49 protein-coding genes and 3 pseudogenes are annotated in these 57671 nt (G+C 52.0%); 18 read left to right on the top strand and 34 right to left on the bottom strand.

Annotated features, from left to right (window positions below; genetic code table 11):
- Positions 1–76: 76 nt before the first annotated feature.
- The 7 genes from DBY73_RS13420 to hemA all read right to left on the bottom strand — a co-directional run bounded on the left by DBY73_RS13420 (position 77) and on the right by hemA (position 6957).
- The gene (locus tag DBY73_RS13420; protein WP_220092927.1) at positions 77–997 is read right to left on the bottom strand and encodes a GDSL-type esterase/lipase family protein; all 921 of its coding nucleotides are present in this window, start codon (positions 995–997) and stop codon (positions 77–79) included.
- 656 nt (positions 998–1653) lie between these two features.
- Positions 1654–2508 carry a 3-deoxy-8-phosphooctulonate synthase gene (gene kdsA / locus DBY73_RS13415; RefSeq protein WP_112011612.1) on the bottom strand — a complete coding sequence of 285 codons (855 nt, stop codon included), beginning with the start codon at positions 2506–2508 and terminating at the stop codon, positions 1654–1656.
- Positions 2509–2544: 36 nt separating this feature from the next.
- The gene (gene sirB1, locus DBY73_RS13410; RefSeq protein ID WP_112011611.1) at positions 2545–3354 is read right to left on the bottom strand and encodes an invasion regulator SirB1; all 810 of its coding nucleotides are present in this window, start codon (positions 3352–3354) and stop codon (positions 2545–2547) included.
- Between the two features lie 3 nt (positions 3355–3357).
- The gene (gene sirB2 / locus DBY73_RS13405) at positions 3358–3750 is read right to left on the bottom strand and encodes an invasion regulator SirB2 (protein WP_112011723.1); all 393 of its coding nucleotides are present in this window, start codon (positions 3748–3750) and stop codon (positions 3358–3360) included.
- Positions 3747–4577 carry a peptide chain release factor N(5)-glutamine methyltransferase gene (prmC, locus tag DBY73_RS13400; protein ID WP_112011610.1) on the bottom strand — a complete coding sequence of 277 codons (831 nt, stop codon included), beginning with the start codon at positions 4575–4577 and terminating at the stop codon, positions 3747–3749. The genes sirB2 and prmC overlap by 4 nt, the downstream gene beginning before the upstream one ends.
- Positions 4577–5659, bottom strand: coding sequence for a peptide chain release factor 1 (gene prfA / locus DBY73_RS13395; protein ID WP_112011609.1), 1083 nt, complete (start codon positions 5657–5659; stop codon positions 4577–4579). Before prfA ends, prmC begins: the two co-directional genes overlap by 1 nt.
- A 41-nt stretch (positions 5660–5700) precedes the next feature.
- Positions 5701–6957, bottom strand: coding sequence for a glutamyl-tRNA reductase (gene hemA / locus DBY73_RS13390; protein ID WP_112011608.1), 1257 nt, complete (start codon positions 6955–6957; stop codon positions 5701–5703).
- Positions 6958–7189: 232 nt separating this feature from the next.
- On the opposite strand from hemA, the gene lolB reads away from it, so the two are divergent.
- The 4 genes from lolB to dauA all read left to right on the top strand — a co-directional run bounded on the left by lolB (position 7190) and on the right by dauA (position 11545).
- The gene (gene lolB / locus DBY73_RS13385) at positions 7190–7801 is read left to right on the top strand and encodes a lipoprotein insertase outer membrane protein LolB (protein WP_112011607.1); all 612 of its coding nucleotides are present in this window, start codon (positions 7190–7192) and stop codon (positions 7799–7801) included.
- Positions 7798–8667, top strand: a complete 870-nt coding sequence (gene ispE / locus DBY73_RS13380) for a 4-(cytidine 5'-diphospho)-2-C-methyl-D-erythritol kinase (protein ID WP_112011606.1) — start codon at positions 7798–7800, stop codon at positions 8665–8667. Before lolB ends, ispE begins: the two co-directional genes overlap by 4 nt.
- A gap of 126 nt (positions 8668–8793) precedes the next feature.
- Entirely contained in the window at positions 8794–9741 is a 948-nt protein-coding gene (gene prs, locus DBY73_RS13370; RefSeq protein ID WP_003856663.1) for a ribose-phosphate diphosphokinase, read from the top strand.
- A gap of 124 nt (positions 9742–9865) precedes the next feature.
- Positions 9866–11545, top strand: coding sequence for a C4-dicarboxylic acid transporter DauA (gene dauA, locus DBY73_RS13365; protein ID WP_112011605.1), 1680 nt, complete (start codon positions 9866–9868; stop codon positions 11543–11545).
- A 55-nt stretch (positions 11546–11600) separates the two neighbouring features.
- On the opposite strand, the gene ychH is transcribed toward dauA, so the two are convergent.
- Positions 11601–11876 carry a stress-induced protein YchH gene (gene ychH, locus DBY73_RS13360; protein WP_112011604.1) on the bottom strand — a complete coding sequence of 92 codons (276 nt, stop codon included), beginning with the start codon at positions 11874–11876 and terminating at the stop codon, positions 11601–11603.
- Between the two features lie 275 nt (positions 11877–12151).
- Between ychH and pth the strand changes: the two genes are divergently transcribed.
- The 4 genes and pseudogenes from pth to DBY73_RS13340 all read left to right on the top strand — a co-directional run bounded on the left by pth (position 12152) and on the right by DBY73_RS13340 (position 16612).
- Positions 12152–12736, top strand: a complete 585-nt coding sequence (gene pth, locus DBY73_RS13355; protein ID WP_112011603.1) for an aminoacyl-tRNA hydrolase — start codon at positions 12152–12154, stop codon at positions 12734–12736.
- Between the two features lie 126 nt (positions 12737–12862).
- Positions 12863–13957: a redox-regulated ATPase YchF gene (gene ychF, locus DBY73_RS13350; RefSeq protein ID WP_112011602.1), complete on the top strand. Its 1095-nt coding sequence runs from the start codon at positions 12863–12865 to the stop codon at positions 13955–13957.
- Positions 13958–14171: 214 nt separating this feature from the next.
- Positions 14172–15347 (top strand): annotated as a pseudogene (locus DBY73_RS13345) (integrase arm-type DNA-binding domain-containing protein).
- Positions 15348–15553: 206 nt separating this feature from the next.
- Complete coding sequence (locus DBY73_RS13340; protein ID WP_112011601.1) at positions 15554–16612, top strand: hypothetical protein; 1059 nt, start codon at positions 15554–15556, stop codon at positions 16610–16612.
- Between the two features lie 558 nt (positions 16613–17170).
- Here the strand turns inward: DBY73_RS13340 and DBY73_RS13335 are convergent.
- The 3 genes and pseudogenes from DBY73_RS13335 to DBY73_RS22330 all read right to left on the bottom strand — a co-directional run.
- A complete protein-coding gene (locus tag DBY73_RS13335) occupies positions 17171–21448 on the bottom strand; it encodes a hypothetical protein (RefSeq protein ID WP_146745770.1) in 4278 nt (1425 codons plus the stop codon).
- Between the two features lie 244 nt (positions 21449–21692).
- Positions 21693–22805: pseudogene (locus DBY73_RS13330) on the bottom strand (IS3 family transposase).
- A gap of 231 nt (positions 22806–23036) precedes the next feature.
- Positions 23037–23150: pseudogene (locus tag DBY73_RS22330) on the bottom strand (HNH endonuclease); the annotation flags it as partial.
- A 698-nt stretch (positions 23151–23848) separates the two neighbouring features.
- Here DBY73_RS22330 and DBY73_RS13315 point away from each other — a divergent pair.
- Both DBY73_RS13315 and DBY73_RS13310 read left to right on the top strand, forming a co-directional pair.
- Entirely contained in the window at positions 23849–26590 is a 2742-nt protein-coding gene (locus DBY73_RS13315; protein WP_112011598.1) for an archaeal ATPase, read from the top strand.
- A gap of 18 nt (positions 26591–26608) precedes the next feature.
- The gene (locus DBY73_RS13310; RefSeq protein WP_112011597.1) at positions 26609–29008 is read left to right on the top strand and encodes an adenosine deaminase; all 2400 of its coding nucleotides are present in this window, start codon (positions 26609–26611) and stop codon (positions 29006–29008) included.
- Between the two features lie 229 nt (positions 29009–29237).
- Here the strand turns inward: DBY73_RS13310 and DBY73_RS13305 are convergent, their stop codons facing one another.
- From DBY73_RS13305 to DBY73_RS13200, 22 genes are all read right to left on the bottom strand, one after another.
- Complete coding sequence (locus DBY73_RS13305; RefSeq protein ID WP_112011596.1) at positions 29238–29786, bottom strand: response regulator transcription factor; 549 nt, start codon at positions 29784–29786, stop codon at positions 29238–29240.
- A 72-nt stretch (positions 29787–29858) separates the two neighbouring features.
- Complete coding sequence (locus DBY73_RS13300; protein WP_112011595.1) at positions 29859–30662, bottom strand: hypothetical protein; 804 nt, start codon at positions 30660–30662, stop codon at positions 29859–29861.
- A 64-nt stretch (positions 30663–30726) separates the two neighbouring features.
- Positions 30727–30975 (bottom strand): acyl carrier protein, encoded by a 249-nt coding sequence (locus DBY73_RS13295; RefSeq protein WP_112011594.1) that lies wholly within the window; start codon positions 30973–30975, stop codon positions 30727–30729.
- Positions 30968–32899, bottom strand: coding sequence for a hypothetical protein (locus tag DBY73_RS13290; protein WP_112011593.1), 1932 nt, complete (start codon positions 32897–32899; stop codon positions 30968–30970). The genes DBY73_RS13295 and DBY73_RS13290 overlap by 8 nt, the downstream gene beginning before the upstream one ends.
- A gap of 86 nt (positions 32900–32985) precedes the next feature.
- A complete protein-coding gene (locus tag DBY73_RS13285) occupies positions 32986–33426 on the bottom strand; it encodes a hypothetical protein (protein ID WP_146745769.1) in 441 nt (146 codons plus the stop codon).
- 18 nt (positions 33427–33444) lie between these two features.
- On the bottom strand, positions 33445–34581 hold the full coding sequence (locus tag DBY73_RS13280; RefSeq protein ID WP_112011591.1) for an IpaD/SipD/SspD family type III secretion system needle tip protein: 1137 nt from the start codon (positions 34579–34581) through the stop codon (positions 33445–33447).
- Positions 34582–34640: 59 nt separating this feature from the next.
- The gene (locus DBY73_RS13275) at positions 34641–35873 is read right to left on the bottom strand and encodes a type III secretion system protein (RefSeq protein WP_112011590.1); all 1233 of its coding nucleotides are present in this window, start codon (positions 35871–35873) and stop codon (positions 34641–34643) included.
- Between the two features lie 48 nt (positions 35874–35921).
- Positions 35922–37940, bottom strand: a complete 2019-nt coding sequence (sctE, locus tag DBY73_RS13270) for a type III secretion system translocon subunit SctE (RefSeq protein WP_112011589.1) — start codon at positions 37938–37940, stop codon at positions 35922–35924.
- Positions 37940–38494: a type III secretion system translocator chaperone SicA gene (gene sicA / locus DBY73_RS13265; protein ID WP_112011588.1), complete on the bottom strand. Its 555-nt coding sequence runs from the start codon at positions 38492–38494 to the stop codon at positions 37940–37942. The genes sctE and sicA overlap by 1 nt, the downstream gene beginning before the upstream one ends.
- A 138-nt stretch (positions 38495–38632) precedes the next feature.
- Positions 38633–39730, bottom strand: coding sequence for an EscU/YscU/HrcU family type III secretion system export apparatus switch protein (locus DBY73_RS13260; protein WP_112011587.1), 1098 nt, complete (start codon positions 39728–39730; stop codon positions 38633–38635).
- Between the two features lie 9 nt (positions 39731–39739).
- Positions 39740–40504: a type III secretion system export apparatus subunit SctT gene (gene sctT / locus DBY73_RS13255; RefSeq protein ID WP_112011586.1), complete on the bottom strand. Its 765-nt coding sequence runs from the start codon at positions 40502–40504 to the stop codon at positions 39740–39742.
- Between the two features lie 12 nt (positions 40505–40516).
- Positions 40517–40771, bottom strand: a complete 255-nt coding sequence (gene sctS, locus DBY73_RS13250; protein WP_044243276.1) for a type III secretion system export apparatus subunit SctS — start codon at positions 40769–40771, stop codon at positions 40517–40519.
- The gene (locus tag DBY73_RS13245) at positions 40768–41439 is read right to left on the bottom strand and encodes an EscR/YscR/HrcR family type III secretion system export apparatus protein (protein WP_112011585.1); all 672 of its coding nucleotides are present in this window, start codon (positions 41437–41439) and stop codon (positions 40768–40770) included. Before DBY73_RS13245 ends, sctS begins: the two co-directional genes overlap by 4 nt.
- Entirely contained in the window at positions 41429–42355 is a 927-nt protein-coding gene (locus DBY73_RS13240) for a FliM/FliN family flagellar motor switch protein (protein WP_112011584.1), read from the bottom strand. The genes DBY73_RS13245 and DBY73_RS13240 overlap by 11 nt, the downstream gene beginning before the upstream one ends.
- On the bottom strand, positions 42352–43341 hold the full coding sequence (locus DBY73_RS13235; protein WP_112011583.1) for a hypothetical protein: 990 nt from the start codon (positions 43339–43341) through the stop codon (positions 42352–42354). Before DBY73_RS13235 ends, DBY73_RS13240 begins: the two co-directional genes overlap by 4 nt.
- Positions 43322–43747 (bottom strand): type III secretion system protein, encoded by a 426-nt coding sequence (locus DBY73_RS13230; protein ID WP_258458737.1) that lies wholly within the window; start codon positions 43745–43747, stop codon positions 43322–43324. The genes DBY73_RS13235 and DBY73_RS13230 overlap by 20 nt, the downstream gene beginning before the upstream one ends.
- 19 nt (positions 43748–43766) lie before the next feature.
- Entirely contained in the window at positions 43767–45062 is a 1296-nt protein-coding gene (gene sctN / locus DBY73_RS13225; RefSeq protein WP_112011581.1) for a type III secretion system ATPase SctN, read from the bottom strand.
- A 17-nt stretch (positions 45063–45079) separates the two neighbouring features.
- Positions 45080–45487: a hypothetical protein gene (locus DBY73_RS13220; protein WP_112011580.1), complete on the bottom strand. Its 408-nt coding sequence runs from the start codon at positions 45485–45487 to the stop codon at positions 45080–45082.
- Positions 45488–45498: 11 nt separating this feature from the next.
- Positions 45499–47550: an EscV/YscV/HrcV family type III secretion system export apparatus protein gene (locus DBY73_RS13215; protein ID WP_112011579.1), complete on the bottom strand. Its 2052-nt coding sequence runs from the start codon at positions 47548–47550 to the stop codon at positions 45499–45501.
- A 44-nt stretch (positions 47551–47594) separates the two neighbouring features.
- Positions 47595–48713, bottom strand: a complete 1119-nt coding sequence (sctW, locus tag DBY73_RS13210) for a type III secretion system gatekeeper subunit SctW (RefSeq protein ID WP_112011578.1) — start codon at positions 48711–48713, stop codon at positions 47595–47597.
- Between the two features lie 11 nt (positions 48714–48724).
- The gene (gene sctC, locus DBY73_RS13205; RefSeq protein WP_112011577.1) at positions 48725–50488 is read right to left on the bottom strand and encodes a type III secretion system outer membrane ring subunit SctC; all 1764 of its coding nucleotides are present in this window, start codon (positions 50486–50488) and stop codon (positions 48725–48727) included.
- Positions 50485–51342, bottom strand: coding sequence for a helix-turn-helix domain-containing protein (locus DBY73_RS13200; RefSeq protein ID WP_112011576.1), 858 nt, complete (start codon positions 51340–51342; stop codon positions 50485–50487). Before DBY73_RS13200 ends, sctC begins: the two co-directional genes overlap by 4 nt.
- Positions 51343–51788: 446 nt before the next feature.
- On the opposite strand from DBY73_RS13200, the gene DBY73_RS13195 reads away from it, so the two are divergent.
- From DBY73_RS13195 to DBY73_RS13160, 8 genes are read left to right on the top strand one after another with little or no spacing between them, the layout of a single operon-like run.
- Positions 51789–53054, top strand: a complete 1266-nt coding sequence (locus DBY73_RS13195; protein ID WP_112011722.1) for a PrgH/EprH family type III secretion apparatus protein — start codon at positions 51789–51791, stop codon at positions 53052–53054.
- Complete coding sequence (locus tag DBY73_RS13190) at positions 53047–53316, top strand: type III secretion system needle complex protein (protein ID WP_112011575.1); 270 nt, start codon at positions 53047–53049, stop codon at positions 53314–53316. Before DBY73_RS13195 ends, DBY73_RS13190 begins: the two co-directional genes overlap by 8 nt.
- Before the next feature lie 49 nt (positions 53317–53365).
- On the top strand, positions 53366–53689 hold the full coding sequence (gene sctI / locus DBY73_RS13185) for a type III secretion system inner rod subunit SctI (protein WP_112011574.1): 324 nt from the start codon (positions 53366–53368) through the stop codon (positions 53687–53689).
- Entirely contained in the window at positions 53689–54456 is a 768-nt protein-coding gene (gene sctJ, locus DBY73_RS13180; protein WP_112011573.1) for a type III secretion inner membrane ring lipoprotein SctJ, read from the top strand. The genes sctI and sctJ overlap by 1 nt, the downstream gene beginning before the upstream one ends.
- The gene (locus DBY73_RS13175) at positions 54453–55010 is read left to right on the top strand and encodes a type III secretion protein (protein WP_258458736.1); all 558 of its coding nucleotides are present in this window, start codon (positions 54453–54455) and stop codon (positions 55008–55010) included. Before sctJ ends, DBY73_RS13175 begins: the two co-directional genes overlap by 4 nt.
- Complete coding sequence (locus tag DBY73_RS13170; RefSeq protein WP_258458735.1) at positions 54991–55683, top strand: type III secretion protein; 693 nt, start codon at positions 54991–54993, stop codon at positions 55681–55683. The genes DBY73_RS13175 and DBY73_RS13170 overlap by 20 nt, the downstream gene beginning before the upstream one ends.
- On the top strand, positions 55670–56044 hold the full coding sequence (locus tag DBY73_RS13165; protein ID WP_112011571.1) for a type III secretion system protein: 375 nt from the start codon (positions 55670–55672) through the stop codon (positions 56042–56044). The genes DBY73_RS13170 and DBY73_RS13165 overlap by 14 nt, the downstream gene beginning before the upstream one ends.
- 42 nt (positions 56045–56086) lie before the next feature.
- On the top strand, positions 56087–56584 hold the full coding sequence (locus DBY73_RS13160) for a lytic transglycosylase domain-containing protein (RefSeq protein ID WP_112011570.1): 498 nt from the start codon (positions 56087–56089) through the stop codon (positions 56582–56584).
- A gap of 132 nt (positions 56585–56716) precedes the next feature.
- On the opposite strand, the gene DBY73_RS13155 is transcribed toward DBY73_RS13160, so the two are convergent.
- A complete protein-coding gene (locus tag DBY73_RS13155) occupies positions 56717–57502 on the bottom strand; it encodes a winged helix-turn-helix domain-containing protein (RefSeq protein WP_112011569.1) in 786 nt (261 codons plus the stop codon).
- Between the last annotated feature and the right edge of the window lie 169 nt (positions 57503–57671).

The raw sequence follows: 57671 nt of genomic DNA, 5'->3' as shown, positions 1-57671 counted from the left end.
ATAGATGGATCGTCTTTTTTCTTTTTATTTTTCTTTCGGCGCTGGAACAACGATTTGATTGCGCGGATAAGTTTCTTCATGGTTCCCCCTCTCTTTTTGCAAGTTGTTCAAGCAGTATGCGGGCAACGAAATCATGCCCCTCATCGGTAAAATGAATACGATCGACAAACAGCCAAAAATCATCGGTAATGACGGACTGAATAGCGGGCGTCAGGTCAATAAAAGTAATACCCAGTTCATGACACGCCGCAGCGAGCCTGTCGCGATACGTTTTGTAGGCTGCCTGCGTCAGAATATCGCCATACTGTTGGGCAAAGCCGCCCTGCTTTTCACGCTCCTCGAAGAGCAATTGTTCTTCTTTAGAGCCGCGGCTGCGCACCCAATTAGCCAGAGGCTGGAGTACAAACGTTAAGGGAGCCTTCATATCCGCACACAGCGCCGCCCAGTTTGCTAAATTCCTTCGGGTCAGGCTGACGGCGTACGCTATTTGCGCCTCGAGCGTGGGCACATCATCCTGCGCTTTTTCGTCCTTACGGCTAAGCCAGCGGGAAAAGCGAGACGCGCCTGCGCTCTCCATGGCGTTCTGGTAGATGTTTCCCATGAAAAACGCGCCATGATCTTGCCTCAGCCGCGCGGGCAAGCGCGCCAGGCCCAGATCGTTAAAGCCGGACATCAGTACGACTTCGTCAACCTCTGGCAGCAGGTGGCGGTTAAGCGAAAACAGGATCATCTCCTGAGTGGAGTTAAAGCTTCGCCCGCCGAAATTCATCCACGGCGCGCCGGAAGCCTCATTTTCAGTCAGCCGCGATGCCAGCGTATTGCTATCGGCACTGGCGCCAATGCCAAATACCGTTGAGCTTCCCGCGATAACCCGACAGCGGCTAAGCTGGCTGCAATCCCCGACGGAATAACGTTCTCCGCGGGCGTAACTGTACCTGAACCCCCGGCTATCCGTATTAATGACGGGCGACCGATAATTATACGGATGAAAGTACATGATATATGGAAGCCAATTAATCTTGCCATCATCAGCAAATTCTTCTGAATATGCCCGCATGTATGGCGTTAATTGTTCCACCGAAGTCATCATTTCTCCCAGTTCATATCAGATGTCTGATTATCACAGACGCTAAAGTGAAATTACGTTTAACCGCAGTTATGTAACGTTAGACGTGACCAAAAATATTACTTTCTTAATTTTTATGCCCACCCATAAGGCTTTCTAAGAATATATTCTGTATCCTCTTAAAAATAACACGCCTTAATTAGGACGTTTTGAATGTATATCTATCGTCAAAAACAAGTCAATCACAAAAATTTAACATGCCGATTGAGCCATTTTCATGCAAATGATGATTCACCTCTTATGGCAGAATATTCACCTGTTATATTTGTCATGCCAGATACTATTCGCTTAACTTTGGTAAATTACCGCGCGCCTGAATGAGTTGAAAATTTTTCATCTTGTCTAATCGTGATAATTGACGGTGGATTATTAGCGATACTAATACGGTTTTTCGGCGCGATATTTGCCTGACAGGATTAAACCCTTATTGTCACGGTAAGTAACAATATTGAAACTGAACAATTATTTCGGATATAAAAAAACCCGCCGAGGCGGGTTTCGCTAAATGCGCTGATAGCGAGCGCGGATCAGTTGCTGGTATCCAGCTCTTCGAAGCTTTTCACCAGGTCGTCAATGGCTTTGATCTGCTTCAGGAACGGCTCCAGCTTGGCCAGCGGCAGCGCGGACGGGCCGTCGCACTTCGCGTTGTCCGGGTCCGGGTGAGCCTCAATGAACAGCCCCGCCAGGCCAGTTGCCATACCGGCGCGCGCCAGCTCGGTTACCTGCGCACGACGACCGCCGGACGCGGCGCCAAACGGGTCGCGGCACTGCAGGGCGTGGGTGACGTCGAAAATGACCGGAGACTGGTTAGAAACGTTTTTCATCACGCTGAAGCCCAGCATGTCGACAACCAGGTTGTCGTAACCGAAGTTTGCACCGCGATCGCACAGGATCACCTGGTCGTTACCGCCTTCAATGAACTTATCGACGATGTTACCCATCTGCCCTGGGCTTACAAACTGTGGTTTTTTCACGTTGATCACGGCGCCGGTTTTCGCCATCGCGGCAACGAGGTCGGTCTGGCGCGCCAGGAACGCGGGCAGCTGGATCACGTCAACCACGTCGGCGACGGGCTGCGCCTGGGACGCTTCGTGCACGTCGGTGATCACTTTCACGCCAAACGTCTGCTTCAGTTCCTGGAAAATTTTCATCCCCTCTTCGAGGCCCGGGCCGCGGTAGGAGTTGATGGAGGAACGGTTGGCTTTGTCAAAAGAGGCTTTAAACACGTACGGAATGCCCAGCTTCTGGGTCACGGTCACGTAGTGCTCGCAGATACGCATGGCGAGATCGCGGGACTCCAGCACGTTCATACCGCCAAACAGCACGAACGGCAGGTCGTTTGCTACCTTGATGTCACCAATGCTAACCACTTTTTGTTTCATAGGATCGCCTTATTCAGGTGTGAATCGGAATTTAGATTAATGCAGTGTAATTTGTTTGTGCGAGATAGCGTTGATCTGCGCGCGGATCATTTCGCTAATCGGATCTTCCGGGCACTGCTCAACGAAATAGCTCAAATCGTTCAGCGCGACGTGCTCGCAGTCAAGCTGAGCGTAGATAAGCCCGCGGTCGCGTATTTCATACGGATCTTCAGGATTAAACTGCAGCAGCACTTCGCTGGCGCGCAGCGCAAGCTCCATCTGCCGCTCCTCCATCAGCGCCGACTTCAGCGTATCCAGCAGCTTGCGGATCACTTCCGCGTTATCGGCCTCATCGAGATCTTCGTTGAACAGCTCGGCAACAGGACTGATATTGCCTTTCAGCCACACGTCCAGCGTATGCTCATCCAGCGTGTCGCCGTTAAACGGATTGATTAACCACATTTCGCCGTCCAGCCACTCGGCGCGCAGAATCATCTGCGTCGGGAAGATAACCGGCACCAGCGGAATATCCAGGCGATGTGCAACCCACAGCAGAATAGCGCCCAGCGCCACAGCGCTGCCCTGACGATTTTTTAAGACCTGGTCCAGCCATAACGCGTCAGACAGGCGATACACGCCACGCGTGTCGCAGAAACCCCATTCGCCGTAGAAAAGCTCAATCAACTTCTCTAACTGCCAGTCCTGCGGCCGAGCCTGATTAATCTCTTCGCGCGCAAGGCTGACCAGACTTTCCAGTTCCTCGTACACGTACTGCGACGTGAAATCGTCGCGGATCATCTCAGAAATCAGAATCATGCCATCGCAGAGCGGCACTTTATTAAATTCGAAATCGGCTAAGGACCTCATGACTTACCCCAGTAACGGTATTCTTGTGGTGGCGAGTTTAATGATGATGTACAGCACCACCAGACCCAGCAGAAAAGCGATAAAACCCGTCTGCTGGCTGCGCGGACGACGACGCCCAAGCGCGATAAAACCCAAAACGATGTAGATGATAACGCCAAACAGCTTTTCAGTCAGCCATGCGCCTTTATCAGTAAATGGCAGATAGCCCGTCTTCCACATTAATCCGGCGCCGGAAAGAAACAGCACCGTATCAATACAGTGCGGCGCAATGCGTACCCAGCGGGCGTCAATGCGCGGACTACCGCTGTAACGCCACCAGTAGCGCAAGACGAAAAAGCTTACGGTCAGCGCAACGGCCGCCAGGTGAACGCCGAGGAGCGCGTGAAACAGGCTCACGCCCATTGCCCCAGCGTCAGGCGCTCGTTGCCGCCGTAGTCGCGGCAGGTTTCCACCGAGCAATAGCCTGCACGCGAGAAGAGCGAACGCACGGCCTCCCCCTGCGTCCAGCCGTGCTCCACCAGCAGCCAGCCGCCGGGCAGCAGATGCTGTCGTGACATGGTCACAATGTGTTCAATATCCGCCAGCCCCTCGTTACCGGCCACCAGCGCGGTGAGCGGCTCGAAGCGCACGTCGCCCTGCGCCAGATGCGGATCGCGCTCATCGATGTACGGCGGATTGCTAACGATGGTTGCGAACGCGCGGTTTTCAAGCGCGCTAAACCAGCTGCTTTGCAGCACCGTGACGTTGTTCAGCCCCAAACGCTCCACGTTGCGCTGCGCCAGCGCCACGGCGTCGGGCATGACGTCCACCGCCGTGACGGCGCAGTCCGGACGCTCGCTGGCCAGCGCCAGCGCAATCGCCCCGGTACCGGTGCCAAGATCGAGAATGTCGCAAGCCACAGCGGGCAAACGCGCCAGCGCCTGCTCCACCAGACATTCGGTGTCCGGCCGCGGGATCAGGGTTGCCGCCGACACGTACAGCGGCAGCGACCAGAACTCCCGCTCGCCCACCAGATGCGCCACCGGCTCGCCGTTTTTGCGCCGGGCAAGCAACGCCTCAAGCTGGGCTTCCTGTTCAGGGCCAAGCGCCGTCTCGCCGAAGGCCAGCAGATACGTGCGGGCTTTACCCGTCACGTGTTCCAGCAAAATCTCGGCGTCACGCTTGGGGCTTTCGCTTTCGGTCAGTTCGCTGACGGCGTGGCGGAGCCAGTGCTGAAAATCCATTATTCCTGCTCGGACAGCGCCGCGAGCTGGTCGGCCTGGTATTCTTGTACGATAGGCTCAATCAGCATATCGAGCTTGCCTTCCATCGCTTCGTCCAGACGATAGAGCGTCAGGTTGATGCGGTGGTCGGTTACGCGCCCCTGCGGGAAGTTATAGGTGCGGTTACGATCGCTGCGATCGCCGCTGCCAAGCAGGTTGCGGCGCGTTGAGGCTTCCGCCTGCTGACGTTTCGCCATTTCGGCCGCGTGGATACGCGCCCCCAGCACGGAAAGCGCCTTGGCCTTGTTTTTGTGCTGGGAACGTTCGTCCTGGCACTCCACCACGATGCCGGTTGGCAGGTGGGTAATACGGATGGCGGAGTCGGTGGTGTTAACGTGCTGACCACCCGCCCCGGAGGAGCGGAAGGTGTCGATGCGCAGGTCCGCCGGGTTGATATCCGGCAGTTCCGCTTCCGGCAGCTCGGGCATCACCGCAACCGTACAGGCCGAGGTGTGGATACGCCCCTGGGATTCGGTGGCAGGCACGCGCTGCACGCGGTGGCCGCCGGATTCAAACTTGAGGCGGCCGTATACGCCGTCGCCGCTGATCTTGGCAATCACCTCTTTGTAGCCGCCGTGCTCGCCTTCGTTGGCGCTCATGATCTCCACGCGCCAGCGGCGGGATTCGGCGTAGCGGCTGTACATGCGGAACAGATCGCCCGCAAACAGCGCCGCTTCGTCACCGCCGGTCCCGGCGCGAACCTCCACAAACGCGTTGCGTTCATCGTCTGGATCTTTCGGCAGCAGGAGTACCTGGAGCTGCTGCTCCATCTCTTCGGAACGCGCCTTCGCGTCCTGGAGCTCTTCCTGCGCCATCTCGCGCATTTCCGGGTCGTCGAGCATCATCTGCGCGGTTTCAATATCTTCCTGAACCTGTCGCCAGTCGGTAAAGCATTTAGAAACATCACTTAACTGCGCGTACTCGCGCGAAAGCGCGCGAAAACGTTCCTGGTCTGCAATGGTCCCGGCATCGCCGAGCAGCGCCTGGACTTCCTCATGGCGCTCGTGCAGAGCTTCCAGTTTGGCGACGATAGAAGGCTTCATAGGCGTAAATGCACCTTGTAATAGAAAATGGGTAGGGGGCGCTATTCCAGCCCGAGGCTGTTGCGCAGAATAGTCAGGCGTTCATCATCCCCGTCTCGGGCTGCCTGCTGAAGAGATTTGGTTGGTGCATGGATCAGGCGGTTGGTCAGTTTCCACGCCAGATCCTGCATGATTGCCTGCGCGTCGCCGCCCTGTTCAAGAGCCGCTAGCGCTTTAGCGGTCAGGTCATCACGCACCTGCTCCGCCTGTCCGCGATATTCACGGATGGTCTCGCTGACGCTTTGCGCGCGCAGCCAGGCCATAAACTCGCTGGTTTCCTGCTCGACGATCGTTTCCGCCTGCACCGCCGCCGCTTTACGCTGCGCAAGGTTGTGCGAAATGATGCTTTGCAGGTCGTCCACGCTGTAGAGATAGGCGTTAGCCAGCTTGCCGACTTCCGGCTCGACGTCGCGCGGAACGGCGATATCCACCAGCAGCATCGGCTGGTTGCGGCGCGATTTCAGCGCGCGTTCCACCATGCCTTTTCCGATAATCGGCAGCGGGCTGGCGGTCGAGCTAATAATGATGTCCGCCTCTTTAAGCCGTTCATCGATATCGCTTAACGCCACAACCTCTGCGCCCACTTCGTCCGCCAAAACCTGCGCGCGCTCGCGGGTACGGTTGGCAATAATCATTTTTTTGACTTTATGCTCGCGCAGGTGGCGCGCCACCAGTTCGATGGTTTCACCCGCGCCAACCAGCAGAACGGTCACCGTCGAGAGGGATTCGAAGATCTGACGCGCAAGCGTACAGGCTGCGAAGGCAACGGAAACGGCACTGGCGCCAATGTCGGTTTCGGTTCGCACTCGCTTTGCCACAGAGAAGGACTTCTGGAACATACGCTCCAGCTCGCTGGCCTTCAGGTGCCCCTTTTGCGAATCCGCAAAGGCCTTTTTGACCTGGCCGAGAATTTGCGGCTCGCCCAGCACCAGCGAATCCAGACCGCTGGCCACGCGCATCAAATGGCTGACCGCATCGTTGTCCTGATGCCAGTACAGGCTGTTGCGCAGCTCTTCTTCGTTGAGGTTGTGGTAGTCGCAGAGCCAGCGGATCAGCGCTTCGTGGAGGTCATCCTGCTCTTCCACGCTGAGATAAAGCTCGGTACGGTTGCACGTCGAGAGCACCACCCCGCCCTGCACCATCGGCTGTGCAAGCAGGCTGTCCAGCGCCAGGTCGAGCGTATCCGGCGAAAACGTAACGCGTTCTCGCAGAGAAACCGGGGCTGTTTTGTGGTTAATGCCGAGTGCTAATAAGGTCATGTGTGCGGGAGTAGTACCAGCGTTAATAAGGTTAGCGAAGGCATCATACAGGATGCGCGAGATCAATAAAAGAGACTGCATCCTTTCGGAGTAATCGCTATCTCCGTCATGTAGCTCAAATTATTTACGGCCCGGACAACGCTTTGAGATAATTTGAACGTAGACGCTGCAACAACGGGGCGCTAGCATTAACAGTTATAACTGCAACGTATCTCAAGGATTTGTCATCATTATGACCCGAATGATTCGCCTGCTGCCTCTGGCGGCTCTCGTCCTGACCGCGTGTTCCATCACCCCGCCGAAAGGCCCGGGTAAAAGCCCTGACTCCCCTCAGTGGCGTCAGCACCAGCAGGACGTGCGCAATTTGAGCCAGTATCAGACGCGCGGCGCGTTTGCCTATCTGTCTGATGAACAAAAAGTGTATGCCCGATTCTTCTGGCAGCAGACGGGGCAGGACAACTATCGCCTGCTGCTGCTGAATCCGCTGGGCAGTACCGAGCTTGAGCTGATTGCCAAACCGGGCGAAGCGCAGATCACCGACAATAAAGGCCAGCACTACACCGCGACCGATGCCGAAGAGATGATCGGCAAGCTGACCGGGATGCCTATTCCGCTTAACAGCCTGCGCCAGTGGATCCTCGGCCTGCCGGGCGACGCAACGGATTATACGCTCGACGACCAGTACCGCCTGAGCCAGGTCAACTACGCGCAAAACGGCAAAACCTGGAAGGTGGTTTACAGCGCCTATGACAGCAAGAGCAAGCCGGCCCTGCCGTCCAACATGGAGCTGACCCAGGGCACCCAGCGCATCAAGCTGAAAATGGACAACTGGATCGTTAAATGATGACCCAGTGGCCTTCTCCAGCAAAGCTGAACCTGTTTTTATACATCACCGGGCGGCGAGCCGACGGCTATCACACCCTGCAAACCCTGTTTCAGTTTATTGACTATGGCGACACGATCTCCATCGGGCTGCGCCAGGACGGGCAGATTCGTCTGCTCACGCCGGTCGACGGCGTTGAGCATGAGGACAACCTGATCGTGCGCGCCGCGCGTCTGCTGATGAAAGCGGCAGACGACGCCGGTCGCCTGCCTGCGGGAAGCGGTGCGGATATTGAAGTTGCAAAGCGCCTGCCGATGGGCGGCGGCCTGGGCGGCGGGTCTTCCAATGCGGCGACCGTGCTGGTTGCCCTGAACCATCTCTGGGGCTGCGGGCTGTCGACGGACGAACTGGCGGCGCTGGGCCTGACTCTCGGTGCGGACGTTCCGGTGTTCGTGCGGGGCCATGCGGCGTTTGCCGAAGGCGTGGGCGAAATTCTCTCGCCGGTGGAACCGCCCGAGAAATGGTATCTGGTCGCTCACCCCGGCGTCAGTATTCCTACTCCGGCTATCTTCAACGATCCCGACCTCCCGCGTAATACCCCCGTGCGGTCAATAGACACGTTATTAAATTGTGAATTCAGCAACGATTGCGAGGTTATCGCAAGAAAACGTTTTCGCGAGGTTGATGCGGTGCTTTCCTGGCTGTTAGAATACGCGCCGTCGCGCCTGACTGGCACAGGGGCTTGTGTCTTTGCTGAATTTGACACCGAGTCCGCCGCTCGTCAGGTGCTTGAGCAAGCGCCGGTTTGGCTGCATGGTTTTGTAGCACGCGGGATGAACACCTCCCCCCTACAGCAGGCCATTCTGGCGCAGACTGAGTTTCGGTGACAACGTCACCCTGTTCCAGACGTTGCATCGCGCTCTTTAATACACCGCCTGGATAGCTATTCGCCTGGCCCGCACAGTTTGCGGCGAACGCTATCCACCACTGGACGCATGCCTGAGGTTCTTCTCGTGCCTGATATGAAGCTTTTTGCTGGTAACGCCACCCCGGAACTAGCACAACGTATTGCCAACCGCCTGTACACTTCCCTCGGCGACGCCGCTGTAGGTCGCTTTAGCGACGGCGAAGTCAGCGTACAAATTAACGAAAATGTACGCGGTGGTGATATTTTCATCATCCAGTCCACCTGTGCTCCAACCAACGACAACCTGATGGAATTGGTTGTTATGGTCGATGCCCTGCGTCGTGCTTCCGCAGGCCGTATCACTGCTGTTATTCCTTACTTCGGCTATGCCCGCCAGGACCGTCGCGTCCGTTCCGCGCGTGTACCTATCACCGCAAAAGTAGTTGCTGACTTCCTCTCCAGCGTGGGCGTTGACCGCGTTCTGACCGTTGACCTGCACGCAGAGCAGATCCAGGGCTTCTTCGACGTTCCGGTTGATAACGTATTCGGCAGCCCAATCCTGCTGGAAGACATGCTGCAGCTGAACCTGGACAACCCAATTGTGGTTTCTCCGGACATCGGCGGCGTGGTGCGTGCGCGTGCGATTGCCAAGCTGCTGAACGATACCGACATGGCGATCATCGACAAACGTCGTCCGCGCGCTAACGTTTCTCAGGTGATGCACATCATCGGTGACGTTGCAGGCCGCGACTGCGTGCTGGTTGACGACATGATCGACACCGGCGGTACGCTGTGTAAAGCGGCTGAAGCGCTGAAAGAACGTGGTGCCAAGCGCGTGTTTGCTTACGCCACTCACCCAATCTTCTCCGGTAATGCGGTGAATAATCTCCGCAACTCTGTTATCGATGAAGTGGTCGTGTGCGATACCATCCCGCTGAGTGACGAAATCAAAGCGCTGCCAAACGTGCGCACTTTGACCCTGTCCGGGATGTTGGCCGAAGCGATTCGTCGTATCAGCAACGAAGAATCTATCTCTGCAATGTTCGAACACTGATCGAACACGGCCAAAAAACCCGCTGCGGCGGGTTTTTTTGTTTATAGTTTTTATTTGTATGACTAATGCCTCCTTCACCTGCCATTCACATGACAGATGATGCGCACATGGATGAAAGATTATTGTGAAAAACGCAACTTCCTCACAAGTTCTCCCCTTCCGCGCCCTCATCGACGCCTGCTGGAAAGAGAAATACACCTCGTCGCGCTTTATTCGCGACCTGATCGCCGGTATCACCGTTGGGATCATCGCGATCCCGCTCGCGATGGCCCTCGCCATCGGCAGCGGCGTGGCCCCACAGTACGGGCTGTACACCTCGGCCGTTGCCGGGATCGTGATTGCGCTAACGGGCGGTTCGCGCTTTAGCGTCTCCGGCCCGACCGCCGCCTTCGTGGTGATCCTCTATCCGGTATCGCAGCAGTTTGGTCTGGCGGGGCTGCTGGTTGCCACCCTGATGTCCGGCGTCTTTTTAATTCTCTTCGGGCTGGCCCGCTTTGGCCGGCTGATTGAGTATATACCCCTTTCCGTGACGCTGGGGTTCACCTCCGGGATCGGCATCACCATTGGGACGATGCAAATAAAAGATTTCCTCGGCCTGCATATGGCGCACGTCCCCGAGCATTATCTGCAAAAGGTCGGCGCGCTGTTTATGGCGCTGCCTACCGCCAACCTGGGCGATGCGGCGATCGGGGTTGTCACCCTGGGCACGCTGATCGTCTGGCCGCGCTTAGGCATTCGTCTACCGGGGCACTTACCTGCGCTGCTGCTGGGCTGTGGGGTGATGGCTATCGTCAACCTGCTCGGCGGGCACGTGGCAACCATCGGCTCGCAGTTTCACTACGTGCTGGCCGACGGCTCGCAGGGCAGCGGTATTCCGCAGCTGCTGCCGCAGCTGGTGCTGCCGTGGGATATGCCCGGCTCTACCTTCACCTTAAGCTGGGACTCGCTGCGCGCGCTGCTGCCGGCGGCGTTCTCGATGGCGATGCTGGGCGCGATTGAATCGCTGCTCTGCGCGGTAGTGCTGGACGGCATGACCGGCACCAAGCACAAGGCCAACAGCGAGCTGGTGGGCCAGGGGCTTGGCAACATCGTGGCGCCGTTCTTCGGGGGCATAACCGCGACGGCGGCCATCGCCCGCTCCGCGGCCAACGTGCGCGCGGGGGCAACCTCCCCGGTCTCGGCGGTGATCCACTCCGTGCTGGTGATCCTCGCCCTGCTGATCCTCGCGCCCCTGCTCTCCTGGCTGCCGCTGTCCGCCATGGCGGCGCTGCTGCTGATGGTGGCGTGGAACATGAGCGAAGCGCATAAGGTTGTCCACCTGCTGCGCCGCGCGCCGAAAGACGACATTATCGTCATGCTCATCTGCATGTCGCTGACCGTGCTGTTCGATATGGTTATCGCCATCAGCGTGGGCATTGTGCTGGCGTCCCTGCTGTTTATGCGCCGGATTGCACAGATGACGCGTCTCTCACCGGTAAACGTCGACGTGCCGGAAGACGTGCTGGTGCTGCGCGTGATTGGGCCGCTGTTCTTTGCGGCGGCAGAAGGCTTGTTTAGCGACCTGGAGTCCCGCATCGCGGGTAAACGCGTTGTGGTGCTGAAGTGGGATGCCGTTCCGGTGCTCGACGCAGGCGGGCTGGACGCCTTCCAGCGCTTCGTTGCACGCCTGCCGGAAGGCTGCGAGCTGCGGGTCAGTAACCTGGAGTTCCAGCCGCTGCGCACGATGGCGCGCGCGGGCGTGCAGCCCATTCCGGGCCGCCTGGCCTTTTATCCAAACCGCGAAGCGGCGCTCGCCGATCTGTAAACCATAAAAAAACGACTCCGAAAGGAGTCGTTCACATATTCTTTAATCCGTTCTGTTAGCTATGCTTATGCTGGTCGCGGCGACAGCGTTTATCGTAGTGACGCACCCACCAGTATCTGTCGCTGACCTGCTCGTGACCGCTTACGCGCGCCCCAGCAAGCCACAATACGGCACCGAGGAAGATGCTCAGCACCGCGCCATGGGCGAAGTATTGTGGGAGGTCAAGCTGCGGTAGCTGGTTTAAGATGGAGTAACCCACGCCGCCGACCATTACGAACAGTCCCAACCCCATCAGCACGTTACCGAGTATCGAAGCGTTTTTGCGTTTCATATGTCACCTCCGGAACTTCTGGGTTGTAAGGGGTAAAGCCCCTATTCCTTGTGTGTAAAGTATAGACAACGCTGCTTTTATGAGTTGCGTCAACGATCACAATTACGTAACGCGCCCAGACAAAAGTTTACAAATAACCGCCTGAACAACATGAAATTCTAATGGTTCAAATCAGTCATTATTCATCTCTTGTGGTTTATGGCGCGGAATTTTGTCAAGCGGCGCGACAGACAGTAAACTACGCGCCAAATCTGGAACCCCTTAGGAACTGAAACGTGACGATTAAACTGATTGTCGGCCTTGCCAACCCGGGCGCAGAATATGCCGCAACCCGCCATAATGCCGGAGCATGGTATGTTGATCTGCTCGCCGAACGGCTGCGCGCCCCTCTGCGTGAAGAACCCAAATTCTTCGGCTACACCTCCCGCGTCAATCTTGCGGGTGCGGACGTCCGCCTTCTGGTTCCCACCACCTTTATGAATCTGAGCGGCAAGGCCGTAGCCGCCATGGCGACGTTTTACCGCATTAATCCGGACGAAATTCTGGTGGCGCACGATGAACTGGATCTCCCCCCCGGCGTGGCGAAATTCAAGCTTGGCGGCGGGCACGGCGGCCATAACGGATTGAAAGACATTATCAGCAAGCTGGGGAATAACCCGAATTTCCACCGTTTGCGCCTTGGAATTGGCCATCCGGGCGATAAAAACAAAGTTGTCGGTTTTGTCCTCGGTAAGCCGCCGGTTTCTGAGCAGAAATTAATTGACGAAGCGGTAGACGAAGCGGCACGTTGCACCGAAATTTGGCTCCAGGATGGCTTAACCAAAGCGACAAACCGCCTGCACGCCTTTAAAGCGCAATAATCCGCGCGCGAAGGCTTTTTTACCGCGCGCCGTGCGGGTTACGTGTATAATAGGCGTAGTTATTTACTTTTCATCAATCGGTTTGAATTAACGGATTGATTATCAAGACATTAAGGTGATTTAAAAATGGGATTCAAATGCGGTATCGTTGGTCTGCCTAACGTCGGCAAATCCACCCTGTTTAACGCGCTCACGAAGGCGGGTATCGAAGCGGCAAACTTCCCGTTCTGTACCATTGAGCCAAACACCGGCGTTGTCCCAATGCCCGATCCGCGCCTGGACCAGCTCGCCGAAATCGTCAAGCCGCAGCGCATTCTGCCGACCACCATGGAGTTCGTAGACATCGCGGGGCTGGTAAAAGGCGCATCCAAAGGTGAAGGCCTGGGCAACCAGTTCCTGACCAACATCCGTGAAACCGAAGCGATCGGCCACGTGGTGCGCTGCTTCGAAAACGACAACATCATCCACGTAAACAACAAAGTGGACCCGGCTGACGATATCGACGTCATCAACACCGAGCTGGCGCTGTCTGACCTGGACACCTGCGAGCGCGCGATCCATCGCGTGCAGAAACGCGCCAAAGGCGGCGACAAAGACGCGAAAGCCGAGCTGGCCGCGCTGGAAAAATGCCTGCCGCAACTGGAAAACGCGGGCATGCTGCGCGCGCTGAAAACCCTGACTGACGAAGACAAAGCGGCGATCAAATACCTGAGCTTCCTGACCCTGAAGCCAACCATGTACATTGCCAACGTCAACGAAGACGGCTTTGAAAACAACCCATACCTGGATAAAGTCCGTGAAATCGCGGCGGCGGAAGGTTCCGTTGTGGTTGCCGTGTGCGCTGCCGTTGAAGCAGACATCGCCGAGCTGGACGACGCCGACCGTGAAGAATTTATGGCCGAAATGGGTCTGGAAGAGCCGGGGCTGAACCGCGTGATCCGCGCAGGCTACGAGCTGCTTAACCTTCAAACCTACTTCACCGCAGGCGTGAAGGAAGTGCGCGCGTGGACGATCCCTGTCGGCGCGACCGCTCCGCAGGCGGCGGGTAAAATCCACACTGACTTCGAGAAAGGCTTCATCCGCGCGCAAACTATCGCGTTTGAGGACTTCATCACCTACAAAGGTGAGCAAGGTGCGAAAGAAGCGGGCAAGATGCGCGCTGAAGGTAAGGACTACGTCGTGAAAGATGGCGATGTTATGAACTTCCTGTTCAACGTCTAAATTAAATTTGTTGTCTCGTGCGATCTCAACATATCTCATGAGAATAACAAAAAACCATAAAATCCACGCACTTGCGTGGATTTTTCATTTCACAACGTCTCAACTAATCTCGTAACAACGCTGTCAAAAATGAGTACATGGATGAGTACAACATTCTTCCATCTTCATTTTAAGTGAGTACAATAACGGTATAATAAATAAACAAGGCCCCGTTATGCTCACCGATACGCAATGCCGCACTGCCAAGCCGAAAGAAAAATTCTATCGACTTAATGATTTCAACGGTCTCTACCTCGAAGTGAAACCCAATGGCAAAAAGGCCTGGCGCTATCGGTTTAAACTCAACGGTAAATCCAGCATGTTTGCGCTAGGTGATTACCCGACGATCAAACTTGCCGAAGCTCGCGAGAAATGCGAGTAAGCGCAAAAGCAGGTCGCGGATGGAGTTAGCCCAACACAGGCTCGTCAGTTAGATAAGATTCGCAAGATCAACGACGCATCCAACACCTTCGAGCTAATCGCCAAAGAGTGGTTGCAGATGAAAGACTGGGCCGAAATCACCAAAACGCGCCGACTGGATATGCTTGAACGAGTGGTTTTTCCCGCAATCGGTAAGCTCCCTGTCAGAGAGATCACCCCACACCACATTCTTAAAATTCTTCAGGAAACTGCTAAACGAGGAGCACCGACAGTTGCCGCTGAAGCCCGTCGAACCATTTCATCAGTTTTCGAGTTGGCAGTAGCGACACTTAGAGCTGATAGTGATCCTGTCTGGTCTGTGCGTAAGGCCCTTCCGGCCAATAGGACACAGCACAAACAAGCACTGAATCCTCAGCAAATTGGAAAGTTACTAAGCTGTTTTGACAATAGTCGTGGCTCATACCAGGTTAACTATTGCATGTGGCTTATGCGGTGGACATTGGCGCGTCCTGCGGAAGCCACCGAAGCAGAATGGACAGAATTCGATCTTGATAACGCCCTGTGGACTATTCCGGCAGCGCGAATGAAAGCCCGCAGAGAACACGTTATTCCCCTTCCCTCCCAGACTGTCAACATGCTCAGAACACTACAGGGATTAACCGGGCATCGGCACCATCTCTTTCCGGGCCGTGATAACCCGCGTGGCCCGATGACATCACACTCGCTGCGTCAACTACTTAAAAGCCTCGGCTGGAGCGGTACTTATAGCCCACATGCAACCAGAACCACAGGAAGTACCCGCTTAAACGAGATGGGCTATCGACCTGATGCTATCGAAGCTCAGCTTGCGCACGCTGATACCAACAATGTTCGTCGCACATACAACCATGCAACTTATCTTGATGAGCGTAAAGTGATGATGCAGGAATGGGCAGATATGTTGGACAAATGGGTAGCGGGATCCGAGTAGAACTTAGTGCACTTAGTGAACCACGAGATAAAACTCATTCCTCAGGATCCACTTTGTGCCAGGAGCGGACATCTCAAATTTGAAATTTGTTAGTGTTTTGAGGAACTGAACAGGGATTGTGAATGTATGTTTATGAATTTTGTCGTCAGCTCTGCCAAAGTTAAACGTGCTAAAGTTGGCTTTTAATTCTCGTGAGGATCATCACTATGCGCATGAATCGTCTTCCCGGATATGGTCTTCCAGAGCTTGCTTTCTGGCCACGACCCAAATTTGAACGGAACACTTGGTCGATGTATAGCCTGAAACTTCGGACCGATGGAACCCTTAATTGGTATCGTCGCTATGTAGATCGCGGTATGCCAGGCCATGCATTTAATGACGACTATGATAATTATGCTGATGCGCGGAAAACGGCAGAAGATCTGAATAACAATGTCGACTTTGACATTGATAAACTCCCTTTATCCCAGCCTGAAAAGGAGTCATTACGTTTAAAAGTGGATAAGGCGCTCACCGCTAAAACGCGGCTGATGGATGAAGAGCAAATGATGCTCAAAGAAGCCATCAGAAGACACTCTAACGATCCGCGCATTTCGCTAGAGGATTTAATTCTCAAGCCTAATGGAGAGAACTTACGCCAGCCTCTGCTTGACGTTCTGAGTGAGATGCCTTATCTACGTTACGTTTTTCTCCCTCGCTTTCAGGTTTGTCTTCGACTCGCCGGCCATAACACCTGGGAATGGTCGAGTAACACCAATTCAAGGGCGGCAAAAATCTGCTATCAAGAACGTATCGCTAGGGGCTTTGGGTTACCAGGTGGGGCTCATTGGGGCAAAACTAAATCAGCGATTCGCTCAATGCTACTTCCGCGCGCCAACCAATTGCTGCAACTTGCCAGCGTAAAACGGATGTTGGATGAAGCCAGAAGGAATGGGCAAAATGTACTTGTCCTAGGCAGCTATGTTTTCTGGTTCGAGGAAAAGAACCAGGTCGGGTGGAGTGTTAAAGAGGTAAATGATAGCGAGATCACCTCAAGGGGCAACGCAATCTGGAAGGAAGGAACAATCATTTCCAAAAATCATGGTCGGATTGTTGTTCTTCCGTATATGAAGGAAAACGGTGAGCAAGTTAAAGGATATACCAAGAACGCCCCGAATGACGGCAAAGCACTTCCAAGACACAAGGATGAATATGTCGAGCTTCCCTTCGAAATTCTTGGCGGTGATTTGATGTTTGACTTATTCGGTGAGCTTAATTATGAATAATTCTTCAACAGTTGTACCCGAAAGGCCTTACTCTAAAGGTTGCCTGATGAACGGACAGTCATCATTGGACTGCAGAGGCACACTGAAATTGGCTACCTTAACATGGGTGATATGCTCACTTCAGGGCAACACTGGTACCCAGATATGCTGACTTTGGATGGCTTGAAGAAATACTGTATAAACATTGTTTACATTATTAATGTCAGTTGTTCGCTCAAAACTGCCGGCCAAATACTGCGATCTCCTGAAGGTGTATCGGCAGCCATTCCGCATGCATGAACAAAATTTGTTTACGGGCTTGGGATCCGTCCATCTATTGGCTTCCTTTGTTTACGCAATGATATAAGCGGGCTAGAGTAATAAAAGCGTTAGGTTTGTTCAGCAAAAAACCAGAAATGGGAATGTGACAATTTAGGGGAAGATGATCTGTGAGTCTCAAGATTCATGACGCACTGCCAGAATTCAAGAACCCAAGTCATTGTAAAATGCGCCCTCTTTTCCCCTGAATGCACACAGTATTCAAGGGAAAAGAGTACTGAAATAATAAATAATTAAACCTTATTCAGCAGATCGTCTTTCGCGAAGACTTAAATCGATCACAATGATTTTTACATCCTTTATCTTTGGATACTTAGGCGAGATAGATAACCAATGTTGAGTTAATGCGTTTTCAAGTTCAGTGAGATTTACTTTCACACCATTAATAACCCAATTCTTATCTGATTGATCTTTACCCTGCCAGATGAGTAAAAACACACCGAAATCGGCTTGATTCTCGCGTAAGTAATCTCCTATCAACTGATTTTCCAAACGCTCACAGAGGTCAGGTCCTGACCAGGATTTATCCAACAGTTTCAACTCAACAGGAATGGGAACACAAACATCGTGATGTTGAAGCCAAAGATCTGGCCTTTGGCTATTAGCAAGTTCAGCTTCCTGAGCGCAGGTGAATCGCCCTTTTGCTGCGTTTTGAATATGATGAGCGACAACAGTGCGCATCTCAGTTTCGCTAGTAATTTTTTGATAGGTTTTAGCCAAACTATCATTACCGCGCTCAAGCCAGTCCTTAAAATCCAGCAAATAATGGACACCCATTTGGTATAGCTGTTCTGGAGAATTAGGTATAAACACCAAACTGGCATCAAAATCTCTAACCTGTTCATCAGTCCAAAGCTCAAAATCAGCATCGGCTAATGCTCTGTTGCGTGCAGCCCTCGTCATCCAATGCATATAATTTTTATAAGGATACTCGTTAATAAGTTCCATCAAAGTGACATAGGTCTCTTTACCCGGAATTTCAGCTAACCACTGAAAAAGCAGTTCACGGGCGCTCTGTGCATCATCTCTGAGCGTTGGTGTGTAGGAGGTGACAGTTGTACGATCCAAATCGTCCTCAGGTTTAATGTATCTTGTCATGAGCAAAAATAATGCTTTTAGGCTCGAAGGTTTACGAACGCCTCCGGTAAAAGAAGTTCTATCTTCACCATGACGGAATTTCCCGGTGAGTGTTGTCACAAAGTGTTGTGCAAATGTACTCGCACTATTTTCTGGTAATTGTTCAAGCCATTTATTTAGCTGTGGTATGGCCTCATCCGGTGAGGTATCGACATATAAGGCAAACCATATTGGAAGATTTCCCTCCACTAGAGGATTAACAATTTTAGCGCTCGCCAATTTTGCAAGCTCAGCAATACTGACTCCACCATTAATCAAGATGCGGATACAACTCCTCAAATTTTTATTTAATTGTGACTCGTTTCCCTCAAGCCAGTGATAAATATGTGAAGCCAGTCCGATATGACTCCACGGGGCCCGGTATAGAATGTCATGTAGAAGTTGATTTATTTCATTTGGTCGATTCTCATTATCAAACTCAAGCTCAATTTCTTTCCAAAGTGCGGCTAACACGATTTTAGGATAAGTCTGATACATCTTTTCCAGCCAGCTAGGAAAGCCGTTCATTTCTTTTGTTAAATACAAAAGGGCATGTTGAACTTCATTCGGTGGAAGATAGCTAGGAAAATCATGGTTCTCTCTAGATTCGATCTCCAGCCCAAGCAATCCAAAAACAAGCTTAAATGGTATCGAAGTAGTTTTTTCGTCTTCAGGCCGATACATCCGCCAATATGCCATGGCTGCATCACGAAACGCACAGGCAACATCCATACCAAATGTTTCAATAAGATCATGCCAGTCATGATTTTTAGCAAGATGATCATGATTATTCTTATTTATTTCCTTGTAGAGCCAATATTGTCCATTGCTGATCTCACCTGTCGCCAGTCCGGGTGGACTTTTTATATCCTTAGGATTTGCTCTAATACGCTTAATCCACTCAATGCGCTCACGCTCATTCTGCGCTCGTTTTTCCTCACCCTTTCGCTTTAAATCAGCCTGTTGCTTGTTTAATTCCTCCATTTCTGGATCAAAAGGAGGATTGAAATATAATTCAACTTTCTGTGCTAACTCATTATGTTGTTCGGACACTTGGTTAATTTCGGATAAATATTGTTCATTATTATTCGACTGAGTATAAATGCGCAGAGCCAAAGACAACGCAACCAGCCGATCATCAAGCAATTCTTTTTTACTAACATAGTTCAAAACTCGCTCAAAACTTTGAACATCAAACTTAAAGAAATGCCCTTGCCATTGGACATGCCAGTCATCAATCAACCTGCGGTTTTTGAATTGAGCTTCAGTCCTTCTGTTCTCTACTGCACGCCAGAAAAGAGCATCGTTTAACTCTGGCCATGCGTGTATTAGTTCAGGCAGTGCCCCTTTATATTCCCGAATATGATCGCCATGCCAATCTCTGATTTGTACAAAAGCCAGAAGTAAATCTAACACTTTTGTCTCTAAGCAAGTGTCCGAGCGTAACAACACCATTTTTTCAATAAGGTCCATGGCTGAAGGTAACAACCACACATTCTCTTTAGATATCCCAATATCGAGTTGTTCACAATAAGGAGGTTGTTTTATTAACGCGTAAAATCCGTCCAATAGCACGATGAATGCTTCTTCATCTTCAAAGGATTGAATGCAAGACGCTTTGTCTATGAAGACCTTAATTCCTTCAACCAATCCTGTCGTCTCAAATGGCCTATAAGGCTCCAACTTCATGAGAGAGCTTAATAAATTGTTTACGTTTCGAATGTCAAACGTTGAGTGATTTACGAGCTCAGCCAAAATACGTCGAGGAAAAATGTTCTGTTTCTCATTCAGATTTTTCCATAGCAACGCTTTAATATCATCTGTTGCCGTTGTCACTAACGCTCTAACTGCGCCTATACGAGAGTAAACATTTCTTTTTTGATCAATTGCGACAGACGTTAATTCTTCAAGGCAAATAGGTTGATTTATTTGCCAAATCAATCTGGTTAAAAAGAAAACAGCATCATCATTTGAATAATATTCTCTGATTAGAGATGATATTTCCTCAACTAAATCATCTTTGGCTATCATTCCAATAGCATCATTATATCTCACATATCTTTCGTCTGTATCATTTGCAATCCGGCTCACAATGCTTTTAAGCATGCTAACTCGTACAGACAGTGGTAAATGAGAAACATCCCCGCCATTGAGTGCTATTTCAGGCTGGATACTTAATGCTTTATCCCTTATTTTATCGTCCATTAAAATCAACCAGGAAACTAATGTACTGAGTCTCGGAGTGATAACCTGCTCACCATACATATCGCGGAATATGAGGGATTCAACGATTCTTCTGGAGTGTCCTTTTTTTAATAATGAATCAAGCCATTTCGCTGAAAGATAATCCCGAATTTCTCGGTGGCGAAAACCAACCATATTATATATCGCATCACTAAAAATACCTCTCTCCAGAAGAGCCCACACATGGGGAGGCTCCCACTCAGCTAAAACAACCTCAGCATTCACACCGTTGCGATCAGTTTGCTTATCATAAATCTCAATGCCACTTTTTCCTGTGAAAGTTACGGCACCTGCAAGAAGAGCAGCACCCTCAAGCGCTTTTGTTGCCTTAAGTGGTCTTGCCTGACGCCTTGAAGGATCGATTTCATCAAGCCGTGTTGCAACATTTCGTTCAAACAGCTCGAAGCGAGATCCGAGTTTTCGTTCCCTACGCCATGTTGAAATCAGAAAATCGAGGTCAAACGGGCGAGATGCCATTGCTTGTAGATTCGCTCGCTCAATTCCATCAACAAATTCAGTCGCGTTATCAACCTGTCTCTGAGCAGCATAAAAGCGAATATCTTCTGAATTTAGAGCATTAAGGCTATAGATGTTTAGAGAATTATCTTTTCTGGAACTGTTAGCAGCGTTTTGAATTGAGAATGGTAAAAAACGCTCAACCATTTCATAATCGGTTGCGAAGCTCCAGGCATAAGGCCTTCCAGAAATATAAATATGAGCTCTGTGACGAGATTTGCTTATTTTGAATGCAAATCGTTTTACCGCCTTTTCGAAAGCATTTGGCGCTACCAGACGAGCCTCATCCACGGAATCCAGAAAGAACCAAGCCTCTTCAGTTGAAACCAGCCAAGCCTCAAACTCTTCAGGAGAGCCAACTTCCAAACCCCAAGCAAAATCCGACTCATTCAAATCTTCTATGCGAATAAAAAAAGCTAATTTGCCACTTTGCTTGATGATTTCAGCGCGAGAGCGCATTTCAACGGTCTTGCCTGCCCCTGCAGAAGCAAGAATCACAACCCTATACTCATCCTCAAGCTGAGACCATTTTATTGATCCCGATGAGGCCCCCATGGATGTGGATACTTCATCTTCATCACCAAAGCTATCCTGATGGACTGCAGTAAAGGATCGGTCCAACGAAATGATGTCTAGTTTCATCGGTTTTACCATTCGCGTAGTTAAGAGTGTAACAACTAAAGTACTGCCTTCAATTTGTTGATACAACAGCAAATATCTGGCTCAGCTCGCAAAAAAATCGAGATCGCTTGATGCTCTGGCTTAGGACATCGACGAACTGAGAAACATGTAGAAACCATCCCCCACTTTTGAACAATCGCCACACGCCATATTTTTCAACATAGAGATAAGAGTAGTGACCTGCCCCCAGGATTAGATACAACCTTCAGTTAGTAATGTCGGTTGGTTTTTCTTCATATTTCCTGTTTCGCCAGTCCGTTGCGAATTCAGCTGGTGTTTGGTAATCCAGCGATGAATGGGGACGGCACTCGTTATAATCCTGCCGCCAGTCATTAATCGTTTTCCGGGCATGAAGAATATCGCTGAACCAGTGTTCATTCAGACACTCATCGCGAAAGCGTCCGTTAAAACACTCAATAAATCCGTTCTGCGTTGGCTTAACTGGCTGGATAAGCCGTAGTTCCACACCATGCTCAAAGGCCCATTGATCGAGCGCGCGGCAGGTAAATTCCGGGCCCTGATCGGTTCTTATTGTCGCCGGATAGCCCCTAAACAGCGCGATGCTGTCCAGAATACGCGTGACCTGAACGCCTGAAATACCGAAAGCAGCGGTGATTGTCAGACACTCCTTCGTGAAATCATCCACACAGGTCAGGCACTTGATCCTCCGACCGTTGGCCAGTGCGTCCATAACGAAATCCATCGACCATGTCAGGTTCGGCGCATCCGGGCGCAGAAGCGGAAACCGTTCGGTTGCCAGCCCTTTACGGCGTCGTCTGCGTTTAACGCTCAGTCCATTAAGGTGGTAAATACGGTATACCCGCTTGTGATTGACGTGAAGGCCCTCCCGACGCAGCAGCTGCCAGATGCGGCGGTAGCCAAAACGCCTGCGCTCCAGTGCCAGCTCAGTGATGCGCCCTGATAAATGCGTATCAGCTGCCGGACGCTGAGCCTCATAGCGGCAGGTAGACAGGGATAAACCTGCAGGCACGACGTTGCGACAGACCGGTCGCATCCCACATAAACTCAACGGCTTCCCGCTTCTGGCCTGTCGTCAGTACTTTCGCCCCAGAGCCACCTGAAGTGCCTCCTTATCCAGCATGGCTTCGGCAAGTAGCTTCTTGAGGCGGGCGTTCTCCTCTTCAAGAGATTTAAGCCGCTTCACCTCAGGAACTTCCATGCCACCAAACTTCTTGCGCCAGGTGTAGAAAGTGGCATCGGAAATGGCGTGCTTACGGCAGAGCTCACGGGCAGAAACTCCGGCTTCCGCTTCGCGAAGAATACTGATGATCTGTTCGTCGGAAAAACGCTTCTTCATGGGGATGTCCTCATGTGGCTGATGAAGACATTACTAACATCGGGGTGTATTAATCAACGGGGAGCAGGTCAGATGTTACGTGCATATACAATTATAGTCGATATTGTCGTTATTATTCAGACTAGGAAGATGTCACACCAGGGATGCCCCCGCAATTGTTCGAGGAAGAGGGATTAGTGTACCTAGTGTCAGAAGCGTGGAGGACAGCATTGTAATTCGCCCATCATCGACGTTCACCTCATCGAAAACCACCGCACGCATATTTTCATCCAAGTCAATCGAGCCTCGGCCAAACGCTTTATGATGAATCGCGCACAGCGCCAGACCCTTGGGTACTTCGTAAGGGCACGATAATGTCCTGCAGCTGCTGTTCCGCCGTACCTGTAACAACTCGTTAAGAAACTCATCGTTCTGCATCTCTTAGGCAGTAATGAAAATGCCTGCGACAGCTGTCCGGCAAACACGACCGTTTACAGGATCACCATCATGTAGACCTGTGCTCGCTCTTGTCGGCCGGTGGCTTGGATTGCCCAGAAATGAATAACAGATGTGTACTGACAGATTATGTCAGTCGCAGTTGATATGTTGCCTAGATTCAGATTCATACTGAGGGATAGCCAAGTGGCGAAAGGCTCCTGGAATGCCGCACTATTTGCAGGGATCATAACGATTCATGCTTCGTCGTGTTTTCTCGTTCTCTCTTTTGGATATTCCTATGGTAACATCGTAAAAACAGGTAATTATACCAGAAGTCAGCATTCTTTAGAATGCATGAAAGATCTCCAAATAAGGCGTTTAACTGCCCCATTTAGGAATCTAATAAATTGTTATACGTGATTCCAGTGCGTGCTAATGCCAGCTCAATACAACGAACCATCAATCGCGAGGATGGATTGAATGAAGTGGTCAGTTTTACCTTCACTCCATGCCCCCGCGAGCTGACTTAGGGGGAGAATATTGAGAATTCAATGTAGTGGAAACTCAAAGCGCCAGTTCTGGTGTACAGGCTGGCAAAAAAACAAAATGACTGGATCAATACGGATATGACTAATAACGCGCAGAAAAAAAACAACGAGACGAACGAAATCATCATCGACTTGTTCGCCCCCAATCTTCCGGGCAGTACCAATGAAGGCGACTTAATCCAGAAAGCGTTGCTTACTCAGTTGGTTGAAAGCATTCGAAGCTCGATTACTCTCCCTAAATCCAACAATCCATCAGGGCTTGCCCGATTTATTGATGAATCAGGCCGTAATGTGTTCTTTGTGGATGGTACTCGCGGTGCAGGTAAAACAACTTTTATTAATAGCGTGGTCAAATCACTGAACAGTGGCACAGATGATGCCAACATTAGCATCAAGTGTCTGCCGACCATCGACCCTACCAAGCTGCCGCGTCATGAGCCCATTCTGGTCACAGTGACCGCCCGTCTGAACAAAATGGTATCCGACGAGTTAAGAGGAGATTGGTCGTCGAATAACCATAAAAAACGAAAGGAAGAATGGCAGAGTCACCTTGAACAGCTCAAGCGCGGTCTTCATCTGCTGACTGACAAGGAATACAAGCCGGAATATTTCAGTGACGCTTTGAAGCTGGATGCCCAGCTTGATTACTCCATCGGTGGCCAGAATTTATCGCAAATCTTTGATCAATTGGTTGAACGTGCGTGTGAAATTCTCGGCTGTAAGGCCATTTTGATCTCGTTTGATGATATCGATACGCAGTTTGATACGGGTTGGGATGTACTTGAATCTATTCGAAAATTCTTTAACAGCCAGAAATTGGTGGTGGTGGCGACCGGGGATTTGCGCCTTTATTCCCAGTTGATTCGCGGTAAGCAATACGAAAATTACAGTAAAACTTTGCTCGATCAGGAAAAAGAGAGCGCCCGCTTAGCCGAACGGGGCTATATGGTGGAACACCTTGAACAGCAATATTTGTTAAAACTGTTTCCAGTACAGAAGCGTATGCAGTTGAAAACCATGTTGCAACTGGTGGGAGAGAAAGGACGAGATCAAAACTCTGAAAAGATTAAGGTTTTATACAGTAAAACCACAGATGGAATAAAGGTCAATACTGTTAGGAGTGCTTTGGAGAATATTGTTTCGAATGGTTTGAACATACGGGTTGGCTCCGATCTTGATATGTATGTTGATGAGCTTTTGAAGCAACCGGTTAGGCTGTTAATGCAGGTGATGCAGGATTATTACTCTCGTTTGCATGTATCTGGTATATCTGAAAGTGTTTTGCTGAGGGATTCGTTATATGGAGCAATGCTTAGTAGTATTTATAGGGTGGGTTTGAATTATGAGCAGCATCGGTTTGGTATGGATTCTTTGTGTGATGATATGTTTAGCTACTCACGTCAGGATCAAGAGGTTAATACCGGATTTTATCTTCGACCTCAATCAAGTTCTGAAGCTCTCAGGAATTGCTCTGTTTATTTATCCTCTCAAGTAAGTGCTTTGTGTGGAGGAAGTCTTTCACGAATACTTCAACTTATGCTGGTTGGATGCGGCAGTGTCAGTCTCTTTGATCATGTGAAGAAGCGACTTGGAGGAGATGTAGAGAAAACTCGACCAAGTATAGATGTAGAGTTTAAGTCATATATGTCAATTGGTCGTCGTGAAAGTGTTACCAATTGGGCGAATAGAAGTTGTGCCGTTATCTCTGATGATGGGTTGCCATCCCAATCAGCAGGTGTATATCTTGGAATGATACAAGTAAATAAAAAAAATCGTGGTGAGAAAGGGGTGTACAAAGCATTAAATATAAATTCAGAAAATGGATTGGCGAAGCTTGCTGTTGCAGCCTCTCTTAGCTCCTCATTGACGCCAGCCCCATCAGATTTTCTGTCTGTTTTCAACCTAATTGGCGCCATTGCTGATCTAGCGGATATTGATACGAATAACCTAGTGGAAGATGACGCTAGCTCAGAAACAAATATGGGCGAGCAGGTATTTAATAAGGCTTTACTGAAGGTCTTGGCGAAGCCCACTTGTGTTGCGCCTATATGGTCTAAACATATGGATAAAGGCACAGTCGAAGAGGTGGAAGATCAGGACATTGTTAGTGAAAAGGAAATTAGTGAAGCAATGACGGCGCTTATTGTTTGGAATCGTCTTGTTCGTCAAGAGTCACCAAAAATAAAACCTTCCTCTATATTGATTGGTAAGATATGGACTCGATTATTTTTTAATTTGTCCTCTATATCTGAAAAGCATAAAGCGTTACTTGGTGGTGATGAAGATGCGCATCAAGGAAAATATGCAAAATATACCAATGCTGCAAAAATTATGCGATTTAATATATTAGCATTCCTTCACGCGGTACTGGTTGAAGAAGATGCTTATCATCGGATTGACGAGAACTCATTGTCTAGTATTTCTGTTAAGTTTAAGCAAAATCCTGTTACATCCGTTGGTCAATTCGTCACCAAACTGGATTCAATAGGGGATTTAGGCGGGTTGATAAAAACCCATCCGATTTTTTATCTCATTATAAAGTGCCCGTTAATACATCCGTTTCTTTTTCCTTTTGGTGGGATTAATTCGGCCGATACGCAACTCCTCCAGCAAGAAAAATCCTTTCTTAATTGTTTGGATACGATTATTGGCGGAGAATTCAGTAAGAATGTGGATTTCGATAATATGGAAAAAAATGATCCCTCGTTTTCAGGTCTGGGGATTAGAAACTTGCATGTCACCAGTATTGCTGCTGCTCCATATGATTCAAAATCGGCAAAGAAAGATAAAACATATTCGTCAGATAATGGCCAAGATTAATCTGTTTAAGGAACGGATATGGAACGCTTTCTTCTTAACTCAACAGTACTGTTGGATCGGCTAAGTAACGTATCATTGGATGAGGTATCACTTGATGACAGGGTGGAATCATCCATATTCCTTGCTCAATACGAACAAACGCGTAGTTTGCCTGATCATGTAGCCAAATCGGCTTGGTCATCCCTGGAACAGCAACTCAAACAGCGAAATATGAAACTTGGTCCGGTAGCGGCCTTACGCCTGATCGCGGAAAAATTTGTTAAAAACGAGAAAGATGGCCCCAGAACCGATCTTGCTTTATTCTCGGAATGGCAAACTCTGATGAGCCGTGTGTCGTGCCTGCCGGTTATGGCGTGTCATCAGGTCATTAATCCTGGATCTGCCAGTCAGGAATATTGTTTTCACTGGCCTTTGTACCCTTATCACCCGACTGTTGAGGACTACATTACCCGTGAACGCCTGCACGAAACTCACCAGCATCTGAATGGTAGTACCAGTGCGGAAGAGTGCTGGCTGGATGCACTCAGGCACCCAGAAGTGGCCGTCAGAGATTTCGATAAGGGATGGGTCTCGCAAGAGATGAAACAACTCTGTGGCCAGATTGATTCCTCACTGACGCCCAAAACCTTCCAGGATCGTTTGCAGGTTGCCAACAATATTCGCGAAATCCTTTGTCGGGTAGCTCAGGGCATGGAGTTGCCAGAGTGGATGACATCATTGCAGCACCCACAGCAGTTGGCGAACAGCACAATTCTGCATCAGGGCATGGAGCATGAGTTTGCGACGATTTGGCCAACGGACCGCAAATATAGTCAGGAATCTGAATTTTGCTGGCTAACCGGGGTATTGGAAAAATGGCGGTATGGTGCGCCCGAAGGATTGGAACGACTGCTTTGGATTTACCTGCTGATTCAGAACCAGTATTTGACGCTGCTAGTTCAGAGAGACGATTTTTTCGGTTTTGATCAGTTCCAGAAATACACCATGACGGAGCTGAGAGAAGAAACCGAGAAATCTTATTTGTCTCGTTTCAAACATGCACATGGCGCCGGTATATATTCTCAGGTGCGTTATCTGGAAGGACGCTTTGCTCCAAAGAGCGACCCCAGCAAAATGCAAAAACTGCTCTTCAGCGTTTTGCGTGGGTACTGGGAATACCTCAAATGTCATATGTCCATAAATTGGGAGCATTCCCAGCCACTGAATATTACTCAGGTGCTCGATAATCTTGAGCAGGTTAAGCCTGGCAGTATATGTGCCGAGCTGGCACTAGTGCCGCACTTTATCAAGAAAAAGCCCAAAAAAGATGAAGTCTATCCCTACGCGTTTCTGTTCAAGGATTTGAAGAATCAGGCTGCTATTCTGATGGACATCCTGAATCATGAACCACGTTTGACAAAATGGATTAGAGGAGTAGATGCCGCAGCTAATGAGATGCACGCTCCACCGGAGTTGTTTGGCCCTTTGTTCCGGGTACTAGCCAAATCCGGTATTGCTCATTTTACCTATCATGTTGGCGAGGACTTTCCGCATCTGATTAGTGGTATTCGATCAATTGATGATGCTTTGAGATTTTTGCCTTTGCGGAATGGCGACCGTCTTGGTCACTGCACGGCGATTGGCATCACACCTGGCATCTGGAAACGCTCTTTGCCATTGTCTTTGTCCATGACCAAAGAAACGAGATTGCTCGATTTGGTGTTTATCTGGAGAGAACTTCGAAGTCATCCGGAACTGCTGCGTTACGCTAGTGATGCAGCGATTGAGGCGGTTCATTTGGCACATGAGGTTTTTTCGCTAGAAGAAGAAATCTCGATTACCACCCTTGATCAGGTGTTTGAGTTGAGGGGGGTGTTGGCAGAATCGGAAGGCCTACTGGGTGAATTGGATGGGCCGTTGAAAACCAAATCCCTCTGGTTGGAAGAGTTCGAGCATGCTAGAGAGTTGGCTAAAACTGCAGGAATGAAAAGACCACTAAAGTTGTATAAGCAATGGCTTACATCTGACAATGTGCGAAAGCAGCGTGCAGAGTATGTTGAAGTTGCCCTAGAATATTTGCCGGATGAAGCAGTTGTTGCATTACAACAAGCTGTGATGGCAAAAATGGCAGGCCGAAACATAGCGATTGAGTGCCCTCCGACCAGCAATACCCGTATCAGCCAGTATCGAGATGTCAGCGAACATCATATCTTTCGCTGGATGGGCTTGCCGAATGAAGTGATTGAAGGTGATGTCCCTATGTCTATTTGTCTAGGATCTGATGATCCTGGGATCTTCGCAGCGGATTTGAAATCCGAGTTCTATCATCTGTTCGTTGTGTTAACCCGAAAGTTCAGTTTGTCGCCAGCAGAGGCTTTGAGAAAGGTTGCGGAAGTGAACGAGAATGGACGAATTTTTCGCTTTCACGATGCCAAGTAGCGCTCGTACATTGGGGTTTGATGACATAGCACTTTGCTGACTATCAAGCAAGCCAACTCCAAAATGAGTACAAAAATGAGTATGCTGAAGATAAAATTTTCAATAAAAAATAAATATCAATAAGATACAATTAATGTCACGGTTCAACGTCTAAAATTTAAGGTTTATGGGGAGCTTCGGAGCTCCATTTAAATCCAAAAATAAAATCCACGCCGGTGCGTGGATTTTTTTATGCGTTAGATACTTGAGACGTTGCGTTCACAACACTGTAGCGGGAAAAGTCCCCTTCCCGCTGGGTCTTTGGGCAAAGGGCGGGCCAGTTATTCTTCCACACCCGCAGCAGCGAATTCAGCGTAAGTGCATTACGGATGCCGAGCTTACGAAGCGCTTTTACCTTATGCGAGCTATACGTTTTTCGGTTGAAACACAGCAGCTCGGCCATGTCATCGGCGTCAGATTCTCCGCACATCACCCTAATCGCCCACTCTTCTCTCTCGGTTAATCGCGATCTCCCCAGAGCATTGACCCGATGGCCAGCCAGGTAATAGGCATATGTCTCCAGGGGCACATCGCGGTTAAAATAAAAACTGCGGCAGTGCAGCAACGCGCTGTAGGGATCGAATATTCTGTTTCTTCGCAATTCACCAGAATCAAAAATATACGCCGAGCGTAGCCCGGTATCAAAAATGACCAGATGGCGGGTATTCACAGCCGACATCTCTTCCGCGATAGCCTTCAGCCCCCCGATAAAATAGTTATCATTTGAAATAATTCGCACCTGTCCGTCCGTTTTAAATTGCTGAATTATAGAAAGGCGCCCTCAGTGGCGCCTTGCGTTATTAATTAAAGACTATCTGGAACAATGCTCCATCAGAACAAACAAAGCGTCGTTGCATTTCGCTGGAGCGCGCATATAGGCTTCAGGCGAAAAAATCTGCAGCGGCAGTCCCGCATTCGTCAGTACGGTGAGATTATAAGGAGACGTTGTGTCCACCCCTTTTGTCTCGCAGATCTCTTTATATCGCTGAGGAACGGAAAGTAATGAACAGAAGATATCGTAACGCTGTGCATCTGTGCCCATTCGTTCGGAGATCAGGTCTTTTACGGCCTGCGAATTGTATTTAAGAGCGTTAATACTCTCAATTTCTGCCGCCGTGAGCTTATTTTCACCGATCGTTTCCCCCAGCCAGCGCTTGATGCAGGCCGAGGCGTTCGTGCCCGAAACGTCACCGCGCTGGATAGCCTCGGTCATCTTTTCCGGCTGCTTTAACGCGGCGTTGATCGTCCGAATTTTATCCTGCTCGAGGCTTTCCCTGAACATACCGGCCATATAATCCGGATTGTTGTCCATGCGTTGCGTCATGGCCAGGCGTAGCGCTTCCGCCGTAGCCGGTTGGATAGTATTCAGCTTCGGGCTACCCGCAGCCTTACTCTTATTCGGCAAAAGCGAGCCTAGCGCCGAGGCAACGTGCCGCAGACCGGACTGAACGTACCTGCCCATCGTTTCCAGCGAGTTTGCAACACATTCCAGACAGGAAAGAAAGCCTTGCTTAATCGTTCTCAGGCCATCGCCCACGGCGGTCGTCACGGAATGTAAAACGCTATGATCTATTTTTCTCGGCTCAAAGCCGGAGTTAATTGGCATGGACACCATAAATATACCTTTAGTTAGTGAAAAACGTCGCCACCCAGAGAACATGGCGACGGTGAAAATAGCATCAGTGAACTGACGCCACGTGGGTGACAATATCCCCCACCGTCAGCTCGCTCGTTATTTCAGACTCATGAATAGCGACGCCTATTTCCTCAAGACGCATCAGCAGGTCGATCAGCTCAATCGAATCCATAAGCAGGTCGTTCACAAGGCTATGGTGTAATGAAATATCCTTTGGCAGCACGCCGTTCACCTGGTAAATAAGGTTAGCAACCAGCGATTCTGCATGGTTATCCACTACGACATCACTCATCGTCGCGCTCTCCAGCCGGGTTAGCGTTCGTCACGCTGCCGGAAGCCGGCGCCTCGGTATTTCTTGGAACGAAGGATTTGGGTTCAGGGACGGCAAAATTCCACTGGCTGCGCGTTCTTACCGTGGAGAACACCTGCCCCGGCGCGGTGCTGCTGGTCGGTCGGGACACTCTGGCAGATGCGGGCTGCGCCCCGGCCTTCTGCGCCTCTTCGAAATATTTAATTCGCTCGGCGATGCTAAATGGATTTGCGGCATTCGCCCGCGGCGACGGAATGCCCGACGCGGCAGTCTGCACGCGGCCATCCGCTTCGTCCACGGACGCGGAGGCTGACGGATCCTCCTGGCCTACGTCGCTCAGGGTGACACGTTCGGCAACGCTGGGCTCAGGCAGGTATGAAGACGTGACCCTTACCGCCTGGCGAACGGTCGCTCCGTCGCGCAGTACGTCACTGGTCGATATCATGGGCTCGTCCACGGGCGGCGGCGTCACAGGTTGTCCGGCCGTCGGCGATGCTGCCGGGCGTGGACCATTCACCGGCCTCAGGGTGGGGAACGCTTCCACCGGCTTATTCATCGGCGCGAAGTGTTGCACCTTCGGTTCACGGCGGTTCCACGGGTCCAGCGTGCGCTCGGTGGTGTAAATCTGGGTCGTTTTATTTTCGCCAGCAGAACGGGTTGCTGGCGTTTGCGTTGCTACGCTGCGCGTGGCCGCTGGCGACGGCTGCTCATCCTGCGAGCGAGTACGGGGCTCTTCCACTCGCGGCGGTGCTTCCTGCCGACGGGTTGAAAGGCCCCTGGCCGGGTCTGGGATCCGCGCATCCGGATCCTGCTCGCGCGCGCGCGTCCTTTGGGAGTCAACGTCGTCAGGGCGCGTGTTTACGCTATCATCGACGGGCGGAGCCTCGCTCTGCTGAGCGAAAGGAGGAATGACCGGAGGCGGTTCGGTCACGCTATCCTGATTATCCACCCTGACGCTTTCGATATGATCAATTACGCGAGAACCATACTGCGAGCGGAGAATGAGCGAAGCCAGCTCAGCCTTTTCCTTTGAGCTAATGTCTAGCTCCCCGACGATTTCAAGCCTTCTGGTGTGCGGATCGACGGGCGCAGATTGGCCGCCCGGGTACACAGGGGCATTGGAAATGTCACCGTTGCGGTTCGAGTTAGAGTTATTAATGTGAAGCGTCACGCCGCCCTTGTCTGCTCCACCGTAAATATCGTATCTGCGGCCATCCGGCGTCGCTTTTACCGGTTCAGGCGCTGGCGCAGGCTTTTCGGGCTCAGCGTCAGCGGGCGGTGCGTCGAAGTCATGCCTGATCAGCGCCTTTGAGACGGCCGCGCATTCGTCTATCAGCATGCTCATATTCTGAGTCAGCAATTCCCATGGCTTACCCGACTCGCTCATCACGTCCAGACGCCTGTTCAACACGGTGCTGCAGGCATGCAGCTGTTCGTTAAACGTCTCTTTATCCTTAACGTCAATGCCCTGGCTTTCGTGATACTTGAGCCATGCCGGATAACAGTACGTTTCCATAAAGTTATTAATGAATTTTTCACCCGCACCACGGGCAAATTTGGACACCAGATCGTCAAGCTGACCGGCGATTTTCTTCTCATCCTTCTCGCGCCCGGCCAGATTCGCCAGCTTGTTGCTGATGCTCTCGAGCTTTGCTTTATCCGCCGGCGTGCCGTGCTCCTTCACCTGTTCAGAGATGAATCCGATAAGATCCCTTGCCCGCGTCCCGTTATAGGTCAGGCTGGCATTGTGCAGTTTATCCGGCACGCCTAATTGAATTTCAGAGCGCAGGGCGTCGCGAGCAAGCGTTTCGTCATGAGGTTGAGTAATAAAACTCTCGCGCGCCGAATTATTAACGTGCTTGAGCTTCGCAAGCAGCTCGTGCTGCTGCATGGCGTTTTTTGCCACCCCGTTGCTTTGCGCGTTTGGGCGTATTAATTCTATTTGTGAGAAACTTCGGGTAATTCCGCGCATTCAGTTATTCTCCCAGTGAGTTATTTTTGGAACTTGACGCAGGGTAAAAGGCATTGCAGCAGCCCCTGCCAGAAACGCTGAAAAAATGATTTAGGTTTTGAGCTGCATTCCGGGGCTTTATAATGATGTACCTCCGGGGGCGCGATTGATTCGCGCCACGTTTGTTCCGGCTGGACATGCGCCGAAAATAACTGCGCGGGTAAACGCTGCTGCGGAAACATCACCACGTTATGGGATACGCGATCTGTTGGCGGCAATTTCGCACCGGTGCAATAGCTAAGTACGCGCACATCCTCTCTCTTTGTGTCTTCGTTATCAGACCATGCGAGCGTTTCGGTGCTGATTGCCGCGCTAAATTTAAGCCCGCCCATGCGGGCATAATATGCAGATGCGGTTTCACCAACCCCCTGCCCCGGCAAGCATGCAAGAGTCGCGTTAGAATAGTCATTATTCACTGGCATGGCTGTTCACCTGTTAACTCACCCCAGTGCTTTAAGCACGTCTTTAGCGCTGTCGGCCATTGAGCTAATGGCGCCGCTCAGCACTTTATTCAGGTTATCGAAGGTGCTGTTGGCCTGCGTATATCGCTGGGCGAACGACTGCATATTACTTTGCAGCCCGGTACCAACGGCGTTAAAGGACGCCAGCCATGCCTGGTAGCTGGAGGTAGAAACTTTTCCGCCGCCATCGCTTGGATAATAAGGACGGCCGTTATATTGATCGAGATTGAAGCTTATTTTTCCGGTGCTTTGATCAACCTTAAAGGCTGGCTCAAGCGTGGCCGTCATGCTGGCCTTTTGCGCATCGGTCATTTTATCCCAGTTGTCGACGCTGCCGAGATCCATGCCCTTAACGGCACTATCAAATTTATCGTATCCCCCCTTCATCGTGTTGTTATTAAAGTCGACGTTATTACCATCCTCACCGGCCTTTACCGCATCGGCGCTGGCTTTCTGCACATATTCGTTGTAGGCCTCGTACATCTCCGTATATTTCTGCATCAGACCGGCATAGAAATCGACGTAGTTGGTTCTGATATTTTTAATGGCCTCGGCCATTACCGCCCAGAGCTTGCTGTAGCTGGTGTGAACCGAAATCTCGTTATCGCCCGTCCTGGCTTTCGCGGCCTCTTCAGCTTCGGCAATTTCGTGGAGCGAGGTTTGCATCGTTGCGTTGAGCTGGTTCTCAGAACGCCTGGCCTTAATGCGGTTCTGCGCTAACTCATCTTTAACCGTCCCCAGGGCAGCGGCCGTTTTATCAACCTGCTCGTACTGGGCGGAGATCATCTTTGCCACGGTGGCCTTGTCATCCCTGGCTAACGTGCCGACCTTGTTATTTGCCGCCTCTATGTCTGCCAGCGCGGTGCCTACCTTGCTTTTGAGTAAATCCGCATCGCCGTCGTCCAGACCGTGCTGCTTCAGCACGTTTCTCACATCCTCAAGCTGATTATTACTGTCCGTCGAGGTTAAGGCGGACATGAGCTGTTTTAATAACACCGTATTCAGTTCCGAGGTTGAGCCCACGCCAACTTCCGCGACCTGCGAAGCTGAAATCATCGGCGTTTCAACAACTAAAGAACGAACGGGCGCTGTCGCGCTGCCGCTAACTGGAAGCATATCTCTATATCCTTTACGAAAAGGGCGGGATGACTCCCGCCGGGAAAGTGAGCCGATAATTAACGCATGCGCTCGGCGATGGTTGAGGCCGCGCTGTTGTTAGCGTTGAGCACATTTTCAGCAGCCTGGGCAAGCGCGGCGCGGGTATCCGCCGCTTTTTTCGCCACTTCTTTATGGGTATTGGCCAGTTCGCTGTTCTGGTTGCCGTCGGCGCGGGCTAAATCTGCCTCGCCCTGCATTTCGGCGGCGTTAACGTTATATGCCCCTTCGGTGATATTGCGGGTGGTATTCGCCAGCTGGTTGCCCAGCTCGGTGACCACGCGCACTTTCTGCGTGTTGTTCTGCACTTCATTGTGCTTGAGGTGCTTCTGCGACGCGGAAAGCTGCTCTTCGCCCTGGGTTTTGCTCATGGTTTCTTTGACCTTGCCGTCCATGCGCTGTCCTTTCATGACCATGCTGTCGCCGGCGCTGCCGATGGCATTTTTCTGCTGGGTAATACCGAATTCCTGGTTTTTCGCCACGGCGACGTTGTTTTTAAGCGATGCATTCTCCTTACGCAGCGCGTTGGTGGACGCCACCGCCATGCCGCCCTGGGCAACCGCAGCGGTTACGCCGCCCACGATGGCGCCATCACGGCGCTCCTCGGCGGCCTCAATCCCTTTCTGCGCGCTGCGCGCCGTGGATTCGATAAAGCGGTTCGAGGCTTTCGCCGCCGACATATTCTGCGTATTTTCACTTTCCAGCAGCGCAACGGTCAGCTTATTGCTCAGGACGATCTGGCTCATCGGGCCGACGACGTTGATAAAGGTCGGCTTGACCGAATCGGCACCGGTAATATCCGTGCCGCCAGCAACCGTTGGCTGAGAGCGGGTCTGCCCCACCGCGTTGGTGGTGGTATTGCCAGACGTGTCAACCGCGCTTTTGCTATCTGCCGCTTTGTTATTGGGCTGGGTGATGTTGGTCTGCGCCGCCATCACGCTCGGCATCGCGGACGCCATACGCTCAGACTTATTCGCGTCCCCTTCTCCGGCGGCAGAAAGCGTGACGGTTGACATCGCGCTTTGGCTGTTAACATCATTGCCGGCGTTACGCTGCGCCACGGCGGCGGCCTGAGCCTCATCGCGTCGGGCGCTTTGCATATCCATGACGGATGACAGCATGCCCTTTTCGCTGGCCCACTCGGACACGGTCTGCAGGCTGCGCGTTTCCGGCTTCGCATTTTCCGTCTTTTGACTCTCGGTGAAGTCGATCTGAACGGGACGTACGGATACGTTAGAAATAGACGTGGTCATTGAATTAGTTACTCCTGTTATGAATCGCTCTGTAAAAATGCACGTTGCTTATCCGGCAACGGAACTCATCTGCTTAGTGATGTATCTGCCGGCCTGCAGCTGGGTGTCAGCCACGGCGGAAATGTTTTTCACAATTTGGTTAACCGTCTCCATGCGGTGCGTGAAGGTATCGATGGCACGATTCATCATCTCGTTGAGCAGCTCCTGCAGCGCGGCGTCTTTCATCATCTGAGCCTTGGTCTTAGAGGCCTCAACCATCATGTCGGCCACCACGATGCTGCCAGCGACCTGAATGGAGGTGTTCACCACCGCCGCGCCGGTCACCGCCATCTGCGTACGGTTGTAAATTGTGCCCATTTTGACTTCGTCCATGCCCGCTGCCCGGCCAAAGCCCTGGAACACGCGCTTGAAGGCCTGCGCAAAGGCGCTGTCCATCAGCCGCTGCATGGTGGTTTTCGTTGCCTGTTCGGTCACCTCTTTCGCCACCTCCTCAGAGACCTCCTTCGCGGCGGTGCGCAGGGTGGTTTTCGCCAGATCCTGAGTCACCTCTTTCTGCACTTCGGCGGCCACGCTTTTGCCCATGGTCTTGCTGGCTTCTTCACCCACTTCGAGGCCGATCTTCTTCATGACGACGCCAAACACCTTGCTCAGCGCGCTGCCCGCGACGATCACCCCGGCGACCAGCACCGCGGCGGCGGCAATAGCGCCCAGGATCTTGCCGACCATTTCGGCCGTCTCTTTATCGACGCCCATCGCCTCAAGGATGCCGGCAAACATCTTGCCCATCAGCTCCATCAGCGGCTTGACGATCGCATCCATCAGCGGCTTCATCGCGTCGGCCATAAAGGAGTTGCCGGTGATCGCCTGGTTAATCTCGTCACCGATCGCCAGCGCCAGGCCGACGGCGGCGAGCGCCAGCGACGCCCCGCCGGTGAACGCGGCGGCAACAAAGCTCACGGCGGTGATAAGCCATCCGAGGACCTTCCCGATGCAGCCCATCGTTTTTTGCATTTCCTCGGCCTTACGCACCTCTTCTTCGTACTCTTTGGCCTTTTTCTCCGCGTCCTTGGCCGAGGCTTCCGCCAGCTTCTGCTTCAGCTCTGCGGTAGCCTGCAGATCGTCACTGGAGCTTTTGGCAATCAGCTGCGACATCAGCGCCATCAGGAAGTTGAGGCTTTTCGACTGGTCATCGTTTTGCTTGCGCTGAAACTCCACGGCGCTCTGCTGCTGCGGCGTGAGCGTGTTAATCAGCGCCTGGGATTTGGTTTGCGTCGCTTCCAGCGCCATGCGCGAATTTGATTCAGCGGCTTTTGCCGGGTTCAGGGTCTTTTCAACGAATCCGTTATACAGACCGGTAGCCGTCGTGAGCGCGAGCTGGGCGCTGTTCACCGCTGTCTGGGCCTTGTCGATTTGCTTTTGCAGATCGTCAGGCACCGGATCCTGCCCGGCGGCCTGATTCTTGAGCGCGTCCAGCTCCGACTGCGCGCTATCAAGCACCTTTTGCGCGGCATCGACGTCGCTGGAAAGCCCGTCGGCCTGCTGCTGCGCCGCATTGAGGGCGTCGGAATCGGCGGCCCACTGGGTTCCCTGCTGCTCCAGCATCGCGGCCATTTCAGACCACGCGCTGGTTGCGCCGGACATCATCGCGTTGAAGCTGTTGAGCTGTGAGAGCATTTTCTCAAGCGACGTATTGGCCGTGAGCTGCGTAATTTTCCCCAGCAGCTCGGTCAGCTCAGCCGCGCTGGAGCGCTGGCCGCCACCGCTGGCCGCGGCCTTTTCATCACCGCCCTGCGGCGACTGAAGCACGGGCATCTCCTGAGCGTTAATGGCCGCCTTGCCGCCATTGCCCCCCAGCGCCTGCTGAGTATTTTTCAGCACCGCCAGCAGCTGCTCCGGCTGTAACGATTGCACGGCGCTTTTAACGCTTCCCGCCTGCGCGTGGTTTTTGTAGCCGTCATTGCCCAGTCGCCTGGCCTGTTCAGACTGCTTTTTAAGTTCGTCCTTCCCTATTTCCAGACTAACCTGGTGATAACTCCCGGCATCCTGGCTATCGACACGCATATTCATTACAATTCCTCATATTCATTTTTCTGCTCCATCTCATTAGGCTGTTCGCGCTTTAATTTATTCATCGCGGAAAGATAAGCTGCAGTTTTCTCGATTAATAACGGATCGCGACAGCGCTCCATTACAATTTCAAAACATTTTCGGGCCTGCGCAGCCTGACGCTGCATTAAATTACACTGCCCGGCGTAAAACATCGGTCGATAATCTTCCTTCGACAAGGAATAGGCGAGAGCGTAGAAATCAATGGCTTTCGCATAATTTTTTTTCAGCTGATACACAGCCGCTAGCCCCATTGCGTATTCGGGGTTGTAAAAGTCATAAATACAGAGGAAACGGAACAATGACTCAGCGTCATTCAGCTTTCCCTGGTGATAAAAATCATATGCGAGTTTATAAACATCCTGCATCGTGTCGCTGGATACGCCGTGGATATCCTTCATCGTTGCGCCATTCTGAAGGGCATCCAGCAAGCGGTCAGAATAAACATCCAACTCTTCATCCGTTTTATAAGTCTCATCATCGGTGAGAAATTCAAGCATATTTCTATCAACCATCTGTGTCTCTTCCCTTATTAATAAGCAACGTATAAGTCACGCAATTGACGTATGGACAGACAGCCAAGAAGATATAAACATCTTACTGTTGTCCATGGGTCGTTAATACAAAAAAACCGCACAGCCCCCGGGGCAGAACTATGGAAGGGGGCCGTTCTCAGAATCAGGCTGTGGTGGGGCGGTTTCTGCCTTGAGGGGAGCGATCCCTGCCGCTTCGACCTGGCGTAGCCAGATGAGCACGTCCATCACGTCCATCAGCACATCATCATCCAGCGAAATGAAGCTGTACTGGCTGTAGGTATGATAAAGCCGCCGCGTCAGCGGAATATTACGTACCACCGGCACGCCAACTTTCTCGGCGTAGGCAATCGCCGCCTTCGCTTTCAGATTGGTACAACGCAGGGCAATAAAGGGCAGCGACGCGACCTCAGGGTTAAAATAGACCCCCATGGCGATATGGGTCGGGTTCGCCAGCACGACTTCTGAATTGCGTACCGCCGCCATCTCCTCCCCGGTAAGGAGCTCCTGATGCGCACGGCGCCGCGCGCTTTTAATTTGCGGGTTGCCGTCGCTCTCCTTGTGCTCCTGCTTCACCTCGTGTTTATCCATTTTCATATCTTTAAAATGGAGGAAGTACTCAACCATGAGATCGGCCAGCAGCACAAAGATGGACCAGGCAATAAATACCACTACCGCCTTCACCGCCAGCGCTACCCACACGGCGACCAGTCCCGGCATGTCGGCGCGATACAGCGTCAACGCCTGGCGGAGATCCTCCTGAATCAGGCTATGGCAGGTGGCGGCGAACACCACCAGATAGCAAAGCGACTTCACCAGCTCCTTAACGGTGCGCATGCTAAATATTTTCTTGATCCCCTCCACGGGGTTTAGCGCCTTAAAATTCAGCTTGATGGCTTCGGTCGCCAGCGTAAATCCCGTTTGCAGCAGGGTGGCAGCAAAACCGACAAGGGTACATACCGCAATAAAAGGCAAAGCCAGCGTGAAAAAAATCCTCGCGAGCTCCAGCAGGAATACGCCCATGCCGGGCCGGGTCGGATACTGCAAGAGATGCGTATAAAATGAGATAAACGGGCCGAAGCTCACGGCGTGCGCCAGAAAATAAATCCCCACCAGCAGAATAACGGTGGTAATGACGTCTTTACTTTTGAACGTCTGCCCTTTTTTTGCCGAATCTTTCCGTTTTTTACTGGTAGGTTGTTCTGTTTTTTCAGCCATTGCGTCCTCTCAGGAAATAAACTGACGGAAGTCGGCAATGGAAAACAGCTGCAGCGGTTTCTCGGTTAATGCCTGGAAACCGTAAAACAGAAAAACGATAAAGGCGATGGTGCTTTTCACCGTAAGCGACAACGAAAAGGGGTTGAGCTGCGGGCAGTAGCGAGCAAATACGCCGAGCAGCATCTCCGCCGTCATCATCACCAGCATGATCGGCGCTGCCAGCATGATGCTGTTTTGCATGAGCACCTGAAGCAGTACGCCCGCATACTCCCAGCGTATGCCGTCCAGCGAGCTGCCTCTCGGCAGCATTTCGTAACTCTGGACCATCACCTCCATCAGCTTCAGCATGCCCCCGCTGACGAAAAAAATCGCGCCGAAAGCAAAGCTGAGAAAGCCGGACAATATTGAACTTTGCACGCCGTTCACGGGGTCGATACTGTCGCTGATGGTGGCCCCGCGCTGGTTATCAAGGATTTCACCCAGGCCCGTGACGATCCAAAAGGGAATACACAGCGTGACCGCCAGAATTAATCCAACGACGAACTCTTTTATCAGAATAATAAACCAGCCCTGCTCCGGCGTGACCACCGTGGCAAAACTCGGCCACAGCCCGATAATCGTCAGCGCAATAATCGTATTCTTGATAACTAAATTGGATAAGACCCGTTCGCCTAGCGCTGGCAGCATATAAAAAACGATTGCCAGCCGTGCGTACACCATCACAAACGTCAGCACGCTGTGCTGAAAATTAAGATACAACGCAACAAACAGCATAGTGATTCCGTGTTAGCGAAAAGCCATATAAAAAGCCTGGTTAGCAAAGTTCATCATTTCTGCCGAGAACCATTCAATCAGCATAAAAATGCTGGCGAAGACCGCCAGCATTTTCAGGCCAAACGGCAGCGTCTGCTCCTGAATTTGCATAATGGTCTGGAATAAGCCAACAATAATGCCCACCACGGTGGCAAAGGCAATGGGTACCGCGGTCAGTTTCAGCACCACGATCAGCGCCGTATTTCCAATAAATAAAACGTTATTCATGATGTCATCAGATCGGCATATTGAGCGATCAATCCTTTGGTTAATAAGGCCCAGCCGTTCATCGACACAAACAGGATGAGTTTAATTGGAATGGAGATCGTCACCGGGCTCATCATCATCATCCCGAGCGCCAGCAATATGCTGGAGACCACCATATCAATCACGACAAACGGCACGTACAGGTAGAATGCGATTTTAAACGCGCTCTGAATTTCGCTTAATGCATACGCGGGCATCAGCGTCATGAGCGACAGCGTGCTCAGCTCATGATCTTCCACTTCCGGCACCGGCTCGCCGCTGCGCTGCTGCTGGACCTTATTGAAGAAGCGGATCAGGTCGTGGTCGGAGTAGCGCACCAGATAGTCGCGGTAGCTCCCCAGCCCCTGCTCCATCAGCTGCGTGACCGACGCGCTGCTGTTAAAGTCGATATGGTTCGATTCGATGTACTCGGAGATGCGCTGGCACACCGGCATCATCACAAAGGCGCTTAAAATCAGCGCCACGCCGTTTAGCGTCAGGGTTGAGGGAACCTGCTGGATCCCCAACGCGTTACGCACCATGATCAGAACAATCGAAAATTTAATAAAGCAGGTGCCCCCTGCGATAATAAAAGGCAGCAGGGTAAAGAACGACAGTAGGGCAATGAGGGAAATATCGTTACTCAGCATCGGATGCGCCCATATTCCCGATAAGCCCAGCGTTGACGTGGTTCACCTCGACGGCCAGCGCGCCATTTTCCAGCGCCACCAGCTCGCCGCGCGCAAAGAGCTTCTTGTTCAGGTAAATCTTCATGTTTTTTTCCGCATCCTGCGGCAGAGGCAGCGCGGCCCCCGGTCGAATATCCTCAAGTTCGACCAGCGTTACCCTGCTGCCGTCGAGAACAAACTCAATCTCGACCGGCAGGCTGGCCCATTCGTACAGCGCGTCATCCTCATCGCGGTACTCTTCTTCATGTTCAACATACAGATCTTCCACAATAACCTCCTGATTCAGGGTATAGCTCACTCGATAAATGCGGCGCGCGCCGACGGTCAGATACGCCTCGGGGCGCTTGATTAACAGCAGATCGCCTGGCGCAACGTCCATCAGCTGCGACAGGCTGAGCCGGCTGCTTCCCAGGCTAAACTGCAGCGGGTACGGAATAAGCCACGCCGGGATGCCCGGGGAGCGGTATCGCTCAAGGGGATCTTCCGGCCAGTCCAGGCACCACAGCGGACAGGGATCCGCGTGCAGCAACAGCGCAGCGGGAGGGAGCTCTGCCACCGCTGGCGTAATCTCCTCAACGGACCAGACCGTTTCGGCGAAATAAAAATTCAGCCCGAGCCTGGCCAGCCAGCTCGCCAGATAATCCACCGGCACCTCCTTCCACGGGATGCCGGGAAGATGGAGATTCATCTGCCTGAGCCAGGCGTCGACGTCAAACCAGGCCTGCGCCTGGTCGTCGTTTTCATTACGCAGCCTCAGCGGCAGATAGCGCGCATCCGCTGCCGGGTGCGAAACTTCACTGCCGGGAAGCCGGTTATGCAGCTGCAGCAGCTGCTGCTGGTCCTCACAACGCTTGCGCAAATGGCGGCGTAAACTCATTCTTGCTCCTCATCCTGCTGGGGCTGCTGCTCGCGCTTTTGCTGTTCGTCCCTCTCCTGCCTCGGCTGCAAAAGCTCCGGCGAATGCCCCGCCAGCGTGCCCAGATTGCGCGACAGCGCATCCGCCGCGCGGGCGTCCGACGGCAGCAGCGTCATGTTGCCCTCCCGCAGGGCCTGGGCAGGGATGGTTACCTTCACCGAGTGGTCGCCAGACCAGCGCTGGAACGAATAATCCACCTCGAGCGTTTGCGCCTCTTTGGCCGACGGCGCTGACGTCGCGGCGTTCACCTGGCCCTTGAGCTGCTGCAGGGTCGCCGGTACGGCCCTGGCCTGCACCTGCCGTTCGCTCTGCGCGTTTGTTCTGAAATCTACCGCCCTGCCCGGCGCTAAAATCGGCTTCTCCTCGTTCAGCTCATCCTTACGCCGCGGGCTGCTCTCAGGGTGACGGCTCGCGCCCTCACTCTGCGTCACCCGCGCGGTTAGCGGCTGAGAAATGACGGTCGTCGCTGCCCCTGCGGGCTCGACGGCCACCGGCTGGGCGATCGCCCTGGCGTCCGCCTGCCTGACCGGGGCGATCGCCGCGCGAGGCGTTGATTCCCCCTCTTTCGCCGGGCCGCCTGCGGCCGTCGGCCTGTCGCCGGTTGCCAGCGGCTTGACCGGCGCGGCTTCATGCCGGGCGGAAGCCGCCAGCATCACCTTCTGGCGCAGGCCGTCATCGCTGTGGCTGTGGTTCAACGGCCGTGCAGCCTCGGGCACCGCCGCGGCGCTGGCCGCCTTATTCTCCTTTAACTGCCACCCGCCGCCGGTGAGCGCGCCGTTGAGCACCTGCACCAGCATCTGCGCGGTCACCGCCGCTGAAGCGGGCTGTTCATCGAGCCGGTTTTGCTTTTTCTTCTTATCCACCCATTCCAGTAAAACGCTGTCATCCGACGCGGAGCCGCTATTTAGCGCGGTATTAACGTTAACCTCAGAAACTTTTTCGACCATATCCCGCCATCTCCTGGATTTCATTTTCAGCAGCGTTGTCACAGCGGCGAAGATAATCTCGGCGCAGCGGCTGCAAATAATAATTCAGTTTGTAATGCTTCTTATCCAGCCGGGTCATTGAGGCGCGCAGCTGTTCCTTATTGTGCTCAAGCTTCTGCTGTTCACTCTCGAGCTGATTGATCTTATGGAAGACATATTGCTGGTGCGTGAGTAACGCGCCCTGCTGCCTTATACCTTTATAAATATCCGCCCGGCTCATTACCCCCGCGGGGGTCAGCATTTTTATTTGTTGATTAATATCTGAAAACTCCTTCTGATATTGCTGAATCTGCATATTCACCTGGGCCAGGCTATTTTCGGTTTTAACGATATCCTGCTGTAATACCTGCTGCTTGCGCTCGAGCATGCCGACAAATTCGCGCCCTTTACGCCACGCTTCCATATAACGCCTCCAGACAGGCCTGCATGCCCGTTTTTTCGCTCATCCGCTGTTGCAGAAAAGCCTCCATCTGGTTTTTACGATCGAAGGCGGCATCATTCTCCGTATTTTCACCCCGGCGATATTCCCCCAGGTCGAGATAGAGCTGCATATCCTTCTGGCGCACGAGGTATTCGCGAAAACGCGTTGCCAGAACCTGATGATCCTCGCTGGTCACCTGGGTAAAGACGCGGCTGATGCTTTGCATGACGTCGATGGCCGGATAATGCCCCTTGGCCGCCAGCTTTTTGCTGAGATAAATATGTCCATCGAGAATTGACCTCACCTCATCGCCGATGACGTCCGACTCTTCCTCGTTTTCAATCAGGACGGTATAAAACGCGGTTATCGAGCCGCTTAGAAAGCGCCCCGGGCGCTCCAGAAGCTTGGGCAGCGCCTCAAACACCGAGGCCGGATACCCTCTTCGCGCCGGCAGTTCGCCCATGCTTAACGCGACGTCGCGCAGGGCGCGCGCGTAGCGGGTAATGGAATCCACGAACAGCAGAACGTTTTTGCCCTGTTCACTGAAAAACTCCGCAATCGTGGTGGCGATCTGCGCCGCGTTGCAGCGCTCCACGCAGGAGCGGTCGGACGTGGCGTAGACCAGGATAACTTGTGAACGCCGGGAGGAGCGCTTAAGCTCCTCGACAAACTCCGTCACCTCGCGGCCACGCTCGCCGATCAGGCCAATAACGTAAATATCCGCTTCTGAATGTTCGATTATCATGCTCATCAGGGACGTTTTGCCGCAGCCCGCCGCGGCGAAAATCCCCATACGCTGGCCCTGGCCGCAGGTCAGCAGCCCGTCAATCGCGCGGACCCCGGTCGCCAGCGCGTCGGCGATCGGCTTACGCTGGGTAAAGTCTCGCGGCGCGCCGCTGGCATCAAGGCTTACGCCGCCCGTTAGCGGCGGCTGGACGGTTTCATCCAGCCGTCCACGGATGGTTCCGGTTGCGTCAATGATGGCCCCGGCAATGTTTTCATGCACCTCGATACGAAACGGCTTACCGGTAGGTAAGAGCACATTGCTGCGGGAAAAACCCTGATTGTCATTAAGCAGGCTTAACAACGTATGTTCTTTGTTAAACCCGATAACCTGGGCAAAGCCCATAACCTGCGGTTCGAGCAGGGATTTCTGAATCTCACAGACCTCACCAATACGCGTTCCCGGCAAATGTGCTTCTATGACATTTCCCTGAATACGCAGCGGGTGTGCAAGATGAACCAGACATTGCGCAACCATCGAAATCGCCTCCGGAGTTAAACGAGCACGGACCGGTAGTCCTGCAGGATGGTCAGGAAGTGGTCGAGCACCGGCAGAAACGCGTCGGGACTGGACATATGCTTCTCTTTGACCTGCGCGCGAAGCTCAAGGTGACCGTCAATCGGATACAGGCAGGGCTGACCAATAGGGAAGAATTCCTCCTGATGATTCATCATCAGCGGCAGCAGGCTGGCGCTGCAGTAGGCCAGGCTGGTGGGCGCATTTTCCATGACTTTCGCCCATACCCAGACTTCTTCATTTTCCTCGCGGATATGAATAGTCGGAATGTCGTCTTTCATGGTCAGCGAAATTGTCGAATGGTTATTTAAATCACTGTCCAGAATATCGCTAATACCTGCATCGTTTAGCAATCTGGACAGTAATTCGACGATATCGTATTTCATTCTTACCTCTGTTATTTCTCTAATGTACCAATTACATCAACATCCACACCGGAAGCGACGTCACCATAAGAAAGCACTTCCATTTCTGGATAGCTGCCTTCAATTATTTTCTTCACAAAACGGCGGATATCTAATGACACCATTAATATAATGTCGCGCGCGTTTACGCCGTTCCTGCGAATACAACTTTCAAGACTCTGGATAATATTTTCCGTTTCTGGCGGGGCCAGATTAATAAAGGTACCGCCGGACGTCTGACGAATGCCGCCGCGTACCAGGCTTTCCATGTCATGCGACATCACCAGCGTGCGAATCTGCCCATTCGCGGCAAAACGGTTGGAGATATAGCGCGATAAAACGCCGCGAACGTGCTCAACCAGCATAATGGGATCCTTTTCTTTAGGTGCCCATTGCACCAGCGCTTCAAGAATCAGACGCATATTGCGGATTGAAATACGCTCCTGCAGCAGCCGCTGGAAGACTTCGGTAATACGCTGAACGGTATTGTTGCGATAGCACTCCTTTAACAGCTCCGGGTATTTCTTTTCCAGATCGTCCAGCAGCGTTTTGGCTTCCTGTATGCCAAAGAACTCCGAAATATTGTGCACCAGCAGGGTGGATATGCAGGCATAACACTCATCCACCGCCGAGCGGGAGTAGAATCCAAGCTCCAGCGCCGTCTGGCTATGCGATTCTGGGATCCAATAGGCCACGCCCTGGGCGGTTTCCACGGCCTGCACGCTGTCGTCCATCACCTGTAGCTCTTCGCCGCGCAGCAGCACCTTGCACATTCCCGGCAGAATATCGTAGGCGGCAACCCTAATTTCGTTTATGGCCACGGTCAGCTTGCCGCGCTCGATGTGCTCGTCATAGTTCATGACCACTTCCGGCAGGCGGACGCCGTACTCAATAAAGAAATTACGCTTCAGCAACGAGCAGAGATTATGTTCATTAAAATACTCCTCGTAGCCTTTCCACGCGGAAATAATCAGCGGAATGGTTTCCGGAATATATTCACCGTCAATCATCACCGGCTTACTTTTTAATACCGGTTGTTCATCCTCTTCTTCTGCCGGTGCGGCCGGTTTTTTACCTCTTTTCTCGTCAATTTTATCTTTGATGTAAATGCCAAACAAAATCGCCGCGAGCAGAAGGAATACGGGCAGCGGGAACCCCGGCAGCAGGCCAAGCGCGATGGCGAGCACGGCGGTAACCAGCAGAATAAATTTATTGGAGAACATATCCTGGAGGATCCTTGCCCCCAGGTTGCTGTTCTCGCTGTTATTCACGCGGGTCACGATCAGCCCGCCGCTTATCGAGATGAGCAGCGCCGGGATCTGCGCCACCAGCGCATCGCCGATGGTCAACAGCGTAAAGACCGACATGGCGTGGGAGAGATCCATCCCGTGCTGCAGCACCCCGACGGAAATACCGCCGATGAGGTTCACGAAGATAATAATGATCCCGGCAATGGCGTCACCTTTAATGAACTTCATTGCCCCGTCGAGCGCGCCGTACAGTTGGCTTTCTGCCTCCAGGTCGCTACGGCGTCGCTTCACCTCTTTTTCATCGATCACCCCGGCCTTCAGATCGGCATCAATGCTCATCTGCTTGCCCGGCATCGCGTCAAGGGAGAAGCGCGCCGCCACCTCGGCAATACGCTCCGACCCTTTGGTGATCACGATAAACTGCACGATGGTCACGATGAAGAAGATAACGAAGCCGACCACCAGGTTATCGGCAATCACGAACTCACCGAAGCTGGCAATAATTTCACCGGCATCGGCATCGGTCAGCACCAGACGGCTGGTACTGATCGATATGGCCAGGCGGAAGATGGTCGTAATCAGCAATATTGACGGGAAGGTTGAAAACTCCAGCACCCGCGTAATATAGAACGAGCCGATGAAAATCAATAATGCCATAGTCAGGTTTAGACCAATAAGAAAGTCCACCAGGTACGTTGGCAAGGGAATAATCAACATCACCACCACCATGATCATTATCGACAGGATAATGAGTTCTGGCCGGCTGCGAAGCTGCAGAATAAACTTTTCAATCATTTTATTTACGCATTAAGTTGGAGGCGATGGTTCACCATCGGCAATTATTTATAGTGTTCGTTCCAGATGCCCGTGGTTTTCTCTTTTTCAGCCATTTTGCGTAATATCATGGATAAATGATCCACAATAATTTCGCGATACATGATGTCCGCAAAGAGAAATTCAGGCGTCAGGTTAAAAATATTGCGTAATGCCTGCATCACCGTCGCACGCTGTTTAAGCAACAGCAGGGACATAAATTCTTTACTGAAACGCTTAAGGACGCTCTTAAATTCATCAGTATCCACGAGGCCCGTAATATACAGCGCGACAATTTCGGCCTCTCCCGCCAGAAGATGCTGATTTCGCATTTGCTCGCGAAATGGAAACTGCGCAAAATTTTCATTCAGCAGCTTGTCGAGCGTGTTTAATACCCGCGCGTCTGACAGCTTGGCGCTCAGCGGGCCGAACTCCGAAGAGTGCACCCCAGGCTCGTTCGCCTTCATATCCGCGACCAGTGCCGCCAGGGTAAAGGCGAGCAGCCGGGTGCGGTTTTCATAGCCGTACACATCAACCCAGTCTTTGTAGATAAACCCCGCCGGCATATCCAGCTCGAGAAAGTTAAGGTAGCTGTTGCGCAGATCTTTCGCCGACAGCGGCTTGCCTTCGCTTTCCTGACTAAAACGCCTGGCCAGACGGCCAACGTTTATCCCGGACTGCATCTTCTTGCTGTCGCCGAACTTCTCCAGATCGGCAATGGCCTCTTTGATTTTCTTTTTCTGCAGCTCTGACAGCTGGCGGCTCAGCAGCATTTCCCGCAGCGCCAGCATCAAATCGCTGTCGTTGGGGAAAAGCTGGCGGGCAAAATTAATCAGCGTATTAACGTCGCGCAGCTTTGCCACCTGGCGAATGAGCGTATCCAGCTTCTCATCGGCCTGGTCCTCAAGCATGGCGGAGACGAAATCATTGTCCGCGCTGTCGTTTTTTCGCCCCAGCTTGCTGAATCGACCAAAGGCGCTGAGGATGTCGGCCATCTCCTCCGCCGCATTGCTTAGCTCCTGCTGCAGGTTAAGAGGCTGTACTTCCTCTCCCCCGTCCGCCATCAGCGACCCGGAGTGGCTCTGCGGCGCCGGGGTATCGATGCGTTTAAAATCAACGCCGGGAACAGAACGAATATTAATCACGAGAGAAGCCCTTAATTACCTTTCATCGTTTCGCGCAGCATGGAGACCGTCGATTTCAGGGTCACCTCGTTGCCCGTCCAGGTACGTCCCAGAACCGGGTTGTTTTCCGTGCGCCCCTGCCAGGTTTCACCGCTGGTGAGAAGGCCCGGCTGGATCAGGAACAGGCGCACCATCTTTTTGTGGCTGGTGTAGCTGTAGTCAAACAGCTTGCCGACAAACGGGATGTCGCGCAGAAGCGGGATCCCGAGGCTATGGTGCTCATCCTGGTCGCGGCTATAGCCGCCGACCAGCAGGCTATAGCCCACCGGCACGCGCGCCTCGGTGCTGATCTGGGTATTGTTGACCATCGGCAGGCTGTCGATATTTTCCGTGGAGCCATCGGCGTTCAGCGGCAGGCCGCCGTCCTGAATATTGAGGATCATCTCGATTTCCTGCTGACGCTGGGCCAGACGCGGCAGCACGCTTATCATCGTGCCGTAGGTGATCTTCTCCAGCGACGAGGTGCGTTCGCCGATCAGCTTCGCGTAAAAGCTGCTGTTGTTGTCAAACAGCGCCGGAACGTTTTCCTGGGTGAGGATCTCCGGGCGAGACACCACCTGCGCGCTCCCTTTTTTCGCCAGCGCGGAGACGTCCGCCAGGAAATGAAGGCTGCCTTCCGGCGTCAGGGAGCTGGTGTTGAACGTCACCCCGGTATTGCCCATCTTCGCCGCGCCCTGCCAGCGAATGCCCAGCTCGTTGATATCGTCTTTAGAGATATCAATAATCCACAGGGAGAGCTGGATCTGCTGTTTAGGAATGTCGATAGCGTTTACCAAATCCTCAACGAAGCTCACCTGGCGCTCGGAGCCCTGAATAAGCAGGCTGTTGGTGTCTGAATACCCCACGATGTTGATGGTCTGCTGGCTGGGAATATCCCGGTCTACCGCCCCGCTCCTCGCCGCAGGCGCCGCGTTAAATGACGGCAGCGGAGGAAAGTTGCCTTTTTGCGTCGCCGACGCCGCCTCCAGCGCGCTGCGCGTATCGTTATCAACGGTAATGTTCGCGCCCGCCGGCGCTGAACGCCCGCCCTCGCGGCTGCTGGTGTTGTTTAACAGCTGATTCAGCACCGTCGCCACGCCGGGCACGGTGATAGGCACGTCGCGCTGGGTATAGTTACGGTCGTTGACGAAGGTATTTTTCAGCTTAATTACGCGGATCGTGGTCTCTCCGGTTCCCGGCCTGGCGTAGGTGGCATCAATATACTTTGCCGCGGCGGAGACAAGCTCGACGTAAACCGGCGGGCCGGAAACGTAAAACGATCCCGAACGTCCGTCGGAACGAAGTGGAAATCGCGGATCGTACAGGCCCGAAGACTGCAGATAAGCGACCAGCCGGTCATAGGGCGCAAAGGCCAGGCGCACGACGCTACTTTGTATTTCGCTGGTGTCGTAGATGTAGACCGAGCTGCCGTCGTCATACCAGATAAGGCCGGTGCGGGCGGCCACGGTATCGAGCACCGACTTCGGATCGTTGAGGTCAAAATTACCGGATACCCGCTTCTTCGCCGCCTCGACGCTAACGATAAAAGGCTTATGGAGCGCGCCGCCAACCACAAAAAAGAGCTGCTGAACGCTGTTGTTGCTCGCGACATAGGTATTTTCCGCCGTCGACTGAACGGACGTCGCGGGCGCCGAGGAGGTATTCAGCATATTTGCGCCAGCCGGCACGCTGGACAATACCGTCAGCAGGAGACAAGGCACTCTGCAATTCAGCGTTTTGCGAACAAACTTATTCATGAAACAAACCTTCCAATTTTTTTAAACTCCCTGGGGGTAATGCCAAACAGCGACTTAATTTCGCTGGAGAAATGCGAGGACGAAGCGTAACCATTGTCACCCGCGATGGTGGCAATGGACTGGTCATTCTCAATCAGCTGCAATGCGCTATTCGCCGCGCGCCATAAGCGCAGCTGTTTTTTTGGGCTTCGTGTAAAGGCGTTGTGGCACAGCTTTCTGAAATAGGATTCTGAAACGCCATAGATTCGACTGGCATTATAAATTTTGTGCGTTTCGCTCTCTTTATCTTCATTCATGACCTGCGACAGCAAAAAATACGCAATCCAATAACTCTCGACGTTACGCACAAAGGTGAACAGACTTTCCAGACGACGGTCCTGCGGTTTTAATAGCGTTGAAATAAGCAGCGCCATCAGCGAATGACTTTCTTGCTCAACCTTTAATACCAGATGAGAGGCATTAAGCAGCATCACACTATTCTGCCCCACGATATTCTCGCTGCTGGCTTCCGGGCATTTCGCCTGATAGTCGAGAAACGAAAAAAGCGTCGTCGCCTGGGACATCGACATAACCTCAACAATCCATTCCCCAGAAAAACATAAGTGCATTTCGCTCAGGGTGGCAATTATTACAGCATGACGAATAGCATCGAACGCCACTGCGCTCTCTTCCTCCGTTTGGTCGACAGAGAGTGACATAACGGAATGCTGATTAACCGGCCGTGCAAATAGAATCGCTGAGTGACACTTGATATCTTTACCTTCAATTTTATGCGTTTTCCCTCTGAGCAGATCATCAGACAGGAGCGGCTGTGATTTTTGCTCCAGATGGCATTGTTTCTGATTATTTATCATCGTTGCACCCTAGGTGAGTAAGCATGTCTATCAATACTAACGAATCAGATAAAGACAAATAAACGAGCACGGATTTTAGGAATTTCCGTAAAATTATCAGAAAATTCCGTACGGTCAACGGCGTAAAATAAGATTAAATTTTTAATAATTTTTATTATAAAAACTTCAAAAAAAGATCAAAACGAATTGTTGCGGATTATTCCTGGTGTCCGTATATTCATTTTCCCGAAGACGACTGTTGTTACGCGGCGCAATCGGGATGCAATAGAAGATCAAATATCATTTATATTTTGATTGACCCAACAGTCTATTAACAGCAACTGGCCCGTATATTGAAACCGGTGGCAAACAATTTAACGGTAGCAGATTAAATATACAATCGTACGGATGCCGCATCCGTTTGATTGTTTTTTTATATTGAATGGTCCTTTTCGATGAACAGCGACATGAATGAAATAACTGAAGCGATGCCTGTTGTGCCAGAGACAAAGAAAAGCTACACACTGAAGGTGCTGTTTGGCCCTATGTTTGGCTGTGAATTAAACCTGCCAGCAGATGACTATTTTATCATTATTAATCAGGGCATTGCTATCGACGATGCCGGTAGCGCAGCGATATCAAGCGGTGAACATGCCGCGGCATATACCCATAATACGCTCTATATCCCTTGCGATCGGCCATCACCGAATCTCATTTTACGCCTTTCGGCGCCAGCAGAAGACGGCGAAGGCCCGGGCAGCTTTCGGATAGAGGTTCAGGATGAGAATAACAGTTTCCCGACCACCATTAATGAAAACGAAATATTTACCCGCGAGCATATTCGTTTCGCCCTTAAGCGCAGTGAAGATGAGTGGCCGGAAAGCGTCCGTAATTTTGCGCTTCCCCCTAATGTTGATGCAGAATTTAACGCTCAGGAGACGATTGCCGAGTTTAATGCGAAAAAGCATCATACGCTGATCGTTGGCGCGGCCATTCTGCTGGTATTAATCATTACCGCTGCCGTTATCTGGTATAAAAAACTGGAAAGCGATCGTCAGGTATTAAACCTGAATGAGGCCCTCGCCGGCGCGCCTGCGGCTATCGATATTTATCGTGGCCGTGAGAACAGCACAATTTACGTTCTGGCAAGCAAATACCAGGCGCTGGAGTGGGTCAAAGAGGCCTTATTCAAGCTGGGTGAAAATAATAACGTCACTCCCTTATGGTTAGTTCAGCACCAGAAAGCCACGGTCGAAGCGCTGATCAAGTCAGGCTATCCGGTTGTGCAGATCGATTACGGCAAGCCCCAGCACCCTGTCATTATTCTCTGGCAGGATCTGTCTCCCATTCAGCGAGAGCAGCTGACGTCATTGGCCCTTAAGAAAATACCGTTTGCGCTTGATATCCAGGTATTTATTAAAAGCAAACAGCAGCTCCTGCAGGATGCCCGTCAGGGATTAGACCGCATGCACATTCATTATCGCCAAATAACGTCGCCCAGCGGCTACGCCTTAGTGATCCGCGACGCGCTCAGCGATAATGCCCTTTCGGCACTGCAGCGCTTTATCAATGATTTCAATCGTCAATGGGGAACCCACATCATTAATTTTTCGATTAACCTCAATGAGAATTGGCTAGAGAATAAATCTTACCTTGACTCATCGAACGGTTATTTGTTTTTAAACCCTCGTCACTGGTACTTTCCATTAAAGCAAGGAGATATAAATGGCTGATACAAATCCAAACCCAACCACCCCCACGAGCAACGGTTATTTTCTTGATGACGTCTCGGTCGCGTTCGAAGCCGGTGCGGCTGAAATGATGAAGCAGCTTCAGGATGCCCAAACGGCGCTAGAAGCCGATCCATCCGATCCCGCCGTGTTGGCAAACTATCAGGCGAAGCTGCAGGAATACACGCTGTTCCGTAACGCCCAAACCAGTACGGTTAAAGCCTATAAGGATATTGGCGCAGCCATTATTCAGAACTTCCGTTAATTATAAGTGGTACGAATTTTTCGTACCCTTTCCTTTTGTTGGAGATTTTATGAGTCAGCCAATTGAAGCATTGTCAGCATTAACTCGCCTGAGCCCACACGGTATTAATCCTGAGGACAATACCTCCGTCACGGTACATGACCAGTATTTCAATAATCTGGTTGCCAGCACGTTTAATAAAATCAGCGACACCGACATGCAGTTCAAGAACGTCATTAACACGCTCAGCCAGTCGCCCCAGTTCACCAGCGATCCGCAAAAGCTACTGATGCTGCAGAGCTATATCGGCGAGTACAGCAACTATGTCTCTTTGGTGAGCACGCTGGCGCGTAAGGGGGTGAGCACCATTGAAACCCTGGGAAAATCGCAATAATGAGCAATAAATATTTCCGCGCCCTGGCGGTAGTCCTTTTTGCGTTGATGCTGAGCGCCTGTAATGACGAAAAGCTGCTGTTTAACCTGACCCAGGAACAGGCCAATCAGGTGCTGGCCGTCCTGCAACAGCACAACATCTCTGCCAATAAGGAAGGCACGCTCAAGGCGGGCTATACCGTTGCGGTGAACAAGTCCGAAAGCACCGCCGCGCTGTCAATCATCAACCAGTACCAGCTGCCGTGGTCCGCAGACGTGCAGATAGCCCAGGCCTTTCCCGAGGGCGCGCTCGTCTCCTCCCCTAATGCTGAACAGGCGCGCGTTCTTTCTCTCCAGGAGCAAAGGCTTGAGCAATCTTTGCGCATGATAGCGCAGGTCGTTAACGCGCGCGTTCACGTCAGCTATCCGGCGTTCAACAACGACAGCGGCAGAACGCCAACCGGTCACGTCGGGGTGATCATCACCTACAAGGGTGAACTTGATGATAATCTCTTCATTTCACAGGTTAAGTCTCTGATTAAAAACAGCTTTGATGACGTGCGTTATGAAAATATCTCGGTTGTGCTCTTCCCGGCGCCGATGATCCAGTACGTTACGCCAACCAAAGTCCCTGACGCTCTGCCGGCCACCTGGATCCTCATTCTCGCTGCGCTCGCGCTCTGCGGAGCGGTCACATCAGGCTATATGCTTTATCGCGTGAGCCGCCGCCCGCCGGTTGAAAAAGAGCACGGCCAGGAGCCGCTCGCGCCGGAGACCGCGGAACCATGAGAGCCGACGATCAGCATATGATGTCCATTCTCTATGCGCCGGCCGGGTACGCCCACATGAGCCATCTCCCGCCAGCGCTAGCCGGTGGCGAGATCGACTGCCCGACGCTGCGTAACCTGTGGCTTCTCCGTCAGGGTAGGCTCAGCCATCTTCCGCCAGCGTGGCGATCCGATAATGAAACCCTGTCGCAGATGCTGTCCTGCTGGCATCTGATTCCGGAAACGGCGCACCTGATTGGCGGCTATCTCATGCGTAATCATCTGCTGAAGCGCGGCGCGCTGCTGATGTCCGATCCGCGGCTTCTGGCCTTTATTTCATTGCCAATGCCCCACGGGATTGTGCTCAATCCCGGCAGCCAGACCTCAATGGCAACCACCTCCTGTGGGCTGGCATTTATTCTAAGCCAGTTCCCCGGGTTACCTCAGGCGCTACGCCAGCGCCTGCTCCTGCACTTCCCCGTGGGGATATCGATTGAGCCGCTGCCGGTGGGAAAAACGCTTAACCATATCAATCTACTCCGAATGGCCCTGACCTATGCGAACCATTACTACTGATACCCTTCCTGAAGATATCGATAACCAGGTTGTGGTTAAGTCCGGTGAACGGACTCGCCATCAGCGAATGACCGTAGCGCTTGAGCGCACCCTCAGCCGCTGCAGTGAAATTCACGCGGAATATGAATTACAGACCATCAGGCTGCGAGAGAGCTGTGAAAAGCAGGGCTTTGAAGCCGGTTTTCGCCTGTTCTTCGACCAGCTGGTGACGCTGATTGATGAATATCAGCGCCTGCAGCGCCAGCACCAGACGCAGTTTCGTGAGCAGGTCGGCAGTGCGCTGAAAAGCGCGCTGCACGACACAACGATCGTGCATCGAATTATTCACCACCTGCAGGAAAAGTGCGGTCACCAGAAGGCGCTGCGGATCATCATCCCCGCTGCCGTGAAGCTGCCGGAAGGTGCCGACGCCTCAAACTATCAGTTCACCGATGACAACCATATCACCGTGCAAAATGATATGGATGCCATCCGCTTTCCCAGTGAATCACTCTGTCGCCAGTGGCTACATCATGCCGATGAACAGGTCGCGCCCACCGAGGCGGTAATGGCGCATCTGGCCCCTGACGTGCTGCGAGACATCGCCAGCCAGCTTATTGGCCTCAGCAATCAAATTCCCCTCACATCCACCTATTCAGAACATCAACAGGAAGAACACGATGAGTCAGATTAACCCAGCCTCCCCTGCTGCCCTTGCCGCTTACTCCAGCGCATCCGATGAAGAAAATGCGACGGGCAGCAGTTTTAACGATAAGGTGCTGGACTTTTTTAAGCAAAATCAGCCTGAAGGTACTTTAAACGACGTGATCGACCAGCTTAAACAGCTGGCCGAACCGGGTGAGAAGATCTCAATGCAGGAGCTGAACTCGGCGATCCTCATCGCTGACGGCATCCTGCGCAAAGACGAAGAATATAAGACATACACCGACAGCACCCTCGACAGGATGACGACCCAGATGCTCGGCGTGAATATGTTTTACAACAACATGCTCTACAAAAGCTTCACCAAAACCGACGACGACGCGTCCTTCTAATTCATTTAACCCAAACCCGGCGTAGTGCCGGGTATTTACATCATGAAGATCAAAACCGTTATTGCTCTCGTCAGCCCTTTATTTCTCTCTTTTAATGCTTTCGCTCAGGGCGGCGATTGTATTACTCAGGCAGCGCAGTGTTTCCAGGTTAACCCACTGCTTATCAAAGCGATAATCTGGCACGAATCGAAGAATCAGCCTCAGGCGCTGAATATCAATAAGAATAAAACCGTGGACGTTGGCATCATGCAAATTAACACGGTGCATTTTAACAGCCTGAAAAGCCGGGGGATTGATGAGCAGCGCCTGCGCAGGGACAGTTGCGCCAATGTGTTTTCGGGGACCTGGATCCTGAAGCAGAAAATTGAGCAGTATGGCTATACCTGGGACGGGATTGGCAGCTACCATTCGCGAACGGCCGTTCTGCGTGAAAAGTATGTGCGGAACATTGTCTCACTTATTGCCCACCAGACGGCCACCCTCGACAAAATTGCGGTTCCTCCCTCGCCCAGCGTCCCAACGCTTTTCTCATGCAGGTAAGGTAAAGCAATAACGCAGGCGCTGGCCTGCGTTATTGCTTTAATCAGCATGACGAGAATAGTCGGTTAAATAACGCCGTCACTTATCGTAAATTAAGGCTGATGTAACGGGTAAACAATGCAGAGCCTGAGGTTAATCTTCTTTAATTACTTCGGTAATCAGCGTGCATTTTCCTGAAAGCATCGACGCCTTAGGACTGCAAACGAGTCCGCGATCCGTTTTGCAGCAATATAAATAGCTATCCACTAGCCTTGTCTTACTGTACTGCGCAAGCAGTGCGCCAGAAAAAAATACCTTCTTTTCTTCAAACAGATCCTGGGCATATCCCCTGGCCCCCATGGCCACGCCCACAAGAATGATGCTTAGCGTCGCGACGGCGAAAAAAAACCACTTTCTTGACGTCAGCTTTCGTTCTACCGGCCTGCGCCGCGGCGCATAGGTTACCACCGTCATTGACGTGGTGGGAAGCGCGGGCTGGTAGTTGATAATGGGATTAGCTGAATAAGAGATGTTGTCCAGTTCGAGCTTGCCAGCCGCCGGAGCACGTTCGCTTAGCGTGTCCGGCAACAGCTCGGGCTGGGACAGCGACGCCTCCCAGGTGGGTTCGGCGGTAAGCTGATAGCCTAGCTTTGGAATAGTGACGATGATGTTCTTGGATTCATCTTTAAGGCTAATGCGCAATGAGCGAATCATTTGCGCAATACTCTGGGAGGTCACATAGCTGCCGTCCCAAACTTCCGAAAGAAACTCGTCCTGAGAAACCGGGGAGGGATATTTCGCGCAAAGCAGGGCCAGAACGTCTGACTGTTTTTTTCTCAACTGCAGGATTGTATCACCGCGCTGTAAGGTTCTTAATGCTGGATTAAAAGTGTAATCAAGAAAGAAAATCTTTCCTTGCTTTGTTGAGCTATTTTTCAATTTCAGATCCCTCAGTCATTTCATTTCATGAGTGAACATACCATCAAGAAAATGCATGGCCGAAAGCCTCAACCCACGCCTCAAGACATTTAATCGACAACTGATTAGTTCATATCACATTTATTTCATTAAATAATACCTAAACGGAAATTATACTGTCAGCTCGCCA

The sequence above is a fragment of the Enterobacter sp. RIT418 genome (genome assembly GCF_003057745.1).
In the GTDB taxonomy this organism is placed as follows: domain Bacteria; phylum Pseudomonadota; class Gammaproteobacteria; order Enterobacterales; family Enterobacteriaceae; genus Enterobacter.
This window is presented reverse-complemented; position numbering and strand designations above follow the sequence as displayed.

Coding starts and splice junctions, on each gene's coding strand:
- DBY73_RS13420 (WP_220092927.1), bottom strand. CDS start 997: ATGTACTTTCATCCGTATAATTATCGGTCGCCCGTCATTAATACGGAT.
- kdsA (WP_112011612.1), bottom strand. CDS start 2,508: ATGAAACAAAAAGTGGTTAGCATTGGTGACATCAAGGTAGCAAACGAC.
- sirB1 (WP_112011611.1), bottom strand. CDS start 3,354: ATGAGGTCCTTAGCCGATTTCGAATTTAATAAAGTGCCGCTCTGCGAT.
- prmC (WP_112011610.1), bottom strand. CDS start 4,577: ATGGATTTTCAGCACTGGCTCCGCCACGCCGTCAGCGAACTGACCGAA.
- prfA (WP_112011609.1), bottom strand. CDS start 5,659: ATGAAGCCTTCTATCGTCGCCAAACTGGAAGCTCTGCACGAGCGCCAT.
- hemA (WP_112011608.1), bottom strand. CDS start 6,957: ATGACCTTATTAGCACTCGGCATTAACCACAAAACAGCCCCGGTTTCT.
- lolB (WP_112011607.1), top strand. CDS start 7,190: ATGACCCGAATGATTCGCCTGCTGCCTCTGGCGGCTCTCGTCCTGACC.
- ispE (WP_112011606.1), top strand. CDS start 7,798: ATGATGACCCAGTGGCCTTCTCCAGCAAAGCTGAACCTGTTTTTATAC.
- ychH (WP_112011604.1), bottom strand. CDS start 11,876: ATGAAACGCAAAAACGCTTCGATACTCGGTAACGTGCTGATGGGGTTG.
- ychF (WP_112011602.1), top strand. CDS start 12,863: ATGGGATTCAAATGCGGTATCGTTGGTCTGCCTAACGTCGGCAAATCC.
- DBY73_RS13340 (WP_112011601.1), top strand. CDS start 15,554: ATGCGCATGAATCGTCTTCCCGGATATGGTCTTCCAGAGCTTGCTTTC.
- DBY73_RS13335 (WP_146745770.1), bottom strand. CDS start 21,448: ATGAAACTAGACATCATTTCGTTGGACCGATCCTTTACTGCAGTCCAT.
- DBY73_RS13315 (WP_112011598.1), top strand. CDS start 23,849: ATGACTAATAACGCGCAGAAAAAAAACAACGAGACGAACGAAATCATC.
- DBY73_RS13310 (WP_112011597.1), top strand. CDS start 26,609: ATGGAACGCTTTCTTCTTAACTCAACAGTACTGTTGGATCGGCTAAGT.
- DBY73_RS13300 (WP_112011595.1), bottom strand. CDS start 30,662: ATGGTGTCCATGCCAATTAACTCCGGCTTTGAGCCGAGAAAAATAGAT.
- DBY73_RS13295 (WP_112011594.1), bottom strand. CDS start 30,975: ATGAGTGATGTCGTAGTGGATAACCATGCAGAATCGCTGGTTGCTAAC.
- DBY73_RS13285 (WP_146745769.1), bottom strand. CDS start 33,426: ATGCCAGTGAATAATGACTATTCTAACGCGACTCTTGCATGCTTGCCG.
- DBY73_RS13280 (WP_112011591.1), bottom strand. CDS start 34,581: ATGCTTCCAGTTAGCGGCAGCGCGACAGCGCCCGTTCGTTCTTTAGTT.
- DBY73_RS13275 (WP_112011590.1), bottom strand. CDS start 35,873: ATGACCACGTCTATTTCTAACGTATCCGTACGTCCCGTTCAGATCGAC.
- sctE (WP_112011589.1), bottom strand. CDS start 37,940: ATGAATATGCGTGTCGATAGCCAGGATGCCGGGAGTTATCACCAGGTT.
- sicA (WP_112011588.1), bottom strand. CDS start 38,494: ATGGTTGATAGAAATATGCTTGAATTTCTCACCGATGATGAGACTTAT.
- DBY73_RS13260 (WP_112011587.1), bottom strand. CDS start 39,730: ATGGCTGAAAAAACAGAACAACCTACCAGTAAAAAACGGAAAGATTCG.
- sctT (WP_112011586.1), bottom strand. CDS start 40,504: ATGCTGTTTGTTGCGTTGTATCTTAATTTTCAGCACAGCGTGCTGACG.
- sctS (WP_044243276.1), bottom strand. CDS start 40,771: ATGAATAACGTTTTATTTATTGGAAATACGGCGCTGATCGTGGTGCTG.
- DBY73_RS13245 (WP_112011585.1), bottom strand. CDS start 41,439: ATGCTGAGTAACGATATTTCCCTCATTGCCCTACTGTCGTTCTTTACC.
- DBY73_RS13240 (WP_112011584.1), bottom strand. CDS start 42,355: ATGAGTTTACGCCGCCATTTGCGCAAGCGTTGTGAGGACCAGCAGCAG.
- DBY73_RS13235 (WP_112011583.1), bottom strand. CDS start 43,341: ATGGTCGAAAAAGTTTCTGAGGTTAACGTTAATACCGCGCTAAATAGC.
- DBY73_RS13230 (WP_258458737.1), bottom strand. CDS start 43,747: ATGCTCGAGCGCAAGCAGCAGGTATTACAGCAGGATATCGTTAAAACC.
- sctN (WP_112011581.1), bottom strand. CDS start 45,062: ATGGTTGCGCAATGTCTGGTTCATCTTGCACACCCGCTGCGTATTCAG.
- DBY73_RS13220 (WP_112011580.1), bottom strand. CDS start 45,487: ATGAAATACGATATCGTCGAATTACTGTCCAGATTGCTAAACGATGCA.
- DBY73_RS13215 (WP_112011579.1), bottom strand. CDS start 47,550: ATGATTGAAAAGTTTATTCTGCAGCTTCGCAGCCGGCCAGAACTCATT.
- sctC (WP_112011577.1), bottom strand. CDS start 50,488: ATGAATAAGTTTGTTCGCAAAACGCTGAATTGCAGAGTGCCTTGTCTC.
- DBY73_RS13200 (WP_112011576.1), bottom strand. CDS start 51,342: ATGATAAATAATCAGAAACAATGCCATCTGGAGCAAAAATCACAGCCG.
- DBY73_RS13195 (WP_112011722.1), top strand. CDS start 51,789: ATGAATGAAATAACTGAAGCGATGCCTGTTGTGCCAGAGACAAAGAAA.
- DBY73_RS13190 (WP_112011575.1), top strand. CDS start 53,047: ATGGCTGATACAAATCCAAACCCAACCACCCCCACGAGCAACGGTTAT.
- sctI (WP_112011574.1), top strand. CDS start 53,366: ATGAGTCAGCCAATTGAAGCATTGTCAGCATTAACTCGCCTGAGCCCA.
- sctJ (WP_112011573.1), top strand. CDS start 53,689: ATGAGCAATAAATATTTCCGCGCCCTGGCGGTAGTCCTTTTTGCGTTG.
- DBY73_RS13175 (WP_258458736.1), top strand. CDS start 54,453: ATGAGAGCCGACGATCAGCATATGATGTCCATTCTCTATGCGCCGGCC.
- DBY73_RS13170 (WP_258458735.1), top strand. CDS start 54,991: ATGCGAACCATTACTACTGATACCCTTCCTGAAGATATCGATAACCAG.
- DBY73_RS13165 (WP_112011571.1), top strand. CDS start 55,670: ATGAGTCAGATTAACCCAGCCTCCCCTGCTGCCCTTGCCGCTTACTCC.
- DBY73_RS13160 (WP_112011570.1), top strand. CDS start 56,087: ATGAAGATCAAAACCGTTATTGCTCTCGTCAGCCCTTTATTTCTCTCT.